Annotated in this window: 48 protein-coding genes (2 of these 48 only partly in view); 24 read left to right on the top strand and 24 right to left on the bottom strand. The window is 63.7% G+C overall.

Going from position 1 to position 57671, the window contains the following annotated elements; all coding sequences use genetic code 11:
* The 3 genes in view from OPIT5_29770 to OPIT5_29760 are tightly spaced (at most 23 nt apart) and all read left to right on the top strand, a layout consistent with a single transcriptional unit that may run on beyond the window.
* A protein-coding gene (locus tag OPIT5_29770; protein AHF93748.1) for a hypothetical protein crosses the window boundary here: on the top strand, positions 1 to 1852 show its 3' portion. Its footprint begins 1505 nt before the window's first position; the window shows 1852 of its 3357 coding nt (coding positions 1506–3357); its start codon lies off the left edge, out of view; the stop codon is at positions 1850 to 1852.
* Between the two features lie 22 nt (positions 1853 to 1874).
* Entirely contained in the window at positions 1875 to 5663 is a 3789-nt protein-coding gene (locus OPIT5_29765; GenBank protein AHF94909.1) for a hypothetical protein, read from the top strand.
* A 23-nt stretch (positions 5664 to 5686) separates the two neighbouring features.
* The gene (locus OPIT5_29760) at positions 5687 to 7429 is read left to right on the top strand and encodes a hypothetical protein (protein ID AHF93747.1); all 1743 of its coding nucleotides are present in this window, start codon (positions 5687 to 5689) and stop codon (positions 7427 to 7429) included.
* Positions 7430 to 7478: 49 nt separating this feature from the next.
* On the opposite strand, the gene OPIT5_29755 is transcribed toward OPIT5_29760, so the two are convergent.
* Both OPIT5_29755 and OPIT5_29750 read right to left on the bottom strand, forming a co-directional pair.
* The gene (locus OPIT5_29755) at positions 7479 to 7568 is read right to left on the bottom strand and encodes a hypothetical protein (protein ID AHF94908.1); all 90 of its coding nucleotides are present in this window, start codon (positions 7566 to 7568) and stop codon (positions 7479 to 7481) included.
* Positions 7565 to 9109 carry a regulatory protein GntR HTH gene (locus tag OPIT5_29750; protein AHF93746.1) on the bottom strand — a complete coding sequence of 515 codons (1545 nt, stop codon included), beginning with the start codon at positions 9107 to 9109 and terminating at the stop codon, positions 7565 to 7567. The genes OPIT5_29755 and OPIT5_29750 overlap by 4 nt, the downstream gene beginning before the upstream one ends.
* 185 nt (positions 9110 to 9294) lie before the next feature.
* Between OPIT5_29750 and OPIT5_29745 the strand changes: the two genes are divergently transcribed.
* The 6 genes from OPIT5_29745 to OPIT5_29720 all read left to right on the top strand — a co-directional run bounded on the left by OPIT5_29745 (position 9295) and on the right by OPIT5_29720 (position 19189).
* Complete coding sequence (locus tag OPIT5_29745; GenBank protein AHF94907.1) at positions 9295 to 10194, top strand: hypothetical protein; 900 nt, start codon at positions 9295 to 9297, stop codon at positions 10192 to 10194.
* 67 nt (positions 10195 to 10261) lie between these two features.
* Entirely contained in the window at positions 10262 to 10954 is a 693-nt protein-coding gene (locus OPIT5_29740) for a hypothetical protein (protein ID AHF93745.1), read from the top strand.
* 13 nt (positions 10955 to 10967) lie between these two features.
* Positions 10968 to 11558 carry a hypothetical protein gene (locus tag OPIT5_29735; protein AHF94906.1) on the top strand — a complete coding sequence of 197 codons (591 nt, stop codon included), beginning with the start codon at positions 10968 to 10970 and terminating at the stop codon, positions 11556 to 11558.
* Positions 11503 to 15132: a hypothetical protein gene (locus tag OPIT5_29730; GenBank protein ID AHF93744.1), complete on the top strand. Its 3630-nt coding sequence runs from the start codon at positions 11503 to 11505 to the stop codon at positions 15130 to 15132. Before OPIT5_29735 ends, OPIT5_29730 begins: the two co-directional genes overlap by 56 nt.
* A 450-nt stretch (positions 15133 to 15582) precedes the next feature.
* Positions 15583 to 17724, top strand: a complete 2142-nt coding sequence (locus OPIT5_29725; GenBank protein AHF94905.1) for a hypothetical protein — start codon at positions 15583 to 15585, stop codon at positions 17722 to 17724.
* A 79-nt stretch (positions 17725 to 17803) separates the two neighbouring features.
* Positions 17804 to 19189, top strand: coding sequence for an acyl-CoA thioesterase (locus OPIT5_29720; GenBank protein AHF93743.1), 1386 nt, complete (start codon positions 17804 to 17806; stop codon positions 19187 to 19189).
* Positions 19190 to 19333: 144 nt separating this feature from the next.
* On the opposite strand, the gene OPIT5_29715 is transcribed toward OPIT5_29720, so the two are convergent.
* Positions 19334 to 19642 (bottom strand): hypothetical protein, encoded by a 309-nt coding sequence (locus tag OPIT5_29715; protein AHF93742.1) that lies wholly within the window; start codon positions 19640 to 19642, stop codon positions 19334 to 19336.
* A 383-nt stretch (positions 19643 to 20025) separates the two neighbouring features.
* Here OPIT5_29715 and OPIT5_29710 point away from each other — a divergent pair, with 383 nt between their 5' ends.
* The gene (locus tag OPIT5_29710) at positions 20026 to 21489 is read left to right on the top strand and encodes a hypothetical protein (protein ID AHF93741.1); all 1464 of its coding nucleotides are present in this window, start codon (positions 20026 to 20028) and stop codon (positions 21487 to 21489) included.
* A 316-nt stretch (positions 21490 to 21805) separates the two neighbouring features.
* Here OPIT5_29710 and OPIT5_29705 read toward each other — a convergent pair whose 3' ends face one another.
* The 12 genes from OPIT5_29705 to OPIT5_29650 form a co-directional block, all read right to left on the bottom strand.
* Complete coding sequence (locus OPIT5_29705) at positions 21806 to 22330, bottom strand: hypothetical protein (protein ID AHF93740.1); 525 nt, start codon at positions 22328 to 22330, stop codon at positions 21806 to 21808.
* 6 nt (positions 22331 to 22336) lie between these two features.
* Entirely contained in the window at positions 22337 to 23497 is a 1161-nt protein-coding gene (locus OPIT5_29700; protein AHF93739.1) for a (R)-citramalate synthase, read from the bottom strand.
* 26 nt (positions 23498 to 23523) lie between these two features.
* Entirely contained in the window at positions 23524 to 23694 is a 171-nt protein-coding gene (locus OPIT5_29695) for a 4Fe-4S ferredoxin (GenBank protein ID AHF93738.1), read from the bottom strand.
* Positions 23695 to 23803: 109 nt separating this feature from the next.
* Positions 23804 to 24112: a ferredoxin gene (locus OPIT5_29690; protein ID AHF93737.1), complete on the bottom strand. Its 309-nt coding sequence runs from the start codon at positions 24110 to 24112 to the stop codon at positions 23804 to 23806.
* Between the two features lie 57 nt (positions 24113 to 24169).
* Positions 24170 to 24670, bottom strand: coding sequence for a ferritin (locus tag OPIT5_29685; GenBank protein ID AHF93736.1), 501 nt, complete (start codon positions 24668 to 24670; stop codon positions 24170 to 24172).
* Positions 24671 to 24809: 139 nt separating this feature from the next.
* Positions 24810 to 26087 (bottom strand): nitrogenase cofactor biosynthesis protein NifB, encoded by a 1278-nt coding sequence (locus OPIT5_29680; protein ID AHF93735.1) that lies wholly within the window; start codon positions 26085 to 26087, stop codon positions 24810 to 24812.
* A gap of 109 nt (positions 26088 to 26196) precedes the next feature.
* A complete protein-coding gene (locus OPIT5_29675) occupies positions 26197 to 27696 on the bottom strand; it encodes a nitrogenase (protein ID AHF93734.1) in 1500 nt (499 codons plus the stop codon).
* A complete protein-coding gene (locus OPIT5_29670) occupies positions 27693 to 29225 on the bottom strand; it encodes a nitrogenase iron-molybdenum cofactor biosynthesis protein NifE (protein AHF93733.1) in 1533 nt (510 codons plus the stop codon). Before OPIT5_29670 ends, OPIT5_29675 begins: the two co-directional genes overlap by 4 nt.
* Before the next feature lie 216 nt (positions 29226 to 29441).
* Positions 29442 to 31715: a beta-galactosidase gene (locus tag OPIT5_29665; protein AHF93732.1), complete on the bottom strand. Its 2274-nt coding sequence runs from the start codon at positions 31713 to 31715 to the stop codon at positions 29442 to 29444.
* A gap of 14 nt (positions 31716 to 31729) precedes the next feature.
* Positions 31730 to 33487: a hypothetical protein gene (locus OPIT5_29660; protein ID AHF93731.1), complete on the bottom strand. Its 1758-nt coding sequence runs from the start codon at positions 33485 to 33487 to the stop codon at positions 31730 to 31732.
* A 99-nt stretch (positions 33488 to 33586) separates the two neighbouring features.
* Entirely contained in the window at positions 33587 to 34327 is a 741-nt protein-coding gene (locus OPIT5_29655) for an N-terminal cleavage protein (protein AHF93730.1), read from the bottom strand.
* A gap of 26 nt (positions 34328 to 34353) precedes the next feature.
* A complete protein-coding gene (locus OPIT5_29650; protein AHF93729.1) occupies positions 34354 to 35169 on the bottom strand; it encodes an anchor protein in 816 nt (271 codons plus the stop codon).
* A gap of 149 nt (positions 35170 to 35318) precedes the next feature.
* Between OPIT5_29650 and OPIT5_29645 the strand changes: the two genes are divergently transcribed.
* From OPIT5_29645 to OPIT5_29635, 3 genes are all read left to right on the top strand, one after another.
* On the top strand, positions 35319 to 36566 hold the full coding sequence (locus OPIT5_29645) for an AraC family transcriptional regulator (GenBank protein AHF93728.1): 1248 nt from the start codon (positions 35319 to 35321) through the stop codon (positions 36564 to 36566).
* A 239-nt stretch (positions 36567 to 36805) separates the two neighbouring features.
* Positions 36806 to 39136, top strand: coding sequence for a glycosyl transferase family 1 (locus tag OPIT5_29640; protein ID AHF93727.1), 2331 nt, complete (start codon positions 36806 to 36808; stop codon positions 39134 to 39136).
* A gap of 26 nt (positions 39137 to 39162) precedes the next feature.
* The gene (locus OPIT5_29635) at positions 39163 to 40659 is read left to right on the top strand and encodes a glycosidase (GenBank protein AHF93726.1); all 1497 of its coding nucleotides are present in this window, start codon (positions 39163 to 39165) and stop codon (positions 40657 to 40659) included.
* A gap of 18 nt (positions 40660 to 40677) precedes the next feature.
* Here the strand turns inward: OPIT5_29635 and OPIT5_29630 are convergent, their stop codons facing one another.
* Both OPIT5_29630 and OPIT5_29625 read right to left on the bottom strand, forming a co-directional pair.
* Positions 40678 to 41535, bottom strand: coding sequence for a transglutaminase (locus tag OPIT5_29630; protein ID AHF93725.1), 858 nt, complete (start codon positions 41533 to 41535; stop codon positions 40678 to 40680).
* 216 nt (positions 41536 to 41751) lie between these two features.
* Positions 41752 to 43488, bottom strand: coding sequence for a sodium/hydrogen exchanger (locus OPIT5_29625; protein ID AHF93724.1), 1737 nt, complete (start codon positions 43486 to 43488; stop codon positions 41752 to 41754).
* Positions 43489 to 43774: 286 nt separating this feature from the next.
* Between OPIT5_29625 and OPIT5_29620 the strand changes: the two genes are divergently transcribed.
* The 9 genes from OPIT5_29620 to OPIT5_29580 all read left to right on the top strand — a co-directional run bounded on the left by OPIT5_29620 (position 43775) and on the right by OPIT5_29580 (position 47858).
* Complete coding sequence (locus OPIT5_29620) at positions 43775 to 44518, top strand: transporter (GenBank protein AHF93723.1); 744 nt, start codon at positions 43775 to 43777, stop codon at positions 44516 to 44518.
* Positions 44519 to 44619: 101 nt separating this feature from the next.
* Complete coding sequence (locus OPIT5_29615; GenBank protein AHF93722.1) at positions 44620 to 44826, top strand: membrane protein; 207 nt, start codon at positions 44620 to 44622, stop codon at positions 44824 to 44826.
* Between the two features lie 26 nt (positions 44827 to 44852).
* Positions 44853 to 45011 (top strand): membrane protein, encoded by a 159-nt coding sequence (locus OPIT5_29610; protein AHF93721.1) that lies wholly within the window; start codon positions 44853 to 44855, stop codon positions 45009 to 45011.
* A gap of 38 nt (positions 45012 to 45049) precedes the next feature.
* Positions 45050 to 45376 (top strand): hypothetical protein, encoded by a 327-nt coding sequence (locus OPIT5_29605; GenBank protein ID AHF93720.1) that lies wholly within the window; start codon positions 45050 to 45052, stop codon positions 45374 to 45376.
* Position 45377: 1 nt separating this feature from the next.
* The gene (locus tag OPIT5_29600) at positions 45378 to 45770 is read left to right on the top strand and encodes a membrane protein (protein ID AHF93719.1); all 393 of its coding nucleotides are present in this window, start codon (positions 45378 to 45380) and stop codon (positions 45768 to 45770) included.
* Positions 45749 to 46132 carry a hypothetical protein gene (locus OPIT5_29595; protein ID AHF93718.1) on the top strand — a complete coding sequence of 128 codons (384 nt, stop codon included), beginning with the start codon at positions 45749 to 45751 and terminating at the stop codon, positions 46130 to 46132. Before OPIT5_29600 ends, OPIT5_29595 begins: the two co-directional genes overlap by 22 nt.
* Positions 46133 to 46163: 31 nt before the next feature.
* Positions 46164 to 46577: a hypothetical protein gene (locus tag OPIT5_29590; protein AHF94904.1), complete on the top strand. Its 414-nt coding sequence runs from the start codon at positions 46164 to 46166 to the stop codon at positions 46575 to 46577.
* 126 nt (positions 46578 to 46703) lie between these two features.
* Positions 46704 to 46967, top strand: coding sequence for a hypothetical protein (locus OPIT5_29585; protein ID AHF94903.1), 264 nt, complete (start codon positions 46704 to 46706; stop codon positions 46965 to 46967).
* 159 nt (positions 46968 to 47126) lie between these two features.
* Positions 47127 to 47858, top strand: coding sequence for an RNA polymerase subunit sigma-24 (locus OPIT5_29580; GenBank protein ID AHF93717.1), 732 nt, complete (start codon positions 47127 to 47129; stop codon positions 47856 to 47858).
* Positions 47859 to 48055: 197 nt separating this feature from the next.
* Here the strand turns inward: OPIT5_29580 and OPIT5_29575 are convergent, their stop codons facing one another.
* From OPIT5_29575 to OPIT5_29545, 7 genes are all read right to left on the bottom strand, one after another.
* Positions 48056 to 48928: a hypothetical protein gene (locus OPIT5_29575; protein AHF93716.1), complete on the bottom strand. Its 873-nt coding sequence runs from the start codon at positions 48926 to 48928 to the stop codon at positions 48056 to 48058.
* Between the two features lie 94 nt (positions 48929 to 49022).
* Positions 49023 to 50147, bottom strand: a complete 1125-nt coding sequence (locus tag OPIT5_29570) for a membrane protein (protein ID AHF93715.1) — start codon at positions 50145 to 50147, stop codon at positions 49023 to 49025.
* 3 nt (positions 50148 to 50150) lie between these two features.
* Positions 50151 to 52928, bottom strand: coding sequence for an ABC transporter (locus tag OPIT5_29565; GenBank protein AHF93714.1), 2778 nt, complete (start codon positions 52926 to 52928; stop codon positions 50151 to 50153).
* Entirely contained in the window at positions 52925 to 54283 is a 1359-nt protein-coding gene (locus OPIT5_29560; protein ID AHF93713.1) for a secretion protein HlyD family protein, read from the bottom strand. Before OPIT5_29560 ends, OPIT5_29565 begins: the two co-directional genes overlap by 4 nt.
* A gap of 245 nt (positions 54284 to 54528) precedes the next feature.
* Complete coding sequence (locus tag OPIT5_29555) at positions 54529 to 54738, bottom strand: hypothetical protein (GenBank protein AHF93712.1); 210 nt, start codon at positions 54736 to 54738, stop codon at positions 54529 to 54531.
* On the bottom strand, positions 54735 to 54932 hold the full coding sequence (locus tag OPIT5_29550; protein ID AHF93711.1) for a general stress protein CsbD: 198 nt from the start codon (positions 54930 to 54932) through the stop codon (positions 54735 to 54737). Before OPIT5_29550 ends, OPIT5_29555 begins: the two co-directional genes overlap by 4 nt.
* A gap of 182 nt (positions 54933 to 55114) precedes the next feature.
* On the bottom strand, positions 55115 to 55996 hold the full coding sequence (locus OPIT5_29545) for a hypothetical protein (GenBank protein ID AHF93710.1): 882 nt from the start codon (positions 55994 to 55996) through the stop codon (positions 55115 to 55117).
* A 280-nt stretch (positions 55997 to 56276) separates the two neighbouring features.
* Between OPIT5_29545 and OPIT5_29540 the strand changes: the two genes are divergently transcribed.
* Positions 56277 to 57440 (top strand): histidine kinase, encoded by a 1164-nt coding sequence (locus OPIT5_29540; GenBank protein AHF93709.1) that lies wholly within the window; start codon positions 56277 to 56279, stop codon positions 57438 to 57440.
* Positions 57437 to 57671, top strand: the 5' end (the start) of a protein-coding gene (locus OPIT5_29535; protein ID AHF93708.1) for a LuxR family transcriptional regulator. It continues 443 nt past the right edge of the window; only the first 235 of its 678 coding nucleotides appear in the window; the start codon lies at positions 57437 to 57439; its stop codon lies off the right edge, out of view. Before OPIT5_29540 ends, OPIT5_29535 begins: the two co-directional genes overlap by 4 nt.

Here is a 57671-nt window from a genome sequence, read left to right as displayed (position 1 = left end):
TGCGCATCTTTATGTCCACACGCCGAACCCGGTAGAGATCGCTCTTCGTATATCACAAACCGGTTCCAGGATCAGTGGCTGGCTCAACGGTCGCTCGCTCGACTGGAAACGGGACTCTACCGTCGCATCCGGAAACGACGAAATCGAAGAAACCGGCCGCAACGATCAGGGAGGAACCGTCGTTATCCGGCGGATACGAGGAGATACTGCCCACGTCGCTGCGCTGAAACTCGATGCGGGCTGGAACCGGCTTCTCGTCAAACTCGTCATGCAACAGCGCAAAGGCGAAAACTTCGCCTTTACCGCCCGTTTTTCGGGTTCGCAGGCATCTCTTGCCGATATTCGAACCACCATCTCCGATCCTTCCCCCGCGCAAATTTCCCGTGACGTTGCCAGCCGGTTTATACCCCGCGTTTACACGAGTGCTCCCTTCAATCTTGTTTCTCCCGGCGCCCCTCTCGCCATCGATGTCGACCTCGCTTCCGGCGATCTCCTCGGCCAGACGATCGAGCCGTTTCCCCGACAACCCGCCGGCCGGCTGGAACTCATCCTCACCGACTATGACGGCAAGGAAATCCTGCGCCGTACCCGATCTTTCACGCTGCCCGGACGCACTACCTTCGATCTCGGATCCGCCCCGGTCTCCAGCGGTTACTACGCCACGCACCTTCGCATTTTCGACACGGACGGAAACCCTGTTCATTCGTATCCTCCCGACGGATTCAGTGTCATTCGGGGAACTGCCGCCCAACGCGAACGCAAGGATGCCAAAAAGATGTCAGTCACCTATTATTTCATGGCCGGTCAGGAGCGTTATCGAACCCTCTTTTTCCCCTACATGGAGCGCATCGGCATTCTCCGCAACATAGGTGGCCACAACGGACGCGCTCCCGATTTTTACCAACAGGCCCGCGACCGTGGTCTCGACGTGATCGCCGATACCTGGACTCATCGCGATCCCGACTACCTGCGCGCCTACGTCAAGGAAACCACCCCGCTTGTCACCACATGGAAAGCCTTCAACGAAGTGGACATTCATCCTGCCCAGCGTGGCACGCCTGCCGCCTGGGTCGCCAAGGCCAAACAGGATTACGAAATCATCAAAAAACAAAACCCCTCGGCGTTCATGATCGGCGCCAGCCTTGTGCGGCCGGCCTCCGATTCGTGGTTCGAAGCATGCCTCAAGCTCGGGTTGGCAGACTATCACGATGCATGGGATGTGCATTGTTATCCGCAAAAACCGCCCGTCCTTGAAGGCAGCATGTCCAATAGTCCCAACGAGACCGAACTCGGTGTGTTGAAGGTTTACAAGAAACTCGGCCTCAAAAACACCAGGCCCTTCTGGATCGGAGAGACCGGCGCACGCTCCGGTCATGGTCACGACGCCCGCCGCTGGCAGGCTGCCACGATCGCCAAAATTGCCGCCTGCGTGCTCAGCCGGGACGACTTCCAGAAGGTCGGGTTCCTTGTTCCCTGGCGGTACAGCCGCGGCGAAAACCGCTACTACATCTCCGACATCGAAAACGGCCACATGCCCGCCGAAGCGGCCCTCTATACCGCCAGCGCTCTCATCGACGGTTTTGACTACAAACGAGTCGTAACCGAAAAAACGATACAGGCTGCCCGCTTCGGACCCACGCTCATGGTCTGGAGCACCGACACAACCCGCCCGGCCACGCTCAAATATCGTCCCGGCGAAAAAGGCCCCTTCGTGCTCGTTGATGTTGTCGGCCGCGTGACCGACCTGTCCGCCGATGCCTTCGCTCCCGACGGCACGCTCACTCTGGCGCTGACGGACAGTCCCGTTTACCTGCTCACCCGGGACAATTACGAACGGCTTACGCGCTTCTGATCCGGCTCGTTGTTTTCTCCCCATGAACACAGGCACCCATCCCCGCCATATTCCATACGCGGCCCTTGCCGCAGCCTTCCTGATCACGCTTGTATCCGCATATACCCGAATCCAGGCTACGACTACCCTTATCGACGAGCAGTTTCTCGATGGCACGTTTGCCAACGGTACGAATCCGGCCGAGATCGATACCTCCTGGTATTTCTGGAACGCTTCCGCGGGTGGTTCCGCCTATACCCTGATTACCGATAACACGGCGCCATTGTCCGGATCTGTCATGCGCAACCCCAACGGCAGTGCAGCGAACACCGTGGCCTATGCGGCGTTCCCGGGCGGGGCCGTTACGCTCGCTCGTGTGGGAGACTTCATCCGTCTCGAACTGGATGGCCGCGCCGCCGGACTCACGGACAGTGCTCTCTTCCTCGGTCTTTTTAATGCCAACGGCACGCCAATCATCGGCAACGAATTCGGATCTGCTGACAGCCGGGTTCTGGATGACGGCGGCTACTCCGTGCGCAAATACACCGGCGCCTCCCGGGCGGTCGCTCTGCGTCAGGTGATAGCGGGCGGCGGCACAACCACGCTCGGTTCGCTTTCCGGTCCATTTGCCGCCGATACCGATGGCTCTCCGCACTGGCTTGCATTGCAGATCACCCGCACCGCGTTGAACAAACTGGAGATCGCTTTTTCACATGATGGCGTTGTCAACATCGTCGAAGATTTTTCACCGGTTACCTTCACTTTTGACGAGATCAGGCTGCAGGCCTCCCAGATCGATTATCGTTTCGATAATATCGTGGTCACCAGGGGTAACATCCTGAATTCCGTCCTGGACGAACAATTCCTCGATGGTTCTTTCGGCAATGGGACCGCGGTCGGAGAAAACGACACCGCCTGGTATTTCTGGAACTCTTCCGCTGCGGGCACAGCCTACACACTGACCACGGATAATACGGCTCCTCTGGCCGGTTTCGTCATGCGTAATCCTGTCGGATCGGCCTCCAACACGATCGCTTATGGTTCCCTGCCGGGAGGCGGAGTCGAACTCGCGCAACCCGGGGATTCCATTCGCATCGAGCTGGATGTCCGGCTGGCCGGCACTCTCAACCGCGCTTTCATCGTCGGTCTTTACGACGACAATGGCACCGCCATCAGCACCAACGAATTTGGCGTCTCATCCAGCAGCGTGGCCGATGACGGCGGCTACATGCTGGTCAAATACTCCGGTGCCTCCGGTGCTTCTCTCCAGCGTCAGTCTCCCGGTGGCGGTTCGCCTGCGACTCTCTCGGGTCTTGCCGGACCCTATGCCATGGAGACGGATAACATCCCTCATCATGTCGCTCTTGTTCTTACCCGACTGGCCGAAGACAGGCTCGCCGTCACCCTCGAACATGACGGAGTAGCGGCCACCGTGGAAGATTCCGCGCCGGTCACGTTTTGGTTCAACGAAATCAAGCTTCAGGGATCTCAGGCCGATTTTCGTTTCGATAACATCCGGGTTTCCTTCAACCGCGATTTGCCACTTCTTGCCTGGGCGGAATGCGGACCGTTCTGGGGCCGCGCGGGCCTGGGTGTCATCCGGTTTGATGCCGAAGGCGCCATGCATCCGCAACCCGGCGACATCGAGATCAACTCGGCCCACGGAGGCCGGGGAATGGTCGAGTGGCGGGCCGTTTCGGCCGAATCCGATGGCTGGCTCGATTTTCTAGACGACACCCGTTTCCCTCGTGTCGTCGAATCCAGCCTGGCTGGCGATCACGACTGGGCCGGCATGGTCAATTACCTGCACACCTATCTGAAGGCGAGTGATACAATCCCCGCCACGGCTATCCTGCGCGTGCAATCATCTCCTTATGCGCCTGCGTTGTGGCTGAACGGCGAGCCCGTCCGACCCGGAGCCACGATCACACTTCAGCCCGGGTGGAATCGTCTCATGGCCAGAGTCCGCAGTCCGGCCACTTCGGCAGGTGATTCGTTGAGTACCGGATGGCTGTTCCGCGCGTCGCTGGCCGGAGTCACGACCACGATAGAGTCAGGCCTGACTGATCCCGGGCGCAAGGTGCTCGTTACGGATGATGGTCAGGCCTTCCGCTATCTTTCCAGCCTTGCCCGTACAGATGGTGACACGCCGGTTTTCACACTCGGGACCGCTGCGAGCATGACCGTCAATCTCGACTATACGCTCAAGGTCGCCCTCGGCACTGCCGCCAATTACCAGGAGCCGGCCATCCGCCGCACCAAATCCTTTTCGGGCTATCCCTGGGTCTATTCGACCGATCCTGCCCTGGCAGGCTCCGGATCTCCCTCCTGGACGACCGTACCCTCCGGTTCCTGGCAAGCTTACGCTCCTGCCAGAGTCCGGTTGCGGGTAATTGACGATGCCGGCACAGAGATCGCGGCACAGACTTTCGCGGTTACCTTCGGCGGCCCGGAGGAAGGCGTCATCACGGCGCCGCTCTCACTGTCATTCGCAGGGTTTCCTCTTGGCCATTACGTAGTGTTTTCTGAAATACTTGATTCCTCCGACCGGGTCCTCGCCCGCGATTACGAGCACGCGTTTTCAGTCATTCCCGGCCCGGTGGATGTTGCTGCCGATCAGAAGCACCGCCTGCTCGGTGCCGAAGGCCACTGGCTGCTTTCCAACGCCACACGTGCACCCCAACGCTGGCGGTGGCTGGAACGTGTGGGCATCATTGCGCAGCAAAAACTCGTCGCGAGCTGGGGTGTCTGGAAGGCCAGCCACGACGGCGCAGGCCATGTCACTGTCGACGCATCGGCAACGCTCGACGCGACTCTTGTCGAGGCGGCCACAGCCGGCGTCGTTGTTTACGGCGATGCGCTCGAGGGTTTTTATGACAGTGTGGCGGATAATCTGAAGTTGCCCGGCATCGGCGGTTCATTGCCTGCATATGGAACGGCTGCCTGGAACGACACATTCTATAACTACGGTCACGGACTTGCCGACCGCTATCGCTCCCGGATTTCCGTTTGGGGTGGATCCAACGAGATAGATATCGCGGCCGACCTTGGCCCGCGCGGTGCCGAACTTTATGTCGCCGCCGCCCGGCAGATTATCGCTGGCCTCAAGGCGGCCGATCCTTCCGCGCTTTATATCAGTTCGTCTCTCGTGGCCCAAAGCCATGCCCGGGATCTGATCGACGCCGGCTATCTCGCGGTTCCTGACATTGTCGATGTGCATACGCATCCGAACAAGGCGCCCGAACCCGGAGACGCTTCACTGTATCCTTCCTTGGGTGAAGGCCGTTCCATGCTTCTCGCCGCAGGCTACACCGGTCCTCTCATTTATGGAGAAATTTCCTCGCCCCGCGCACTCAATAACGGCGGTGCCCTCGGTCACGCGGGTGATCTGGTCAAACAGCTGGCCTGGGGAGTGAACTGGCGCGATGCTCCCGTCGCTCCGGTGATCGGACTCAGTTACCTGGTCCCGTATGGAGGACCTGACTACAACAGCGCCGGACTCGGATTCGACAGCCTTCACGGCGATCCGCTTCCGATCGTCAACGCGGCCAATATCGCCAGTCATCTGCTCGATGGCCGCAACAAACTCCCGGCGCTCACCGGTCTCCCGTCGGGAGTGAGCCACATTCGTGTCACCAATGCCGATCCTGGTCGGCCCGAGACCGTCGTCATCTGGAGGTCCGCAGGCGAAATCGTTCTGACCCTTCCTGTCACCGGTAGCCTGATCACGCTGACCGATATCTACGGACGCGAGCAGAATCTTGTCCCCGTTGCGGGCAAGGTCACGCTCAAGGTCAGCCCGCTTCCCCAATACCTGCGTGGCAGCTTTTGAGTTGGCATCTTGTTCACATCTCCATGCAAACGACGGCTGAGCCTCCCGTTTTACGACGTCCGCAACGCATCGCGTTTCCCGAAGCGTTCAACCACGAGCTCGGCCTCTGGACGCTGCGACAGGCTGGCCATACCCGACCTGTTGTAGAGCATCTGCATGTGCATTCCGGCGTGATGGGGGCCTGTCGGCTGGTGATTGCTGCGCAACTCGGTGCTCTGCACGAGTTGCCTGTTTCAGGCATCCTCGCCGGTATCCGACGCCTGCAATGGCTGGATGGATCGCAGCGACATGGCTGTTTCAAGTGGTTCGCCGAGGAGCCGCATCCCGTTGATACCAACGCCGCCTTTTTCGTCGGCCTCAACCTCATCGTCCTCTCCGCCGCGTATCGCGACCAACTCGACTCCGGTGCTCTCGCCGAACTCGACCTCATGCTCGCCGACCTTTTTTTCTGGTTCGAGCGCGAGAGTGCGGTCGCCATCCCGTACTATCCGAACAAATACCTTGGCGATCTTGTCTGTGCGTGGCTTCTCCACGAACAAACGGCTGCTCCCGGTCATCCTCCTGCGACCCGGCTGATCGCAGCCCTGGAAGCCGCCGCCCGATACTGGACAGAGCACCATTGGGGCTGGGGCGAGCATCTGAGCGATGGCTACACGGGAATTCTTTTCAACGAACTTTCCGCCTTGCTCCTCCTTTCCCGTCGCTTGCCCGAATCCGTTCGCGAACACTATACGCGCCTCCTTCGCCAGCTCCTCGCCATCGAGGATGCCTACGGCAACGACGTACGCGTCCCGGCAATCCGCACCTACGCCTTCGCTTCCCGCCCCGTCCTCCATCCCTGGCGCGACACCATCCGCCCTTGGGTCAGCCAGACGGATTCGCAACGCATGCCGCGCAACACACACTTTTACTTTGGCCACCTCTTTAACGAACTCGGCTGGCATGCCCTTGCCGGCCCGCGTCAGCCGGGGCGCGAACGCATCGAGATTCCCTGCCACGGCGGCACGGTCGCCCGTGCGTGGATATCGCCCGTGAACCACAGTCGGCTCGGCACGATGTCGCGCTATCCGATGATGCCGCGAAGCGACCACGCAGCATGGGGACTTTCCTGGCAGTCGATGCCCGTCGCCTTCGCCACGCGGGGCGACGGATGGGGCTTCCTGCGCTGGCACACCCGCGAGGGTGGCGTCGACCGTTTCCATCCCGCACGCGACAGACAGACTGCGTACCTGAAAAACGCCCTTACCGATGTCATCGTTCCCCCTGTCGTCGGTCTGACCGATTCCCTGCAAGACGGCCCCGACGCCTGTATCCTGCGTCGCATGCCGGCCCTTTCACGTTCGTGGGACCTGCTCGCGGACCAGCTCGTGTTGACGGGGTCTGATTTCACCATCGTTCGGGAAGAGCTCGGCATGGACGCCTCGCGCCTTCTGTTCGAAGCCGGCGGCGAGCCGGTGACCGTATTTTTCCTGCCGCTCGGTTCGGGCGTGCGCCCGCGGCTCTGGCGCGAATCTGGTGAAGTCGTATGGGAAGCCATCTGGACGGAGAGCATGCTGAAACAGCAGGAGCGCGCTGCCTGTGTCTGGATGATCTGCTGGGGACGTGACGTGCCCACACTGCCCGCGCTGCGTCCTTCCGGTCAGCGAGGAGACGGAGGCATCCGTATGGCCAATGACGATGCCTGGCAAATGACATGGCCCGGTGCTGGCGGCTCCACGCTCGTGCATGTTGACCCGCTTGCGGAAAAACCGGTATGGAAAGTGTGATTCGCATCACCGCATCAAACCCTCGTCGGCCCCTTCACCCCGGGAGGAATTACCGTTCCAGCAGGTCGGAGACAGGGAGAGCCGTGGCGGGATGGGCAGGAAGGAGCGTGGCGGTTATGCTCACGGGATGAAAATTCACTGCGAGGGAAATGTTTGGGTGTGCTGGCGCAAGTAGGCTTGGCCGAATTGCGCCGCCTGCTCCACTGCCTCCTCGACCGAGACGTGGTCGAGCAACGCGTGCCAGAGTTCATTGTTGAGCACGTTGATCACCAGATAAAACAGTTCGGGGGTCGGCAGGTGAAATGGCTCCGAGTGCGCCAGTGCCTTCGCCAGCCATGCGCGATCACACGGCATGGCGGGTGAGTCGCCAACGTTGAGCGATGCCGGAAAATTGCCTGTCCGGGAGAACCGGGACTGCGCTTCCGGGCCGAGAAGATAGGTCAGAAAACGGATGCATTCCGCCGGATGTCTCGACCAGCGGTTGATCGCGCCTACCATTGGCCAGAGAAAGAGGGAATCATCCGTGCAGAGCGAGGGGACGTATTCGAATGGAAATGACAGTTTCGATTCGGTAAACAGCCACGCGTCCACACTGTAACTCAAAAAAAACGGAGCCTGCCCGTTCATGAAGCTTTCGCGCCCTTCTCGGCTCAGGGGACTTTTGACGCCGGGTCCGCGTCGGCTCTGGCGGCAGAGCTCCATGGCCGCCTGCGCGGCGGCCAGAAAGTTTTTATATGCGCCGGTGTGCCTGCCAGCTTTGGGCGTGGTTGCGCGCACGGATGAAAGATAAAGTTGCAGATGACGGTTCCCGATGAGCGTTACCGGTTGCTGCACCGATACGGGATGCGGATCAAATCCTTGCTTCTCCAGCAGCGGCGCGGCCGCCCGCAGGTAGGCAATCTGTCCCTCGAAAGTCCGGAACGCCGGCACTGGCACCCCGCATCGTTGCAGAAGCTCGCGGTTGAAAAACAGGTAGTTTGTCCGATAGTACAACGGCAGCAGCCCTTGGGGCGTGCAGCGCGCCGCCAGCTCCGCCGGAGCGTAACTGCGCAGATCGAGCAAATGATCCTCGTCCCCCGCCCATTGCATGTTCCACCCCAACCGCTCGTAAGCATCAAGTTCATGGGCGGAGTCTTCGGGGTCAGGCACGAAAACCATTTCGGTGCGGTTGTGCGGATACCGTTCGCCAAAACTCCCTGCCAGTTGTTCCCAGAGCGGACGCTGGAAGTCCGCATGGCTTTCGGTTCCGAACCGGAAGCAACTGTCGAAGGGCGATTGCGCCGCTCCCCGCCGGATGGTTTTCCGTCCCGCTGTCCGGTGCCTGCCTGTATTATTTGCGGCATCCGTATCCGCATCGGGTTGCCCGTTTTCAGGGGCGGCGTTGTTTTCCCCGGCATCCGCGACAAATACTCCGGCACGTGGCCGGCTGTAAAGCAGGCCGTCGGCAATCAGATCGGTGACTGTCCGCTGCGCCGTAACGAGCGATACTCCGAGGTATCCAGCCAGTTCGCGCATGGGAGGGAGGCGGGTATGTGCTGGTTGTTCGGATACAGAGTCCGCGAGCAGCTTCTTGATGAATGGCTGCTTGCCCGGCCCGCTGGACACGGCGCCCGACCGGGCGGCCCGGCGTGCGGTCAGCGAATGCGCGATGGTGCGGGTATGATCGGTTTGGTGCGTCATGGAGCGAATGAAACAGAAAACTGTTATACTTTGGGGGAATCTCAATTCCTAAATTAAGACAGAGGTAAAATTTCTCTTGACGATAGTAGGGAGGGATTGTTTCACTTATTGATATATAACAGATTTGCTTCGAAAAAATCCCCCCCGTTGTCACGTTTTTCTGTTCCATCCAACCCGGTCCTACCATGAAAAAACCCGCAAAACTTCCCCTCGTCACCGTCATCCTTGGCGTGTTTGTCCTTGGCGCCCCCATCGCCCGGGCCCAGGTCACCCTCATTAACGAAACCTTCGCCGATGGCCTCCGCAACGGCACCGGTCGCGCCACGCAATGGTATTCGACTGCAACTGCCGGTGCCGGCAACGAGATCACGGCCAACACGACATTCGGAGGTTCATACGCGATGCAATTCTGGTCCAGTTGGGGCAACAGCATCGCCGTCGCCGCCTTCAAGCCCGTCACCCTCGTCAAAGCAGGCGATTACATCCGGATTTCCTCACAAATCTACTACACCTCACTTACCAACACGACCAACACCGGCCCTCTGCTCGGCCTCTTCAATTCAGGCGCGACCCAAATAACAGCAGATGCGATCAGTTCCACGGCCTATGCGGACTATTTCGCCGACGATGCTGGCTACAAGGCGACCAAGCTCGCCTCGGCCTCCGCCAACGACGTGAAAATCCAAAGCCAGACGGCAGGCAGCACGAACGCCTTCTACCACTGGTCAGGGGCCCCGGTCAAAATCGAGGACAGCGGGTTTACCCTTCAGGCCAATACCATCTATGCGACCACACTCACCCTCACGCTGGCCGACAATCTGACCGACCTGAACATCACCTACGAAATCACCGGCGGCTCCGGGGAAAACGCCGTTTCCCACACCGCCTCCGTCACCACAACGGCAACAACCCTTACCTTTAACGAAGCCGTCATCGCCGCCTTCAGCGGCCAGAGCGCAACGCAAGCCTACATGAGCAACATCCTCGTCACCTCCAACATCCCCGAACCTTCCACCGTTGCCATGCTCATCGGAGCCGCCAGCCTCATTCCTCTCCTCCTGCGCTACCGCCGGTGCCATCGCTGATCCAGGCGCTTGCTCCAGCTCCCGCATTGCGTCGTCTTGTCTCCCCTTTCTGCCTCCGCCATTCCCCATGAAAAAACAACCCGCCTCCGCCTTTACCCTCATCGAACTCCTCACCGTTATTGCGATCATCGGCATCCTTGCGGCGATCACCATTCCTGCTGTCGGCAAAGTCCGCGAATCCGCACGCGCTGCCCAATGTGCCAGCAATCTCCGCCAACTCGCGCTGGCCTCCCTTGCCTATGCCGGGGACAACAAGGACACCATTGTCCCCTGGCGCGTCAACAATACCGCTCCCTACTGGACAACCAGTTTGCTGCCCTACATCAGCGCGAAAAAACCCAACAGCGGCGAAGTGGACCAGACGATCTTCCTGTGCCCCGTGGAAAAACCCAACAAAGCCTCTCCGCCCGCTACCTGGTACGTCGAAGACCGCGTCCGCATCCGCTACAGCATCAACCTTCACCTCACCGACGGCGGAGGCAATTGGGACAGGGTGGGCGCGAAGTATTCACAGATAGAATACCCGTCGAAAACATATTTGTTCGTGGACCTCTTCGGCAGCGGTGGCGGGGGACGCTGGATGAACACCGCCCTTGTTTATCCGCACAAGGAAAAGGTCAATGTCGCATTCATTGACGGCCACGTCGCTCCCAGGAACCAGAACCAGATGGACTACTACAGCTCCATTTCGCATCACGTTTTCTGGCGCGGGTTCCAGTGGAGCGACACCCCGCTTACCCTTGACGAACCTTCTCCCTGACTCCTTTTCCACCATGCGTATTATCATCAGTCTTGCCGCCCTTTTTTCGCTCATTTTCGCGTCTGTCGCCATCGCCCAGACCCCGAATAATCTCCTCCAGAACGGCGACTTCGCATCCGGCAAGGATCGCAGCGTCACCCGCTGGGTTTTCCCTCAAAGTCCGCTCAAGGCGCATGGTGCCGACGCCGATAAAATCACCTGGGGCAGCGATGCCGACGCCGATGGCAACCGCTTCGCCATGGTGGCGGTCTCCGGGCCTGTCAAAGCCCACGTCTGGTGGCAGCAGGAAGTTCTCGCCGAAGGCGGCTCCACTTACGAACTTACCGTCCGCATCGCGGGAGATATTCCTGCCGGCCTCGCCGCCGGCGAAAAAAAAGGCTACGCAGGCACCGACATCGGTATCTATTTTCTGGATGCGAATAACAAGTGGATCGGCTACCAGCCCTTGCCCACGCAACAATTCACCACCGATTGGCAAACCGTCACCCTCAAGGCCACCGCTCCCGACAACGCCGCCAGGATCGGCGTCCGCCTCGGCATCAGCTCCAATGTCGAAATCAAGGCCCGCTTCGACGACGCGATTCTCATCCTGGCCGACGAATAATCCCCTTCGGGGGCGGCGTCCTGACGCCGCCCTGGGGAGGTCGACCCGACGTCCCATCCCACCTTTTTTTAGCCCCTCCCGCTTTCCCTATATCCGTACACCTGCAAACACGTCGTCGCTCGCCTCGCTCCGCCTGTCCTACATGAAACCCCTCCTCTGCTCCTCCGCTGTATTCTTCGCCCTTGCGTTCCTCTTCGAATCCCTCCTTCCGGCTGCTCCCATTCATCTCTACCCCGATTCCGCCACTGTCGCCAATCCCCTCCACCCCGCCGTCCCTCCCGTCCCCGGAGGCAGCGCAGGACACTGCATGCCCATCGAAGCTGTTTTTGCCTACGACCTCGCGCCTCACCTCACATTTCCTGCCAATACCTTCGGTCTCACCGTCGACCTCCGCGACAACTCCCGCCGCGCTGCCAAGGACGTGCTCACCCTCATCGATGGCGACCGCAAACTCGTCCTGCGCTTTGCCCGTGCCGCTGACGGACGCTCCCCGCAACTCGTTCTTGAAAACTTCACTCCCGATCCGGAATCGGGAACCATTTCCCTCGGCCAACCGTGGGGCGACGTCTGGACACACCTTGTTCTCCGCTGGAACCAGGGCCAGCTCATCTGCCAGATTGCCGGTCAACCTCCTGTAACGCTCGCCCTCTCCGGCGGGTTTGCACCCAAACGTCTCGAACTTGCCACCTGGCACATCGACCAGCTTTCCCTCTCCGCCGCTGCCATCGGCACCCTTTCTCTCGATTGGGAAAATGGATACGCCGCAACTCTCGAACTCGCCCATTCTCCCCCTTCTGCCATGCCTGCTATCCGGCTTCATGGATTCGATACCTATGCCATCACTACCGCGCCGGGAAAACGCGATACGCCGACCCTTCAATTCATCAACCCCGCCGACACGCCCCGCACCATCTCGATCGATTTCAACCTCCGCGGCGAAGTCGGCCCTGCCGCAACTGCTCCCGTCCGCTGGACGCAAACGCTCACCGCCCCCCCGCGCTCCGAAACCCTCGCTCCTGTCACTCTTCCCGAAGCGCTTGCGAGTGATGTTTACCATCTGAAAATCCGCACCACCGGCCTTGCCGATCCTTCCCCTTCCGGCGCGCTGGCTGTTGTCGAGCTCGATACCGAAAAACACTTCTTCCACGCCGCCCGCCGTTCCGGAGAACCCGCCGGCACGCCCAAATTCGGACTCCACGACGCCAACGACAACCACTTCGGTTCCTGGCCCGATGCTCTCGGCATCGATTTCGCCCATGTGTATTCTTACTGGGGATACATAGTCGGACCCGCCTGGGTCCGCGACAACAATGGCGACTACGGTATTGATCCCGCCACCCCGCCCGCCGAGTGGAACTGGAACCGCCGCGTGGACTGGCTCCTCGGCCAGAACCTCACCACCTACATCAGCCTCCAGTCCGAACCCTTGCTCCCCTGGATGCGCGAACGTACCTACCCCAAGCAGAAGCTCAAGAAATACGAGTGGGGCGATCGCGGCGGGTACCCGAACCTTGCCCGTTACCGCCAGTTCGTCCGCGCCCTCGCCACTCGTTACCAAGGACGCGTCCTCCACTACGAAGTTGAAAACGAACCCAACGCCGGCGGCGACAACGGTATCCCGCCTGCCGACTATGTACCCATCGCGCAGGCCGTGTTCGAGGAAGTCCACGCTGTCGATCCCTCCGCCCGCGTTTACGGCATTTGCGGCACCGGCAACTTCGTCCCCTGGATGCGAGAGGTCTTCAAGGACGGTGGAGCCCGATACATGGACGCCGTCTCGATCCACACCTACGTTACCCCGCAACTTCCCGAAGCCGCCAATCTCCCGCAAAAACTCGGCGAGGTGCGCGACATCATTGCAAAAAGCGGCCACCCCAACCTCCCCATTCTCAACTCCGAAACCGGTACCTACGTTGCTCTTCGCGAGGAGGTCGACCGCCCCATCCCCGACGCCCGTCTTGCCGAACTCATCCGCCAGGGACATCCCGGCCTTGCCGTTGCCCGCGGCTGGCCCAATTACGCTCTCTCTGAACGCGAAGGCGCGCTCTCCATCGTCCGCAACGCCACCTGGAACTTCCTCGCGGGAGCCGAACGCTTCACCTTCTTCGGCTGGAACCTCCACTGGCCCGCCGCGAACTGGGCCGAGCAGGCAGCGTCCGGTTCCGGTGACGGCGGCTTCGCCCTCATCTCCGCCACCAAGGACGGCATCCGTACACCCAGCCGGCACACGCTCGCCATCGGCGTCCTCGCCGCGCAACTCGAAGGGGCGCTCCACCAGCAAGGCCGCGCCATCGACAACGCCGGCGTTCTTGGAGCAGTCTTCCCCAAAGCCAATGGGGGTGAAGTTGCCGTCCTCTGGTCGGGCATGGGCAAACGCAGCGTGCTCATCGAAACCGCCGCGACTGTCACCACGCCCCGCGCCGAACTTGTTACCCTTTTTGGACAAACCCGCTATCTCGACGGAAACCTCCATGCCATCGAACTCGGCGACGAACCCGTTTACCTGCACACCGCACGCCCCGGCATCCGCGTGATGTCCTCTCCCGTCATCAACCTGCGTCTGGAAACCGGCGAGCCCGGACGCACCGCCGTCAGCTTTACGCTTGTCAATCGTGACCGTGCCCAATCCTGGGCCGACCGGGTGGAACTCCCCCCGCAACAAGGATGGCGCTTCGAACCCGCCTCGCTTGCGTTCAATCTCGCTCCCGGCAAGCGCACCCAGCTCGCCTTCACCGCCATTGCCCCCGCCGCTCCCGGCGCAATCCCGGACGCCAGCCAGCGCAGCTTTGTCATCGACGCCGTTACGCGTCTCGCCGATGGCACGCGTTTCACGTTTCCCGTTGTGCTCGAAGCCCGGCCAACCGCACGCCTCTCGCCGCTGCCAGCCAATTTTTCCCAAACCTCAGGCGAAGTTTCCCTCGCCGCCCTTGCCGCATGGCAACCGGCAAATGGCGATCTCCGCATCGACATGCCCGACCAGGTGGCCATCGGTCGTCCGCCCAGGCTCACCTCGATCCAGGAAGAACAATTCTGGGCTGGTCCCGCCGAACTCTCCGCCCGCGCAAGACTCGGCGGCGACCGCGATGGATTGCTCGTTTATATAGACGTCACCGATGCCCATGCCCGCCATCCCCGCCGCTGGCCCGACGTGCGCGGTTCGGTGGTTGAACTGTTTTTCGATTTCCGTCCGCCCGCGCAGTCCACGACCACGCCCGCCTACGGCAAAGGCGTTTATCAGGTCGTGCTCCGCCCCGCGCTCCAGCCCGGCGATACGGTCGAAATCTGGAACGCCTCAAAACAACATGGTATCCTTGAAAAAACTACGGCCTTCGGTGCTCCGCGTGCCGGTGGCTACCGCGTTGCCTTCCGCATTCCGTGGACCTCCACCGGTCTCCCGCTCGACCCGGCTACCGGAGGGCCGACACGTGCCTTCGGCTTCGATGTGGCGGTGGACGCACCCTTTCCCGCAGACGCCCATCCTTCGCGTGCCGACCAGCGCAAGAGCCAGATCATTCTTTTCGGCTCGGCCACCAACAATGTCGACACCTCCGGTTATGGCCTGGTGGTCCCCTGATTTTTTCAGCACAGCGTTCCTTGCCTTGATCTGTTTTTCGATTCCCTGAATGCATCATCCTGCCTTGCGATTTCTTGCGAGGGCGGGGGACTGATGCAGCCGGCAGAACCGTGCCCCGCGATTCCGTCCGAACCCCGCTTTTGTATGAAAACCCGTCAAAATTCCGAATACATGCCGCGCGACCTTGCATTCAAGGCCAGCCCGTCCAGCCGGATTGCCCCTGTCCCTGTTATCGATGCCTGCCTTCGGAGGCCTCTGCATTGTCTGTTATTGCTCTGCCTCGGCATCACGGGCCGGGTTTGGGCGGATACATCGCTGGCAACTTATGGCTTCGAAACCCCGGCGTCCATATCCGGGTGGATTGTATCGGGGGCGAACGCCGGGATTACGCAGGTGGGCAACGATGATATTCTCCCGGTGCAGGAAGGAAGAAATTGTCTCCAGTTTGTGATGACAGGAACCGATACGGGCGCCCGCTATATTCGCAATCAGAGCCTGATTCCGGTGGCGGTGGCGACAACGCCACCGGTACCGCGCCGCATCCATGTGAGCCTGGGCATCCGCTCGGAAGCTCTTGCCGCAGGCGATCTGGTCATCCGTGTCCTGGAGCAGACGGATGATGGCGTGTCCCACTGGGTGATGGACAGGGAAAATTTTCTCGAAGTGCCTGCGTCACGACAATGGGTACAATTCGAGAAAATTGCCTGGTTGCGGGACGACACGACGCGTTTGTTCGTTTACGTATACGTGATGGACGGCACCAACGCCAACGGCGTGGTCTGGCTGGATAACGTGTCTGTGACTGCCCTCGATGCGAATGACGATTATCTGGTAGAGGCGAGTTCAGGACAAACCGGGAATGTTTTCGAGGCCGATAACGGCATGATGACCGTCGAGCTTTATGATCCGCGAACCGCATCGATCAATGTGAGCGTTCTCGATCATGCGGGCAGCGCCGCTTCATCGACACAGGCCACCGTGACCGCTCTGACGAGCAAGAAACTGCAGGTCGGGTTTCTCGAGAAGGGACATTATACGGTTCAGGCCACCATTACCCCTGCCGGCGGAAGTCCGGTTGTAAAAACATGGACTGCGGCCATCATCGGGTCTCCCGTCGCCACAGTCTCTCCCTTTGGCGTTTTCAGCGTCAATTCCGATAACCCGCTGGCGGAGGCAGCCGGCTCCCGATGGAATCGTTACTTCATTCATTTCAGGAACGTGATCAGCTCGGGCACGACATTCAGATACACCGGTTCATCCAACAACGCCAGGAGTGAATGGTTGTCCGGCAGTTCCTCCTTCACCAATTCGATGCTCTATCTCCCGGAGTCCGTCGATCAGGAGTGGATCGCCTGCCTCGATGGCATCCCCGATGAATTGCTGCCGACGGGAAAGGATTCAACCAATCGAAAACAGTGGGAGTATTTCAACGACCGCGCGCAATTCAAGGCGATGCTCAAGTGGGTGCTGACGGATTTGCCTTCGTTCGTTCACTACGTCGAGACTGGCAACGAGCTCGAGTGGGGAAACTGGGGCGGTACCTGGGCCCAGCTTGGAGACTACATCAAGGCGATAAGGGAGGTGGTGGACGACGTGAATGCCGAGGATGTCGGACGGGATCTCAAGTTGATCGGGCCGGTTTTTGCCCATCTCTCGACTCCGGCGTATCCGGATCCTGATACGAGTCCGGATTCGAGCTATGGTTTCGCCAACAAATATCTCATGCTGGACGACCTGCTCCGTGTGCAAAACGTCGTCGCCAGTCTCGATGGTATTTCGATGCACGCTTACGGAAACGGTTCGGCGCCCGAAGACCAGTTTTTGACGAGACTCGATGGATTCAGGGATTATCTGGTGAGCATCGGAGCCGGTTCGCTGCCGGTGTATTTCACCGAGTTCGGCTGGCAGTCGGGGAATCCGGGCGACTGGCAGCCTGCGGTTTCGGAGACGGATCATGCCAACTATACAGCGCGTGCCTGGCTGCTGTTGTTGTCGCGGGCGGACGACTATCAGATCGAAGCAGCCCAGAGCTTTTGTCTTCGGCATCTCAGCGGTGGCGGACTGGACCATTATTCGTTCCTGAATCCGGACTTCACGCCTCGCCTGCCTTTCGCCAGCTATGCGCGCGCCGCGCGGGAGGTGGCCGCCTGCACCGGACAGAGGCGCTATCTGTACCTCGGCGCGGATCTGCGGGTATTCACGGCCACCGGATCGGGCAGGACCTTGTTGGCGCTCTGGACGAAGACCGGCGCGACCCGGGTGACAAATCTGCCGGATGCGGCGACTGCCGCCCGGGATTTGTATGGGCATCCGGTGGACATCGGGACATCAGGCAAGCAGGTTTCCGCCACGGGCGCTCCGGTGTTTGTCACCGTCACAGGAGAAGCTCTGGGCGCTTACGTGAACGGACCGTCGTACACCGTCACACGCGGCAGTACGGAGCCGGTGGAGTTTGCCGAGATGATCGCTCCTCCAGGTTTTTCTCTGTCAGGATCCGGGTTGTCGGTGCCCATCATGTTCGATACCGGCTCCTGCCGGATACTCGGGCGAGTGGGTGCTATCTGGAAACTGTATGCGATTACCGTGGATTAGGCGTTTGTCCATGTTGACCTGCTTGTGGAATACCGGATAAAAAATGCACGATTCCAACTGCACCGAATAACACCTCTCCATGCGCCTGTTATCATTCCCCTGTTCTGCTGTTCTTTCGCTCGTCAGCGCGTTGTTGCTGTCGGCCCCGGTTTGTCACGCAGCCGCTGATCCGGCTGCCTTCGCGCCGCGCGACCTGAAGGAGGTTTCGCCGCGCGACGGGCTGCCGCGCTTCTTCCGGAAACTCGAAGACGGCAAGGCCGTCCGGATCGGCTATCTCGGCGGCAGCATCACGGCGCAGAAAGGCTGGCGCGTGCAGAGTCGCGCGTGGCTGCAAAAGCAGTTTCCGAAAGCGCAGATCGAGGAAATCAACGCCGCCATCGGCGGCACCGGGTCGGACCTCGGCGTCTTTCGCGTGCAGAGCGATGTTCTCGACCGGAAACCCGACCTGCTCTTCGTGGAGTTTGCCGTCAACGACGCCGGCGCCTCGCCCGACCGCATCCGCAAGGCGATGGAGGGCATCGTGCGCAAGACGTGGCGGGCAGTGCCCGATTGCGACATCGCCTTTGTCTATACGATCACCAAAAACGACATGGCCGTGCTCAGGACCGGCAAGATGAAACGCTCCGAAAGCGTCATGGAAGACGTGGCCGATCACTACGGCATCCCGTCCATCCATCTCGGCGTGGAAGTCGTCCGGCTGGAAGCGGAGGGCAAGCTCGTCATGGCCTCGCCTGATGCCCGCGTGGAACGCCCCTCCGGTGACGAACTCGATGTGTCTTCCGGCATCCCGACCGATGCGGAAGGCCGCATCCTGTTTTCCAAAGATGGCGTGCATCCGTACCTCGACACCGGCCACGCGCTTTACACCCAGGCGATCATCCGTTCGATCCCGGCGATCCGCGCCGCAGGCGGGAAATCGTCGCAGTCGTCTGCGCGCACGTTGCCCGCTCCGCTGGTTGCCGACAACTGGGAGAACGCCCGCATGATTCCTTTCGGTGCCACGCCTGCCGCCATCGGCATCCGTATCGACGGACCGGCTACGTTGCTCGATCCTGCGACCGATGCACGCGCGCGCAGCTTTGCCTCGCGCCTGCCGGGCCTCTGGAAACTGGAGCCCGGAGCCACGCTGCGTTTCCGTTTTCGTGGCACCCGCGCGGCGGTCTACGACCTGCTCGGTCCCGATTGCGGTGCGCTGCGAGTCACGATTGACGGAAAAACGACCGGGCAACGCCGGTTCGACGGCTACTGCACCTATCATCGTCTCGGGACAACCGTCCTCGGCGACGGTTTGCCCGACGCGGAGCACACCGTCGAGGTGACGGTGCTGGCCGATGCCGTGGACAAGAAAAACGTGCTTTTCGAGCGCAACAGGGACGATTTCGACAAGTCGCCGGAAAAGTATGTCGGTTCCAACTGGTATGCCGGCGCCCTGTTCCTGCTCGGCGAGCCGGTCGGGTTGGAGTGAAGGTGGTTTTGATTTTACACTAAGATCGCGAAGGGCGCAAAGGACCGGGAGTTTCCCCTCCGCGCCCTTCGCGATCTTTGTGTAAAAATCCGGCGTCGGGAGGCACGCAACGGAAGTACGCGAAAGGAGAACGAGAGTGCGGTGTTATGCCAGCGACCACTCCACGATCTGGTTGCTGGTGAACTCGACTCCGCGCACGCGCAGCCGGAGCGGTTCGCGGTGCGGGTTGAGCGGGAGATCGGGCGCGGCGACGAGTTCCAGCCGGCCGCAAACTTCGTCAATCTCGTGACTGCGCAGGGTGATGCGGGTGGTTTCCATGAGCGGCAACCGCCAGCAGCGGGCGATCTCGGTCACCAGATCGGTCAGCGCATCGGGCGGAGCCAGTTCAGGGACCGGCCCGTCGCTGAAAAGAAACTCGCTTTGATGTGTGTTGGCGGATGTGGACCGGGGCATGTGAATATTTGAGGGAGGATCCGGAATTTTTTTGAACAGAAGTTAAGAAGATCACGAAGGTCCGGAGGAGGCTGGAAGGTCGTTGAGCGGATGTGACGGGTTCTTCTTTTGAAAAAGATGTGTCAGATGCGGGAGGTGCTTACGGGAACGGGAGTGCCTTCGTGATCTTCTTAACTTCTGTTCAGTTTCTGGCTACTCCCCTGAGATTTGAAGTTCGAAGTTTGAAATTTGTTTCCGGCGATGTGGCAACAAACCTTGTTACAGTCTGTTGCCGGCGCTTCCGCCCTGCCGGAGAAGCTGGCCGGCAAACGGGGTGAAACCGTTGACCGGGGGCGGGCGTCATGTAGATTTGTTGCAAATAAAACCCTCGGCCCCCTCCGCCTATGAAAACCATATTTTTTCTCTTTTCGGGTCTGGCTCTCGCCGGTGTTCTTCGGGCGCAGCAGGAAACGCTGGCGCTTCCGCCCGCCGAAGCGGCCGGCGCACCGGCCGCGACTGCGGCGATGCTCGATGACGAGGAACTGGACAAGCTGCTCGGCCCCGTCGCGCTTTATCCGGATCCGTTGTTGGCGCTGATATTGCCGGCGGCCACGGAGTCGTCGGATGTGGTGCTGGCGGCGCGCTGGCTCGCAGCCGGCGGCGATGTCGAAAAGATCGACGAGCAGCCTTGGGACGAAAGCGTGCGCGCCTTGGCCCGTTATCCGGAAGTGCTGAAATGGATGGATGAAAACCTGGCGTGGACGCAGCAACTCGGCGCGGCCTTTCTCGCCCAGCCTGCCGACGTGATGAAGGCCGTGCAGCGGCTGCGCGCCCGCGCGAAGGAAGCGGGCAACCTCACGGATACACCGGAGCAGAACGTTGTCGTGGAAAAAGAATACATCCGCATCGTGCCTGCGGAGCCGGAGGTCATCTACGTGCCGCGCTACGATCCGCTGGTCGTTTATTATCCGTCGACGGTGACTTATTATTACGGTCCGCCGGTGATCTTTGGCCCGCCCTACCGGAGCGGCGCCTGGTTGCGTTACGACTGCAACTGGCTGGGTTTTAACATCTGGATCGGTTCGTGGGGACCGGTGTATTACCGGCGGCCGGCATGGGGACACCGGCCGCCCCCGCCGCCTCCGCATTACGGCAGCGGCCATCGGCCGCCTCCCGCCCATGTCTGGCATCCGCGCCCGGGCCGCCGTCCGCCGCCTTCACGCTTTGATCGGGGAGGGGTGACGCGGCCTGAACCGATGCCCGGTGTCACCCCGGGCAGGCCGGACCGGCCGTCGACGCCGGGCGTGCGCCCGCGTCCCTCGAATCCGTCGCGGGATCGTCAGGACAGCTTGCAGCAGCAACCGCGGCCGCCGCAGCCGGGGCGCGGCGACGGTGTGAGTCCGCGGCCTCCGCGCCAGGATTCGGGAGAGCGACCGGGAAGGAATCGGGCGCCGGATCTGACCACGCCGCCGCAGCAGCAGCCGGGTTCGGCCTTGCAGCCGGGTTCCCCGCCGCCACGGGTGTCGCCGCGTCCCGGACGTTCAGGACCGCCGCCGGCGATGGGCGACATGCCGTCGGCACGCACGCGGATCCCGCCGCCGAGGGGGCCGGAGTATTCCGTCGATCCCGGGCGGCGCGGCGGCACGCGGCCGCCGGAGGCCGGCAATCGTGAAGAACGCCGGGTGCGTCCTCCGCCGGAGCGCATGCAGCCGCCGTCTTCCGGACAAAATTTCCGCTCCCCGCCGCCGCGCGTAGCGCCTCGCCCGGCGCCTCCTCCGCCGCCGGCGGTGCAGCCGGCTCAGCCAAGGCAGGCGAACGAAGGGCGTCCGCCACCGCCGCAGCGGCAACAGCAGCAGCGGCAGCGGTAGCGGTAGATCCGGTCGGGATGTTTCGAATGAGCCGTAGGGGCGTCGCTTGCGACGCCCGCGCCAGCAGGACGAAGCCTCCTGTCCCGTTCGAGGGCTTGCAGACCGTTCCGGTCTGGTCTTGCGCTTCGCTCCAGACCGCACCTTACAGGTGCGCCATTTGCTCCCTCGGCTGCCCAAAGGGCACCCGCCTCGGTCGGCCCTGCGGGCCATCGCCTGCGGCGATGCCTTCTCCGCACTGGCGTGCTCCGTCGCAAGCGAAGCCCCTGCATCGGCAAGCCGTTCCGTTTGTGAAAACGGAACGCATGAAGTATGCGGGCTAACCGACGCAGGACATCATGCCCGGGCGATCGTCCAGCGGGGAGCGCCGGCGTTGCAGGACCACGCCGCCGAGGGCGAGATGAGGTTTGGCCCAGCGCCAGGGGCCTTCCGGCTGGAGGACGCCTCCGTCGAGATCGAGCTCCTCGTTGTAGGTGCATCCGGTATCCGGAATACGGATGCGCAGGGGGGCATTTTCATGTTCGACGATCAGCGGCATGAGGCTGAACAGCATCTCGGTGCGTTGCGCGGAGACGCCGTGGATGCCTTGCAACTGCTGGAGCTGGCGGCGTCCGCCGTCCACTTCTTCGAAAAAAATCGCCCGGTCGCGCACGAGGACGCCAGGCATGGCGAGCGCGTGCAGTTCACCGGGACAGAGTTTCCACGGTTCGCTGGCGCGTTGCGGCTCGGTGGCGACAAAGCGGGCGATGAGGCCGTGGCGACCGGAAAAGACGAGTGGCTGCGGATCGTCGAGCACGATGGAGCCGTCGGGTTGCGGATGGAGAGCGCAGGATTTGAAACTCATGGGAAGTCAGGTTGAAATGGCGTTGATGGCGAGTGGCGTGGTGAAGGCGGAGGCGAGAGCCTGGGTTTCTGCTGCGGTGAGGGGGAAGCCGCGTTCGCGGGCAGTTGCGCGCACCCGGGCGGCAAGAGCGCGGGCGGCGGTAGCGGAGAGCGTTTCGCCTTTTTCGGCGAGGGTAGCCGCCACGGCGGCGGCGCCGGTGTGGGCGCCGAGCACGAAGGGAGGCCGGGAGCGGCCCACCCGTTGCGGAGAGAAAGCCTCGTAGCTGCGCGAGTCGCGCAGGAGGCCGGCGCAATGGATGCCTGACTCGTGGAGAAAGGCGGCGGCGCCGGTGACAGGTTTTTGCGGTGGAACCGGGCGACCGGAGGCGCGGGCGACGAGCGCGGAAAGCCCGGCGAGGTTTTTTGTTTCGATGCCGCAATCGACGCCTTCGGCGACGAGGAGCGCCATGACGACTTCCTCGAACGCAGCGTTGCCGGTGCGTTCGCCGAGTCCGTTGACCGTGACGCTGGCCGCAACGGCTCCGGCGGCGAGAGCGGCCAGGGTGTTGGCGGTGGCGAGGCCGAGGTCGTTGTGGGCGTGGATTTCGAGCGCGAGACCGGGAACGAGGCGATGAAGCCGGCCGACGAGCGCGGTGGTGCGGGCGGGGGAGAGCAGCCCGACGGTGTCGGCAAGGCGCAGGCGGGCGGCGGGCGTTTCGGCGACAGCGGCGGTGAATTCATCGAGAAACACCGGGTCGGCGCGCGAGGCATCCTGGGCCCCGACTGTCACCTGGTCAAAGTGCTCGCGGGCGGCGGCAGTGAGTTCGCGGAGCGCGGAAAACACCCAGTCCGGCGACTTTTTCCAGATGCGCAGGTGCAGTTCGGAAACGGGAAAGGAGAGGTGGACTCCGGTGACCCGGCAACGGGTGGCGAGGGCAAGATCGGCGGCGGAAGCGCGGCACCAGGTGATGAGACGCGGGCGGGGAGCGGAGCAGAAGGCGTCGGCGACGGCATTGATGTCGTCGATGACATCGGGGCCGGTCGCGGGAATGCCGACTTCAAGCTCGGGGACGCGGGCCTCGGCGAGGGCGCGGGCAATGGCGATCTTGTCGGCCCGGCCGAAGACAACGCCCGCCGCCTGCTCGCCGTCGCGGAGCGTGGTGTCGATGAGATGATGGCGGGCTGACATTTCGGAGCGGGGCGGAAAAGTTCGCTTCAGCCCGGACTGATGGCCAGTTCGGGGCACGCGGTTTCGCAGGTGCCGCAGTCGAGGCATTCATCCGCCTCGATACGATAAGGGGTGCCGGCCTTGATCGCGGAAGCCGGACACTCGGCGGCGCAACTGCCGCAGGCGATGCATTTGTCGGGTGATATTTTGTAGGCCATGGTCGTGGCGGGTGGCGGTGCAGTGGTGGTTGGTCAGGTCAGGAAAAGGTCGGTCGGGGGAAGGCGCGCGTCTGGCGGCGGTTTGGCGGAAAAGCCGCCGCTTCGCCGGTCAGTCCGCGATGAGGTAGTCCTCGGCGATCGTGTCTTCCTCGATGGCATCGAGAATGGCGTCGACGGCGTCATTGTTCGGGACGCGATAAAAATTGCCTTTCGGGTAATCGACCATGACGGGTCCCTTGACGCAGAAGTTCATGCAGCCGGTCACGGCGATTTCGACGCCGTCGAGCATGCGATCCTGCACCTCGCTTTGCAGATAGGACAGAAGACTCATGGAGTCTTTTTTGTGGCAAACGCCCTGGCGTTCGCCGTTGGCGCGGAAACTGCCGCACACGAACAGGTGATGGGTGGGTTTGGACATTGTAGTGGAGGAAAATGACGGGTTGCGATTTACGGCCGGATTGACGGGCGGAACGGATCAGGCTGCCTTGTCGCCGAGGAGGTCCTTGACGAGGTGATGATCGAGGTTGAAGAGGCCGCCGGCGCAGGTGGCGCGGCGGGTGCGTTCGAGGAGGCGGTCGGTCCAGGCTTCCTCCTCGACCTGTTCGGTGATGAATGCGTGAAGGAAGACCTGGGTGGCGTAGTCCCTCTCGGCGAGGGCGACTTCGTAGACGGCGTGGATGCAGCGGGTGTTCTCGCGTTCGTGATCGTAGAGAGCCTGCGCGACGGTGAGAAGATCGGGATAACTGGCGGGCGGGGCGGCGACGGGACCGATGGCGGGGATGACGCCGCGGTCGGTGAGGTGCTGATAGAATTTTTTCGCGTGCGATTCCTCCTCTTCGGCCTGGATGGCGAAAAACCGGGCGAAGCCGGCGTGCTGTTCGGCTTCGGCCCAGTACTTGAGGGCGAGAAAAAGGAGCGAGGTGTAGTGCTCGCGGTTGGCTTGTCGGGCGAGGGCGTCGATGAGGGCGGGTGACATAACGGGAAGGTGAAGTTGGAAATTTGAAGTTGGTAGTTTGAAGTTGGTGGCTGGCGGGCGGTGGCTGGAAGAAGGGGCGATGCGGATTGTCACTAAATTCCAATTACAAAATTCCAGCTACTCCCGGCACAGCCGGGTTTCATCCGCAGCCGGTGCCGGCTCCCTTGCAGCCGGAACTGCCGCAGCCGGTGAAGCGGCGGGTGAGCGAGGCAGGGAGCGGCTGGTCCTTGAAGACCGCGGCGAGGCCTTCCTCGATCATGCCTTCCATCTCGACGATGCGGACGCCACGTTCCTCCAGCGCGCGCCGGGGCTGCGGGCCGGCGGCGGAGACGAGGAGTGCGCGGCAATCATGGAGCAGGTCGGCAAACTCGCTCCAGCGGGCAGGGCCGGAGCCGGGCTCGGGCGTGCGGCGGACTTCGACGAACTTGCAGCCGGAGGGCATCGAATCGTCCTGCCGGAAAACAAGGACGCGGGCGGCCTCGCCGAGGTGCTGGTTGACGAGCATGCCTTCCTGCGAAGCGACTGCGATGTAGGGGCGGCGGGCAAGGTCCTTGACGGAGGGGCGGGCGAAGGCGGCGAGGGAAGTGAGGTTTTCCTGCGTCATCGGTTCGTTGATGAGGCCGACGGCGTCGGCGCGGCAGCGGGCGCAGTGGGTCATCTGCGGCACGTGACGGCCGGCGCGCAGGCGGGTGCCGGCGACGAGCGCGCCATCGGGCGGCGGGATGTTTTCGAACTCGGCTCCGGCGACGGGGAGGAAGGCCATGCAGTTCATGATGTCCACCTTCAGCGCGGCCATCTGGCGGGCGACATCCTCGATGTGCTGGTCGTTGATGCCGGGCATGATGATGGTGTTGATCTTGACGACGATGCCGGCCTCCTTGAGCCGCTGGATGGCGGAGAGCTGGCGGTCGAGCAGAAGCTGCGCGGCGGCGAGCCCGCGCATGGGGCGGTGGCCGTCGCGAATCCAGGCGTAGATTTTCGCGCCGATGACGGGATCGACGGCGTTGACGGTGAGGGTGACGTGGCTGACCTGGAGGGCGGCGAGGTTGTCGATGTGGGGGGCGAGGCCGAGGCCGTTGGTAGCCAGGCAGAGGATCATGTCGGGATGGCGGCGGCGGACGGCGGCGAGCGTGGCCATGGTCTCGACGGCGTTGGCGAACGGATCGCCGGGGCCGGCGATGCCGGTGACGGCGAGGTTGGGCACGCGCCTGAGCGTGGCGTCGAGGTAGTCGGCGGCCTGCGCGGGAGTGAGGACGGCGCTGGTGACGCCGGGCCGGCTCTCGTTCATGCAGTCGAACTTCCGGTTGCAGAAGTTGCACTGGAGGTTGCAGCGCGGGGCGACGGGCAGGTGGATGCGGCCGTGGGTGTGGTGCGAGGCCTTGTTGAAGCAGGGATGTTTGCTGAAATCGAGCGCCACGTCGGCGGGGGTGACGGTTTCGACGCAGGCGGTCCCGGTGGCATCGGCGGTGGCGGCGGTTTCGGTGATGTCGTGAATCATTGGATACAGTCGGGTTTGACGGTTGCGGTCACAGGTAGCTGTATCCGACCGGGGAGTCGGACTGTTTGCGGTCGAGGAGGGCGTTGACGATGCGGTCGTAGAGGGACTGTGCGCCGGCATAGCCGACGTGAAGGATGCGCTGGCCGCCGATGCGGTCGTGGACGGGGAAGCCGCAGCGGACGAGCGGGACATCGAGCCGGCGGGCCAGGCTGTAGCCCTTGCTGGAGCCGATGAGGAAATCGGGCCGGAGCGCGGCGGCCTCGTCGGCAATGTCGGCGAAGTCGGCTCCTTCGCGGATCACGGTGCGTTCGTCGAGCTCGGGCGCGGCGGCGCGCAGGGCGGCGGCGAGGTGCCCGCTGCGTCCGCCGGAGGCGCAGAGCACGGGGACGACGCCGATCTCGGCGAGGAGTGCGGCGAGGCCGACCACGAGATCTTCTTCTCCGTAAACGACGGCGCGTTTCTCGAAAACGTATTTGTGGCCATCCACCCAGCTGTCGATGAGACGGCCGCGTTCGCGGGTGAGTTCGGACGGAGGCAGGCAGCCGGCGAGAGCGGCGAGGTGGTCGACGAGGCGATCGGTCTCGCGCAGACCGATCGGGAGGCCGAGCCGGTAGGGAAGCACGCCATGGCGGCGGGCGAGGACAGTGGCGGCGGTGTCGGTGGCGCAGGCGAGGACGCGACCGGATTCGATCGAGGCGCGGGCGCGGGCGAGGGCGCGGATGGCGGCGACGGGCGTGCCGCCGGAGGGGAGTTTTTCGTAGTCGGACCAGGAAGGGCCGTCGAGAGTGTCGCTGTAATCGGGGAGGAGCGTGACGGGGAGGTTGAAGGCGGCGGCGAGGCGCTTGAGTTCGCGCAGGTCGGCGGGAGAGACCATGCCGGGGAAGAGGGCGATATGATCCGACGGAGCGGCGGCTTTTTCTGCCAAACCGCCGCCGGCCGGGCCGGCAGTCCCGCTGGATCGGAAGGCGCGCTGCCGCGCGTCCGGCGGCGGGGACGCCGCCGCTCCGGGGCAGAGGGTCTCGACGAGAGCGCGGATGGTGGAATGGAAACCGTCGGCGTGGGTGCCGCGGTAGCTGGCGCAGGAGACGGGAACGATGGGCGGCACCGGAGCGCCGTCCACGCCATCGGCATGCGTGTCGTGAAAATCGCGGAGGTGGCCGGGAAGGTCTTCGCCGATGGTTTCGCTGAGGCAGGTGGTAGCGAGGCCGACAAGCGCGGGCCGGTACTGGCGGAGGACGTTCTCGAGGCCGATGCGGATGTTGAGGCCGCCGCCGAAGACGGCGCTGGTTTCGGAAAAATTGGACGCGGCGATGTCCATCGGCTCGCGGAAGTGGCTGATGACGTAGCGGCGGATGTAGGTGGCGCAGCCCTGCGAACCGTGAAGGAAGGGAATCGCGCCCTCGACGCCGCGGAAGGCGAGGCAGGCGCCGAGCGGCGTGCAGAGCTTGCAGGCGTTGGTGGTGGCATTGGGCCACGGTTCGGCCCCGGTGTCGCTGACGCGGGCAAAGGATTCGACGGGAGCGATCATGCGGGCGCGCCTCCGGCGCGGGGAGTTGGCAATTGGAAATTGGCAGTTGGCAGGGAGCAGGCGGCGCGGCGGGGAGTGTATTGCCAGACCGGTGACATGACGCTGGCATACACCTCGCGGGCAAAGTTGAGCATGCCGACGTAGCCGGCGAGGGCCTCCTTGCGCTCGTGGTTGTGATCGCAGAAACCGATGCCGAGTTTGTAGGCGATGGGGCGCTCCTTCACGCCGCCGATGAAGAGATCGACGTCTTTCTCGAGGCAGAATTTGGCGAGTTCGAGCGGGTTGGAGTCGTCGACAATGACGGTGCCGGGGTCGCACATCTGGCGGAGCAATTCGTAATCGTCCTTGTCGCCGGTCTGGGTGCCGACAAGGGCGGTGGTCATGCCGAGGGTGCGCAGGGCGCGCACGAGCGAAAAGGCCTTGAAGGCCCCGCCGACATAGATGGCGGCTTTCCTGCCGACGAGTTTTTCGCGGTAGCGGCGAAGCTCGGGCATGAGTTTTTCCAGCTCCTCGCGGACAACCTGGCGGGCGCGTTCGAGGAGCGCGGGGTCTTCGGCGGAGAAGTGCCGGGCAACGTCGTAGAGGGCGGCGGACATGTCCTCGATGCCGAAGAAGGAGACGCGTTTGAAGGGGATGCCGTGGTCTTTCTCGAGCATCTTCGCGAGCGAGGTCATGGAGCCGGAGCACTGCACGAGGTTGAGCTTCGCGCCGTGACAGCGGCGGATGGTGTCCACGCGGCCGTCGCCGGTGAGGGTGGCGACGATATGGACGCCCATGCGCTCGAAGTAGTCGCGGATCACCCAGGTCTCGCCGGCGATGTTGAAATCGCCGAGGAGGTTGATGCTGGCAGGCGGGATGCCGGCGGTGTCGCCGGTGCCGACGAGGCGGTAAACGGCGTCGCAGGCGGCGCGGTAGCCGGTTTTTTTGGTGCCCTTGAAGCCTTCGGACGCAACGGGGATGACGGGGATGGCGGTGTCGCGGGCGACCTCGCGGCAGACGGCTTCCACGTCGTCGCCGATGACGCCGACGATGCAGGTGGAGTACACAAAGGCGGCTTTGGGCTGGTGGCGGGCGATGAGTTCGCGGAGGGCGGCGCCGAGCTTTTTTTCGCCGCCGTAAATGACATCCATCTCCTGCAGATCGGTGGAGAAGCTGTTGCGGAAGAGCTGCGATCCGCTGCTCTGCGCGCCGCGGATATCCCAGGTGTAGGCGGCGCAGCCGATGGGGCCGTGGACGAGATGGAGGGCGTCGGCGATGGGGTAGAGGACGACGCGGGAGCCGCAGAAAGCGCAGGCGCGCTGGGTGACGGAGCCGGCGAGGCTGGAACGATCGCAGGCGAGGGAAGCGGTGGCGCGGGCGGAGGGATCGGCGGAAGGCGCGCCGGCGACGGTGATCGAGGCCGCGCGGCCGGGAAGGATGCGGATGGACTGTGCGGCGGCGGATGCGGGCGGCATCGCGCGGGCGTCGTCGCGGGCGGCGGCGGGTGGTGTCGGTTCGACGGGCGGCGGATTGTCGGCGATCTGGACCATTGGCTGCCGTTGCCCATAGCGGGAGCGGTGCCATGCGGTTCCGGGCCAGTGTCTGGTGCTGTGTTAATCGTTGGTTTCCGGTTTGATAAAAATGGAGGAATTTTGAGGGGACCTCCGGCGTGACGGAGATGGCCGGGAAGAAAACTACCGCCGGGTCGGCTGGCGATGGGGGTTCCTACGGAAATGTAGGACCGTGGCAGCCGTGCCGGGAGGATGCTACGCGCAGAGAATCGCAATGCCCCAGTCGCCCAGCGGCAGGTCGAGTGTCTTCCATCCAGGTTCGTCGGGAGGGGTGTTATCAAATGCGAGAGTGCGATCCGAAATCAGCTCTTTGGGCCTGGGCGCGCTGAAAAAATCCTCCCGGATGGTCAGACGGGCGGAGGTCATGCCGGGCGGGGAAAATATGCAGGCGATCCGATGCGTTCCGGAGCGTCCGGTTTTCACGAACCAGCGGGCGTCGCTGTCGGTTGGTGCGGCGGTGGTGGCGGAGGCGCAGGCAGCGGACGTAGCGGCGGAGGGAGAGGGGAGGCGGATGGGTTGATCGAATGCGCCGATGCAACGCATTACAAAATGCTCAAACGCGGGTGAGCGGGTTTCCATGTAGGCGTCGCCCAAAAATGTGCCGGCGTGAATGACACGGCCCGGATGCAGGTGACGATGGCGAGGGTTGTTGTCGTGGGCCGAGATCGGGATGTGTGCCTCGCCAACAAGGACGCCCTCCGGATGCGTTGCCCAGGGTTTGAGGCCGTCGGTGAAGGGAAAATTTTGCCAGGGAGTAAGCCATTGGCGGGCGAGGAGCGTTGCGCCGTCGAAAAGGATGGATTGCCGTTCCGGATCCAGTGTCCGGCGTCCGGCTTCGTGGCTGTTGGCGGGGAACAGGCCGAGGTTTTGAAAAAAGCGGTTGGCGGGTTCGCGGTAAATGCCTTCCGGGGTAAAGGCGCAGCATTCGGATTCGCAAACGAGAGTGCCGCCGCGACGCACAAAAGTGGCGAGTGCGTTTTCGAGTTCCTTGCCGGCGACAATCACGCGCGGAAGGAATAGCGTGCGCAGCGGACTGGTGGACGCGGGGGGAGCGGTGAGCGCATCGAGGTGATTTTCCTCGATCACGGTGTAGGGGATGGAGAGGTTGACGAGGGCGTGGCAGTAGCCTTCGAGGGCTTTGCGTGGAGTGGCGGCGTTGCCTTCGAGCGACCAGTGCAGATAGTAGCTCGACGGGCTGAAGAGAACACCGACAGAGGGCGTGTCGGGTTCGTAGCCGGAGAGGAGTTCGCGATGCTGCGCAAGGATGCCGGCCGTGTGTTTCATGGCGGCGAGGCGCGCGGGGGCGTGGCCGTCATTGCCCGTGAGGCCAAAGCCGGCGGACTCGCGTCCAAACACTTCGTCGCGCCAGCACCAGAACAGCACTTTGTCGGCCCCGCTGGCGAAGCCGCGCCAGATCCAGCGTTGTTGCGAGGCGGCATCCACGGCCGCGGTGGGCTGGAAGCCGAGCGAACCGCGCCCGCCCTGGACTTCGCTGAGCCAGAGTTTTTTGCGTCGTGATTGTGATACAGCGGGCGGGACGCCCGCGCCACTTGTCGCAGCCGAGCGGACGAATTCCACACGGGTGGTGAACGTGGTGTCATCCATGCCGAAGAGTTTCGGAAAGCTGGAGCAGCCGACGCCGTCGAGTTCGTCGGCGAAAACCCAGTCGTTGCCGCGGTCGAGGGCGTAGGCTTCGGCCCAGCCGGAGGAGACGGGAGACGGGTCGCCGGCGTGGACGGTCACAGGGTGGTTGGGATCGAGCGATTTTATGAGGTCGTAGCGGCGTTTGCCATGGCGGTTGGCCTTCCAGGTGATGAAGCGCTGCCAGGCCATCATCTCGGTGAAGGGGCGCCAGTGGGTTTTGCCGGGCACGACTTCGTTCCAGTTTCCATAGCGTCGCTGCCAGGCGCGGTTGAGGCCGTGGAGGCCGCCGTATCGGGAATCCAGCCACGCCCGGAATTCGCGCAGGCAGTGCGGACAGAAACAGACAAGGCCGTCGGATTGCTCGTGCCAGCGCAGTTCGTTCCATGCATCCCAGCCGGCGAGATGGGGGGCGGAGCGGTAGCGCAGGACGGTTTCACGGAGGAACGCGGACATGCGTTCCCATACGGCGGTGTTTTCGGTGCAGCCGCCGGGGGTGAGGCCGAAGTTGGATTCTTCGCGCAGGGAGGAGATGACGCGGTGGCCGCGGTGGTCGATCATCTCGCTGCCGGGGACGATATCGTGAATCCAGTGGGGCTGAAGCTCGGCGATGGTGCTGAGGATAACGTCAAGGCCGGCGTCCGCCGCGAGCTCCACGAGCCGGTCGTAGTCATCAAAATTGAATACGTCCGGCCTGCTCTCCGCCCAGGCCCAGGTGACCCACAGTTGCAGCGTGTCGAGGCCGGAATCACGGATGCGCCGTAGATCGTCGGCCCAGTGTTTTTGTATCGGGAAGGGCGGGCGGTAGTATTGGACACCGAGGTTCATATGGCTGTCAGGGATCAGGGCAGGATGCGGAGAGTCGTGTTTCCGCCTTCGTCAATGACCTGCTTTTCCAGTGTCGCCGTGGAGGGAAAGGTGTTTTGTTCTACAAGCACATCCGTGTTGTGGGCGATGCGAATGGCGGGGCCGCTGTTCGCAGCGGGGAGGAAATGGTTGCCGTGTATGCGAGCGATGCCGGTGTTGCGGAGGGAGAGGGCGGCGTAGTGCCATTGGGCGAAGGTGTTGCCGGTGATCTCCAGCGTGCCGTGCAGGCCGGGCGTGGTGACGGGCGAACCCAGGCGGTTGGCCTTGATGAGGAGGAGCGGGGTTTTCTGGCTGATGACGTTGTGCTCGAAGGCGGAGTGTTCGAACCGGTTGTTTTGGATACGGAGGTTTTCGGCATACAGGCCTTCGGGCCAGCCGGGTTCGTTCATCACGGCGAGGGCAGCGTTGCTGGTTCCCGAATAGGTGCAGCCTTCGATGAGGCCGCTGGTCTTGGCGATGGTGCCGTGACGGCGGAGGTTGAGGAATTTTGAGTTTCTGATGACAAACTCCTGGCCGGGGCTTTTGCGGTAGATTTGGGTGGCGTCTTTCCCGGCGCCGGTGCGGACAGGAGGGGGCGGAGAGTCGAGGGTTAATTGTTTTTTGGATACGTTGACGGCGGTGATGACGGCGTGATGGGTGATCAGGCCAGTGAGGGGATCGAAGAACTCGACCGTGTCGCCGGGAAGAAAGACGCCGCGCGGCAGGACCTGGAGGGTGAGTTCGCCGGAGGGAGAGACGGCGGTGGCCTTGAAGGGCTTGCGGTAGATATTGGCTCCGTCATCGCCGAGTCCTTCGAAATGACAGTCTTCAATGAGGGGGCCGCTGCGCGGATTCTGGACGTGGATGCCGTCGGCATTGCCGCCTTTCCAGCGTCCGGGTTTGATGAGGGCTTTGCAGGCGAGGATTTTGAGGCCGGAGGTGTTGGCGCTGACGTAGTGGCCGGCGGTGGCGGCGTAACTGGTGATGCCCTGGAAGGTGACGTTTTGGCTGCTTGAGACCATGAAGAGGTCTCCGCCGCCTTGCCGGCTGAGTTGAGCCCATTTGTCGCCGACGTGGAGGTTTTTCAGTTCGCCGGGCCCGGTGGGGGGGCGCATGTGGATTCTGAACAGACCATTGGGGAGGGGTTCGACGCGTTTCGCGAAACAGGCGTTGTGGCAGCCATCGCGCAGGCGTCCGGGGACGTCGGGGTCGAGCGGATATCCGTAGGTTTGCTGTTCGGTGAAATGAGGCGCGTCGGGCAATGGATGGGGCGCGGCAATCTCGATGTCGATGGCCCGCAGGTCCAGGTGAATGGCCCGGATGTGACCGGCGGTGAAGGGAAGGGGATCGTAGTCGATCACGAGGTCACGGATGTGGATGTTCTCGCATTCGGACAGGGACAATAATCCGTGGCGCGGGTCGGTGATGATGAATTCGGCACCGTTGCCATTGATGGTGAGGTTGCTGGCGTGGGTGAGGCGGAATATGCGCCATCCCTGTGCGCCGGCCCTGGGGGCGAGCAGGTGGCGGCCAGGGTCAAAGCGGAGTTCGCAAGGTTGTCCGGTGGTGCGGATGTGCTCCTGCACGGCGTCCAGTGCGCCTTGGATCGATTCCGTGGAGGATGTCGCTTGTCCGGGGACAACTCCATAATCACGGGCAAAGAATACGTGCGGCGCGGCGATCCCGCCGGCCGACAGGCTGACGGCGAAGAGCAGGGAAAGGAGCGTGAGAGACGTATGAGTGGATGCAGGCATTATCTGGATACAAAATACCGAAGGGAAAAAAGAGGTTGGCCGGCCAGAGCGGAGCGCGCGGAGGGACGGAAGCGGCGGCGTGAACGGGCCGGAAGGGAATCAGAATGGCTTGGGGAAGAGTGGCTCGTAGGGGAGATCAAACACGCCAGATTTGTTGGCGAGCAGGTCGGTTTCTTTCCAGTGCGACACATGGCAGTCAACAAAGGCGACATAACCACCTTCACTGTGGCGGTTGACGCGCCTGCCGCTCCAGGCGTTGGTGGTTTTCCCGATGTCGGGCTGCGCACTGGTGTTGCCCGGATTGGCAGGCGCATCGGCGAGCAGGGAAACCCTGGCGGGGTTTTCAATGCGGTTGATGTTGGCCGAGGATCCGTTTGCCGAGGTGCCGTAATTTGCCACCGCCTTGGAGAGCGCAATGCCTCCATACCATCCCACCGGATCGACAATGGACGGGCAGCGGAACACGCCGGAAACGGCCGCGCCCCAGGCTCGGTCACGCCATTGGCACTCGGGGACGTAACCGCCATCCACCAGCAGATTGGTCCACCACTTGTTGTTGTTTGTATTGCCTTCGGACAGCCATGGAATCTGGCCCTTGTTGTCGTTGGCATAGAGGCGAATTGCCAGAGCGAGCTGGCGCTGGTTGCTCATGCATTGGGCGCCGCGCGCCTTTTGACGCACGGCGCCGACAACCGGGATGATGATCGCCGCGAGTATGCCGATGATGGCAATGACGGTCAGCAATTCGACGAGCGTGAAGCCTCGCCGCGATTGGCGCTGGCGGGCGAGAACGCGCACGGAAACAGAGAAGCCGGAGTAGGGGAACGAGGCTGTTTTCATGGGGATTGGTGCAGGGGGGAAATTCGTCAGTGACGGAGGAGTGTGATGCGGCGGCGCAGCATCACAAGGCCGATGGAACCGAGCCCGAAGAGCAAGGCAAAGGCGCCGGGTTCCGGGATGGCGCTGATGGTCGAGAGCGTGAGCTGATCCAGATAAAAAGTCTGGCCGCCGGAAACGTAGAGATTGGTGAAGGACGAAAAGCTGGTGTCGGAGACGGTGACGGTCGCGGCAACGCTGTCGCCGAGGTAGAGGGATAATGCCCCGCTGGAGTTCCAGGTCAGCCGGATGGCGCCGAAGACGGCGGAGGAGTCCGGTGCGGCTGACAATACAGCTATTCCTGAAGCGATATTGCTGCCGGAGATCAGGCTCCCTCCGCTTGAGCTGGCGGTCATGCTGGAGAGTTCGACTCCGTCGAGTTTGAGAAATCTGAGATTGCTGACCGCCGTTGTGCCCGGGTTGACCTGCCAGCGAAAACCATAACCGGAGATCTTGTTGTCCGTATCGGGGGCGCTGGTAACCACCGCATAAAAGAAACGTTCGCCAGCGGCCTGCGCGGCGATTTTGAGACTGAGTTCGAAGTCCTGGGCAAGGGGCGTGGGGGAAAATTGGGTCCAGATGCCGCGGTTGCCCAGCGCCAGCGCACTGCCGGCTCCTGCATCCAGGGATGTGATGGATGGGTTGGTGGTGGCGCCGTGCATGTTCGACCATGTGCTGGTGTCGAAGGAGGTGAACGACTCATTGATGAGGTCGCGGGCGGCGAGGCCCGCGGGAAGCATGGCTGAAAACCCCAGGGCGCAGGCGAGGAGGAACAGCGGGAGTGATGGCCGGGATGTCGGTTTCATGGGTTTTGTCAGTTTTTTTGAATACGGGGAACGGGTGGGAAAAAGAGAGCGCGTCCGGCGGGGCGGGCGTGTCTCCGATGCGGGAAAGTATGCCGGAGGCGAACGTTTTCGTCTTGGCTGAAAAGGATAAAAGATTTTGTTTTTCAGACATGATGCTTTCATCCTCCCGGTCAGAAACAGCCAAGGGACCGCCGTTCAAGGTGCAGATTCTCCATGATAGCTCCCTGGAGTATTTTCGGAATGTGACGCTGGGGGCGAGACACTATGCTTTTGATACCAAGAGGTTTGTGCTGGCCAACCGGTGGCTCGACCACGAAACCGCGTCCTGGCTGGAACTGGTTGTCCGGGATGCCATTGAGGGGGTTATCGTTGCGGCGCACAGGGAGGAGATGGTGCAGCAGTTCGCGGGGTTGAACGTGCCGGTCGTCAATGTGTCCAATGTCGTGCCACAGCCGGACCTGCCGCTGGTGACGCAGGATGATGTGGGCGTGGGGCGGCTGGCAGCGGAGCATTTGCTGGCGTGCGGGTGCCGGTGTTTCGGTTTCTGGAGTGAACAGGGTTCGCGATTTTCCGAGCAACGGCTGGAGGGCTTCCGCGAGGTGCTGGCGAAGCATGGCATGCAACGGGCGTTGCATGTGAACGGGCAGTTCGCAATGGAACCGGCGTCGGAGAGTTTTGCCCGCATGGTGGAGTGGCTGCCGTCGTTGCCGCGTCCCATCGGGGTGTTTTGCGTGCTGGACACGGCGGCGTTGTATTTGCAGCGGGCGGTGGCGTCGCTGGGCTGGCGGGTGCCGGATGATGTGGCGGTGCTGGGCGCGGGGGATGACGAGTTCTGGGTGAAGTTTGAAGACGTGCCGCTTTCCAGTGTGAAACTTCCGTCGTTTAAAATTGGATACGAAGCAGCGGAGCTGCTGGATGAGTTGATTGTAAACGGTCAGAAACAGCAGCGGCGGGCGAAGACGAATGGCGCGGGCAGGCAGGGGCGAGGAAGAGTGACGTCGCCACCGGTGCGGGTGCTGCCGGTGAGCGAGATCGCGGCGAGGCAGTCAACGGATACGTTGTTCGTGGCGGACGAGGCCGTGGCGCGGGCGGTGCGGCACATCCGCGCCAACGCGGCGCGCGAGCTCTATGTTGACGAGATCGTGCGGACGGCGGGCGTGGCGCGGACGGCCTTGCAACGGCGTTTCAAGGAGGTGCTGGGGCATTCGTTGATGGACGAATTGACACGAGCGCGGATCGTGCTGGCGCAGGGTTTTTTAGCCGGAAGCGATTTGCCGATGGAGGCGGTGGCGGAACGATGCGGGTTGCCGGGTTCGCACCGGTTGAGCGTGGTGTTCCGCGCAGAAACAGGAATGACGCCGACCGAATACCGGAGGAGGTTTCGCGTGGTGATGTGAGCGTATGCCGGAGGCGGGGAGAGAGGGGACGGCGGGAGCAGTTGCGGTGCATGGTAGGGTTATACCCCATATGCCGGGTGTGGGACCGGTCATACTATTGAACCCGGCGAATTTCGCGACTCACGGGGCTGGCAGTCGTGCATACACGGAAAACCTCCGGATGCACGCACAGATGCACCAAAGAAATCATGAACCAACCTGTCACCTCCTCTCCACGTTCTCCGGCGTCTTCTCTTGCTGTGACCGACCAGCCGTCCGGGTTCGACGGTCCCCGTCATGTCCTCACGCCGGCGATGAAAATCGCATTTCTGGGAACCTATCTTCCGCGAAAATGCGGGATCGCGACCTTCACGCACGACCTGCGCAACGCCGTGGCTGCGCAATGCGGCGAGCAGGCGTGCCCCGTGGTGGCAGTGAACGACGCTGTGGAAATCTGCGAGTATCCGCCCGAGGTGGTCTGCGAAATCGCCGAGCAGGATATTGCCAGCTACGAACGCGCCGCGGAATTTCTGAACCGCAGTGGCGTGGACGTTGTCTGCGTGCAGCACGAGTTCGGCATTTTTGGCGGGAATGCGGGCAGCCATCTGCTGGTCTTGCTGCGCGCGCTGAAAATGCCGGTCGTCACCACGCTGCACACGATCCTGCGCGATCCCGACCCCGCGCAGCGCCGGGTGATGGAGGCGCTGATCAAGGCGTCCGATCGTCTCGTGGTCATGACCGAACGCGGCCGCATGTTCTTGCGCGAAATCTACGGAGCGCCGGCCGACAAGATCGACCTCATCCCCCACGGCATCCACGACGTGCCCTTCGAGGAGCCCGACCGCTACAAGCGGCTTTTCGCCGTGGACGGCCGGCTGGTGCTGCTCACCTTCGGCCTCCTGTCGCCGAACAAGGGCATCGAAAACGTGCTCAACGCGCTGCCGGCGATCATCGCGGAGTTTCCGCAGGTCGTGTACCTCGTCCTCGGCGCCACGCATCCGAATCTGCTCCGCGAACAGGGCGAAGCCTACCGCATCGGCCTGGAGCGGCTGGCCCGGAAAAACGGCGTCGACCAGCACGTCATATTTTTCAACCGGTTCGCCGATCTGCCCGAGCTCAAGGACTTCATCGGCGCGGCGGATGTGTACCTGACGCCCTACCTGAACGAGCAGCAGATCGTCTCCGGCACGCTGGCCTACGCGTTTGGCGCGGGCAAGGCGGTGGTCTCCACCCCGTACTGGCACGCGGCCGAGCTCCTCGCCGAGGAACGCGGCGTGCTCGTGCCGTTCGCCGACAGCGAGGCCATCGCCCGCGAAGTGCGCGCCCTGTTGCGCGACGAACCCCGCCGGCTGGCCATGCGCCAGCGCGCCTTCCGGCTCGGCCGCGAGATGGTCTGGAGCCGCACGGCCGGTCACTATCGGGAAAGCTTTTCCCGCGCCCGCGCGCAGCAGGTGGAACAGCGTCGCAAGTCGCTTCTTGTCCGCCCGCCAGCCCGGGAACTCATGCGCCTGCCGGGATTCAAGCCCGATCACGTGCTGCGCATGAGCGACTCGACCGGCATGCTGCAACACGCGCTGTATTCGGTTCCCAACTTCGCCCACGGCTACTGTACCGACGACAACGCCCGCGCCCTCCTCCTCACGCTTCTCCGGGAAAGTCCCGGCGAAACCTTCCCGGAGCTGGACACGCTCGCCACCAGCTACATGGCGTTTCTCGCGCATGCGTTCCATCCCGGGACCGGACGGTTTCGCAACTTCATGGGCTACGACCGCCGTTGGCTCGAGGAAGAGGGATCGGAGGATTCGCACGGCCGCGCGGTCTGGGCGCTCGGCGTGTGCGTCGGGCAATCCCGCGACCGCGGACGGTGGCACCTGGCGAGCCAGCTTTTCACCGCGGCGCTGCCCGCCGTCACCGGCCTGGTCCATCCGCGCACATGGGCCTTTGCGCTGCTCGGCATCGACGCCTACCTGCGTCGCTGGCCGCGCGACGGACGCGCCAGCGACATCCGGGCCGTGCTCACGGAGCGGTTGATGAAGCGGTTCGCCGAACACACCCGCGACGACTGGCACTGGCTGGCGGACGACGCCACGTACGACAACGCCCGGCTGCCTCACGCGCTGATGGTCAGCGGCCGCGCCATGCATCAGCCGGCCCTGGTGGAAAGAGGTCTGTGCGCGCTGCGCTGGCTCGTGCGGATGCAGACCTCGGCCAGCGGCTGTTTCCAGCCGATCGGGTCCGACGGATTTTTCCACCGCGACGGCAAGCGGGCCTTTTTTGACCAGCAGCCGATCGAGGTCCAGGCGACCGTGTCGGCCTGCCTCGAAGCGTATCGCCTGACATGGGAGAGCCACTGGCTCGAGCGCGCGCACATCGTGTTCGAGTGGTTTCTCGGTCGCAACGACCTCGGCCTGATGCTCTACGACGCGAAGACCGGCGGTTGCTGCGATGCGCTTCACGTCGACCGCGTGAACGAAAACCAGGGCGCGGAATCGACGCTCGCCTTCCATCTCGCGCTCGCCGAGCTGCAACTCCTGCACAACGAACTGGCCGACGTCCGTCAGCAGCCGCCGGCGGCCGCCGCCCTGCGATGAAAGCTCACGTACCTCCATCTGTTCCCTTGCCCACACCCACATCTGCATCCGCATTCACGCCCGATCCCGCTCCGGTTGCCGTCACCCGCACCGACATTTTTATCAATCCCGATCGCGCGCGCGTGCTGATCCGGCCGTTCACGCCGGCGAGCGAGCACCGTATCGTAAAAATCATTGCGCGCCTGCTCGCCTTGCCGGAGAGCGCCATCGAGGCGCTGCTCGCGCAGGTGATGGCGGAGTTTTCCGGGCGCCACCAGAAAACGAAGGATCTCTTTCTCGAACGTTTCGAATTCGTGCGCCCCTGTCTCGTGACCGACCTCGAGCTCTCCGAGGCCCGCAAGCTGGTGATCGGCTCCTACTTCACGCACGAGTATTCGCTGGAGGCGGCGGCGCTCTTCAACCCGTCCATCGTGCCGCATCCGGACCAGACCGACCTGCCTCCGGGCGCGACGCGCTTTGTGCTCAGCCTGCGCGCCACCGGCGAGGGCCACGTTTCGTCGATCACGTTTCGCACCGGCGTGGTCGATGCGGACAACCGGATCAGCATCAGCACGCCGACGCGCTTCGTCACCGAACCGCAGCCGGTGCGCGACATGGCCTACGCCCGGCCGCGGTTTGCGCAGCAACTCGCGGAAGCCGGCTACGCGGGCGAATTCACCCGCCGCACCCTCGCCGCGCTCGGCGACGCCTTTTCCCTCGACGAATTGCGGACCGCGATCGCCCTCGTGCAAAACCAGCTCGGTGCAGGCGACCCCGCCGGGACCCTCGCCACTGCGGGCGCGATCCTCACGCTCGCGCTCTCGAACTGCCAGGTGCGTTTTCCGGCCGACCAGCGGATGTCGGAGCGCGTGATCTTTCCCCGCTCGCCCAGCCAGAGCAACGGCATCGAGGACGCGCGCTTCGTCCGCTTCCGGAACGATGACGGCACGCCAACCTGGTTCGCCACCTACACGGCTTACGACGGTCGCGCCACCCATCCGCAACTGCTGGAGACGAACGATTTTCTGGACTTCAGGTTCATCACGCTCGGCGGCTCCGCCGTGCAGAACAAGGGCATGGCGCTCTTCCCGCAAAAAATCGGCGGTCGCTACGCGATGCTCTCGCGGCAGGACAACGAGAACATTTTCATCATGTTCTCCGACGACCTGTACTTCTGGCGCTCGGCGACGCTTCTGCTCAAGCCGACCTTTGCCTGGGAGTTCGTGCAGCTCGGCAACTGCGGTTCGCCGATCGAGACCGAACGGGGCTGGCTCGTGCTGAGCCATGGCGTCGGGGCGATGCGCAAGTACTCCATCGGCGCCTTTCTGCTCGATCGCGACGACCCGACCAAAGTGCTCGGCCGCCTGCGCGAGCCGCTGATCACGCCGACCGAGGACGAGCGCGAGGGGTATGTGCCCAACGTCGTCTATTCGTGCGGCGCGATGCTGCACGGCCGCGAGCTGATCATCCCGTATGCGGTTTCCGACTACGCGACTCGCTTCGCCACGGTTTCCGTCGATGCGGTGCTGGCGGCGATGGCCTGAACCGCCGCCGGCGCTACGCTACAAAGGCCGCCGCACGCGCACCTCTGTCGTCAACCGCGCCACGGCCGGCATCGCGCTGAAGAAGGAGCCCTGGATCGGATTCACGCTCTCGGCCACGACGGCGTGGGCCACGGGCACGTAGGCGTTGTCGCAAAAAAGGCCGTGCGTCGGGTCGAGCCCTTTCCAGCCGGCGCCGGGCAGGAACACTTCCGCCCAGGCGTGCATGGCGGCGCTGCCCGAACCGTTGTCCGCGGGATCGAACAGGTAGCCGCTGACGAACCGCGCCGCGAGGCCGAGCGCGCGGGCGCATTCGATGAACAGGACGGCGAAATCCCGGCACGAGCCCGAGCCGAGGGTGATCGTGGCGAGCGCGGTCTGGATGCCGGCCTCGTCGCGCCGCCGGTAGGAAAGGCTCCGGTTGATCACCTGATTGAAGGCGAGAAGCCACGCCACGGTTTCCCGCGGCCGGGCGACGAATCGCGCATCGAGCCAGCGCAGCAGGGTTTCGCGAGTGGCGCTTGCCGGCGGCGTGAGATAGATCGAGAGATTGAAGCGGTGCAGGGGTTCGTAGACGAAGGGGAAGGTCGTCGCGTAGTCGCGGACGAGAAAGTCGAACGGCGGCGTGTCGGTGGTGGTGACGGCGCATCCGGAGCGGATTTCGAGGGTCGCTGCGTTCCGGAAAAATTGCACGCTGGCCGGCAGGTTGTCGAAATCGTCGCGCATCCAGTCCACCCGCGCCTCGGGCCGGAAGGTGAAGGCGAAGCGGTTCACCTGAAGCAGCGGATTCTCGCGCGGCCGCAGGTAGAGCAGATGCGGATAAAACTGCACTTCGCGATCGTATTCGTAACGGGTGACGTGAGAGATTTCGAGGTGCATGCGTCAGGCGGTGCGGGAGGCGCAAGGCCGGTGACGGCAACACGGACAGCATGAGCAAGAGTCTGGCGGGACACCTGTAGCCTGTGCGGCGCAGGACGGCGGAGGCGCGGAGATCTGACCGGTCTTCATGTGCCAGCTTAACCCGGCAAGCGACGATCCGCCATGGGGTGAACGCCCACCCGGCCGCCCGGGCCCGGGCTGGCGGTTCGCAGGATTTTATCCGGTCTTCTTGTCGAACAGCGCTCTCCGTATCCGGTCGCGTTCGCGGTCGATCTGCTCGCGGGTGGCATTGAACTGGCCGAGGATAAACTCCGTCATCGCCAGCGCGACTTCGCCTTCGCCCGTGAAGACGCGATCCGCGCCTGCGACGCGCAGGGCGGCCACCTCGTGCAGGTAGGCGGTCCGCGCGAGCACGCGGATGCGCGGATTGAGTTCGCGCGCCACGCGGATCACTTCGCGACCGGCCTCGATGCTCGACGCGCTGAGAATGAGAACATCGGCATGCTTGAGGCCCGCCTGCCGGAGCGTCTCCCGATGGCCGGCATCGCCGTACACCGCCGTGGCGCCTTCGGTCCGCAACTGCTGCACGGTCTCGAGATTGAGTTCGACGACGATCGGTTCGATGTCGTTGTCCTTCATCAGCCGGACCACCGTCTGCCCCACCGGACCGAATCCCACGATCACGGCGCGGTGGCGCGCATCCGGCTCCGGCTTTCCGTTGGCCACGCGCGCGCCGTGATCATGCACGTTGAGCCAGCGCCAGAGCCACGGCCTGCGTGAGACCCACGCCTCGACCGGCTTCACGGTGCGATAGAGAAGAGGGTTGAGTGTGATCGAGACGACCGCGGCTGCGACCAGGATGTTGGACGCCTGCTCGGGGAGGATTTTCAACTGGCGGCCCATGGCCGCGAGGATGAAGGAAAACTCGCCGATCTGGGCCATCGCCATCGCCACCGACAACGCCACCCGAAACGGATACCGCATTGCCACGACGAGACCGAGCGCGGCCGCCGGTTTCCCGATCAGGATGACGCCGAGCGTGGCGAGCGCGATCCAGGGTGATTCCAGCAGACTGCTGAAATCGAAAAGCATGCCGATCGAAACAAAAAAAAGCACCGCGAACGCATCGCGCATCGGCAGCGCATCCGTGGCCGCCCGCAAGCTGAAGTCCGACCGCCCCACGACCATGCCCGCCAGAAACGCCCCTAACGCCATCGACACGCCGAACAGCGCCGCCGATCCCACGGCGATGCCGAGGGCGATCGCCAGCACGCCGAGCGTGAACAGTTCCTGCGAGCCCGTGGCGGCGATGAACGTGAGCAGGCGGGGGATCAGCCAGTTGCCGACCGCAAAGGTGAACCCGACCAGCGCGCCGATCTTCAGGGTTGCCACGCCGAGGGCCAGCGGGATGCCGCTGCCGCCCGCGTCGCCGCCCGGCCCGAAGATGGCCGGAAGCAGGACGAGCACGAATACCGTCAGCAGATCCTCCACCACCAGCCAGCCGATCGCGATGTGTCCGGTCGGCGTGTGCAGGTGATTGTTGTCCACCAGCACGCGGGTCAGCACGACGGTGCTCGCGACGGAAAGGGCGAGGCCGAAAACGATGCCCGCCGGCCAGCTCCACCCGAAACCGTACACCACTACGGCGCCCAGGAGCGTCGCGGTGGCACTCTGCACCAGCGCGCCCGGGATCGCGACGCGCCTGACCGCCAGCAATTCCTTGAAATGAAACTGGAGGCCGACACCGAACATCAGCAGGATGACGCCGATCTCCGAGAGCTGCTCCGCCATTTCCTTGTTGGCGACGAAGCCGGGCGTGTGCGGGCTGACGACGATGCCGGCCAGCAGGTAGCCGACGATGGGGGAAAGCCCCAGACGCTGCGTGCCCAGACCCAGCACGAGCGCCGTGATGAAGCCGCCGGTCAGGGTCAGAATAAGGTCGAGTTGATGCATGGTTCCGGACAGAGGCCGGACGGCGATCTCCGCTCGGGCGGTTCGCGCGGGATCGATCTTCGCCGGCCGGCCCCGCTACAAATATAAGCACGAACGCCACCCGCCGACATGGGGTGTTCACCCACCCCGACGGCGATCCCGCAGCAGTGGCACGGGCATCCCTGCCCGTGGACGGTGCGAAGCGCCGCCTTCCGGAACACGGGCCGGAAGCCCGTGCCACGATCGAAGGTAGGACAAGACCCCATAGCGGCGGAAGCGCGGAGGGCGTAGAGTCCAGGTTCAGTTTATGAAAATCAAAAACATGTCAGTCCTGTTACTGCTCATCGTCAGCCCGATCGCCCTGCTCGCCTCGCCCGCAACCGATCGCAAGATCGAGGATGCCGCGAAGGCGTCCTGGAATTACCGCACCGTCCTCGAGGACAACGTGACGGTGAAAGCCCGCGACGGCGTGGTCACTCTTACCGGCACCGTGCGGGATTCGGATGAAAAGGCTCTCGCCGAGGACACCGTGGAAAATCTCCCGGGTGTCACGAGCGTGAACAACAAACTCACCGTCAAGTCCGCCTATCCCGAACACTCGGACGCGTGGATGGCCTTCAAAATCCGCAGCCGGTTGCTGACGAAAGCCAACGTCAGCATCGCCACCACCAAGGTCGACGTGCAGGACGGTGCTGTCACCCTCACCGGCACGGCCGACAACATTGCCCAGAAAGAGCTCACCGGGATTTATGCCGGAGAGATCGACTGGGTGAAATCGGTCACGAACAACATCGTCGTGGAAGCCAAACCCGCCACGGGTGAGACGGTCACCGAGACGATCGACGACGCCTCCATCACCAGCCAGGTGAAATACGCGCTCTTCAGCCACAAGTCGACCAGCGCGCTCAAGACCAAAGTCACCACGGTCGACGGCGTAACCACCCTTACCGGTGAAGCCGCCTCCAATGCCGAGAAATCTCTCGCCACCAAACTCGCCGGAGACGTCCGCGGCGTGAGGTCGGTCAACAACAACATGACGGTGAAGAGCTGAGCCGGAAGATTCTTTATCTCCTGCCTCGCTGGCCCGACGGGAATACCGCCGGGTCTCTCCGGGGCGCCTCGCCACCCTGACCGTCACAAACTACAAAAATCATGAACAGACCTGTATCCATCGCGCTGCTCGCAGGCGGCATCGTTCTCATCATCTACGGCATCAGCGCCTCCGACTCGATCGGCTCGGGCTTCTCCCGCTTTTTCACCGGCGCTCCGACCGACAAAACCATGTGGTTGCTCATCGGCGGCCTCGTCGCAGCCATCGCGGGTGCGGTCGGTCTGTTCCGCGGATCGAAAGCCCTGTAACCCGTAACCTGTAACCGACTTTTCCCATGCTAAGCTACGCTATCATCTTTCTCGTCATCTCGCTCGTCGCGGCCGTCCTCGGCTTTGGCGTCATCTCCGGCACTGCCGCCACGATCGCCAAGGTTCTCTTCGTCATCTTCCTCGTGCTCTTTATCATCTCGCTGGTGCGCTCCAGGAGAGTCTGACCGTTCCGGTCACCATCCATCCATCCGTTTATATTTCCATGAAAAACAACAGTGAAACCACCGCCCGGACATCCAAGGAACTTCTCGACGATCTTCACACCCTCGTCGCGGAAGTCGAAAAGCTGACCGGCGACTCCGCCTCCGAACCTGCCGCCGACACCCTCGAGGCACTGCGTGCGCGCTTCACTGCCGCACAGGAGCGCCTGACCGATCTCTGTGCGTGCACAAAGAAAAAAATCGTCGCCGGGGCACACTGCGCCGACGAAGCCATCCGCGCCAAGCCGTATCAGGCTCTGGCCATCGCGGCCGGCGTCGGTCTGTTCATCGGCTTCCTCGCGGGCCGCCGCAGCAAGTCCGCTGACTGAAATGAAGAATCCGCCGCCTTCCGGTCCGGCCGGTTTTGTGGATTCGCTGCGGGCGCTCGGCGATGGCCTCATCGCCCTCCTGCAGCACCGCCTCGAACTGTTCTCCGTCGAGTTGCAGGAGGAAAAATATCGCCTGATCCGGATTTTTATCTGGATCAGCGCGGTCGTTTTCACGGCCATGCTGGCGGTCACCTTCGCCAGCCTCGCGCTGGTTTGTTTTTTCCGGGAAAGCGCCCGCCTCGCCGTGCTGGGCGGACTGACGATTTTTTATGCCGGGGCGCTGGTGACGCTCGTGATTGCGTTTCGCCGCTCCCTTGCCCGCCAGCCAAAACCGCTCGCCGCCACGCTGGGCGAGATCGGGAAAGACCGCTCATGTATCCGTCCCGGGAACTGATCGGCCTTGCGACCCGCAAGGAAACGCTGCTGGGGGAGATTGCGCTCCGCCGCGCCCGATGCGCCGAGGCCGCGGCCCGGGTGGCTCAACCCCTGGAATGGCTGGACCGAGGAATGGCATTCTGGCGGCGATTTTCGCCGCTCGTGCGATTCGCGGCCATACCGCTGGGCCTCCTTCTCCGGCGCATGATTTTTCCCCGTCCGGGAAAGAAAATCCGGAGCCCGCTTGTCGGCTGGGGATCGCTCGCCTTCGTTGTCGTGCGCGGCATCATTGCCGCGACCGCGACGGCCCGGGGTTCGCCCAAAAAGGAACCGCCCGCCCGCGTTCGGGCTGGTTGTTCGATTTCGGGTAATACCCCATAGCCTCCGACGCTCTTCCCCGGTATACTCCCACATGGATACAAATTCTCCCGATAAAAACCATCCGGCCGAAAACGAAAACCCCGCCGGCGTGCCGGCGGCTCGCGAGAGGGTGCATCGGCGCACGCGCGAACTGGCCGTGATCGCCGGCCATGCGCCGCCGCACGTATCGCAGGCCAACTACGAGCAGGCGAAGCGTGAAGTGACGGGCGAATCCGATGCGGACCGGCAGGAGGCGATGCTCGACTCGATCAACGAAGTAAAACCTTGGGACCCCGCGCCGGGCTCGGCCGGGAGCCAGACCGCCGAGCCCCCCGACGAGGACGAGGATGCGGAGGGCCGGAGCGAAAGCGAACAACTGGCCGAAAAAGGCGTCGAGGAAGCCGGCGAGGACCGGATGCGCCAGGCCGCCCGGGCCGCCGGGCGAGAAGACCGGCGCGAACCGTGAGTTTCCCGAGGGAGCGGGGAGGGGGCCGGTCTCCGCCCGCTCGCTGACCGTGGCAGATTCCCCGACCATCATTATTTTCCGGATACACCGCCGCGCTGAAGCAGGGCTGGCCGCCCGGCCTCCGACATGCACTCGAATGCGATACCCATCACTCACGGATCCGGAACCCTCCTCGCGGCGGAATACGGGTTGCTGACCATCGTCCGCGGACTGCTCGACGAGGAGAATGGCAGCCACGCCGAAGGCCTCGCCCGCATCCTCGAACATCATGGCGAGCAACCCGGCGCCACCCTCACTTTGCCGGAACAACGTGACAGATTGCTGCCGCATTGTGATTTTGACGAGGTGGACCGATTGGTTTCGCAACGGATCGCGGCCGGGCGCCGGTAGGGCATCACCCCATTTTTGGGCCGGATGTTTTCGGATAGTCTCGCGTCGATGGACAAGTCACGGCGCTTTTACGATCCCTCATCGTCCAGCGACCGCCTCACAGCGTTGCCCGGACGACGATTTGCTGCCGATGCGAAAGCGAAGCCCCGTCGTCCATCCATGCCGGGGATGCCACCGGATCGCGGCCGCCCCGATGCGACCGCCGTCCGGGAAACGGAGCATGACGCCGCGCTGGTGAGGCGTTTCAACGCCGGGGATGCCGCCGCCTTTGCCGAGATTGTCATGCTTCATCGCGGGAAAATGTTCGCCATCGCGTACGCCCTGCTGCGCAACCGTGCCGATGCCGAGGAAATCGTCCAGGACACGTTCATCCGCGCGCATCGCGGCCTGGCGCTCTTCCGGGGCGAATGCCCGCTCGCCGCCTGGTTGCACCGGATCACCGCCAATCTCTCGCGTAACCGCTACTGGTATTTTTTCTGCCGCCGTCGTCATGCGACTCTCTCTTTTGACTGCGTGCTCAATGCCGACAGCACGACGACCTTCGCGGACCTCGTTGCCAGTGATGATCCCGACCCCGTGCGCGAAGCGATGAACCGCGAATTTCTCGCGCACGTCACGGCGTGCATGGAGGAACTCGGCGTCCTCCAGCGTGAAATCCTCACGTTGCGCAATCGTCAGGGCTGCTCCTATGACGAAATCGCCGACACCCTCGGCCTCAGCCCGGGCACGGTGAAAAGCCGCATCGGCCGGGCCCGGGAAGATCTTCGCAAACGTCTTGTCCGGATCTATCCCGAGGCCGCATCGGGAAGCTCGCCCTTGTCCCGGTGGTTTGAGCCCGACCGTCCGCCCTGTCACCTGGGTGGCCTTGTTATCGGGAGTCCGGCCCGGTGAGACTCCGCCCGCCTGGCAGGGAAGGTGTGCCGGGTGCGCATCTGCGTCACTTTATCGAACGGTCGGGGGAACTGAACCGTCCGGTGACCGGAGCTCTTTCCGTTGCACACAACAAGCCCCGGGATATTTTTACCCCGGGGCCTGTTATTCCTTTGACCTTGATCGGTCACGCTTGCCTTGCAGGGATGTTCCCGTTTTTACGCGACTGTTTTGCCGTGACCCTGACGCCTCCGCCAGATGACGAAGCCAAGAGCGCCGAGGGGAGTCAGCCAGAGAGCGGCGGCCGGCTCCGGAACGGGCACCACGTTGATGCCATCGGCAGCATACGTCAGGCCGCCGCTCCAGTCGCCGCCATCGAGGCCGCCCTGGGCATCGATCTGGTTGGTGTCGAGCGAGACGCCGGCCAGCGCCAGCAGCCGGGCTCCGCCAGCGGTTTCGGCGCCGGCAGTGATGCTGGTGCCCGAAATGTAATTCCCCGCGATCACGTTGTTGGCGCCGAAGGTGATTTCGGCACCGGCGTTCCAGAAGATGCCGAGATCGCTACCGCCGCCGGAACCGGTGTTGATGACCGTGACTGACGAATCGACGGAGGTGATGAGCGAGGTGCCGATCTGGAAAACCCAGAATGCGCCATCCTGTCCGTTGGCGTCGAGTGTGAGCGCTCCGGTCAGCGTCGCCCCGGCGTCAAACTTGTAAACACCCGGGAGCAGGGTCAGCCCGCCCAGATCCACGTTGCTCAGGGTCGTGTCGAACGCCATGAGAGCCAGACCCGTGGCGGCCGTGATGAGATCGAGCCGTGCCTGGCCGGTCACATCGCCGGCTCCGATGATGCTCCCGTTCTCGATCTCCGCCGGAGGAAAGCCGGTGATCGCGGTGCCCGGACCGACACCGACGTTGCCGTTGCTGATCACCGTGCCGTCGCTACCGGTGCTGGTAATGGCCGTGCCACCGAGCAGCGCGAAGTCACCCGCCGAGAGCAGGATGGACTGGGCGGAAACGGTGGCCGGGACGCAAAACGCTGCGGCGAGCGCTGCCACAGGGAAAAGTATCGAACGTATGATTTTGAGCATGAGGGACAGTATGCACCCTTTCAGCCTCTGCCGTTATGGGGTGTTACCCTACCTCCGCGCACCTGCGCCCGCTGCACGCAGGCTGCCCCGGGATTCAGGCCATCTGGGTGATAGTCTTGCGGAACCGGTTCAGCGCGATGCCGAAAAACACCGCGCCGATCGCGGCCAGGGTCAGGAACTGCGGCCAGACGACGTCGAGGCCGGCATCGCGGAAGAGGATGGCCTGGCCGACCGCCACGAAGTGCGTGGTGGGCGCGACCAGCATCAGGTTCTGCACGAGCTCCGGCATGCTTTCGCGCGGGGTCGAGCCGCCCGAGAGCATTTGCAGCGGCAGCAGGATCAGCACCGCGAGCAACCCGAATTGCGGCATCGAGCGCGCCAGTGTGGCCATGAAGATGCCCATCGAGGTGGCGGCGAACAGGTGCAGCGCGGCACCGGCCATGAACAGCACCACCGAGCCTTCGATCGGCACGCTTAGCGCCCCTTTCACGACGAACACCAGGGCAATGGTCGAGGCGACCAGCACCACCAGGCCCATCGACCAGACCTTGGCCAGCATGATCTCGGCCGGCGTGACCGGCATCGCCAGCAGGTGCTCGATGGTGCCGTGCTCGCGCTCACGGATCAGCGCGGCGCCGGTCAGGATGATCGACATCAGGGTGACGCTGTTGATCAGCTCCATCAGAGAGCCGAACCACGCCTGCTCCAGGTTGGGGTTGAAGCGCATGCGCAGCGCGAGTTCCACCGCCGGGGCGGCGTTGCCGCGGTAACGCTGGACGAACGCGGTGACTTCGTCCGTCACCATCTGCTGGATGTAGCCGCTGCCGGTGAAGGCCTGGCTCATGCGGGTGGCGTCGACGTTGAGCTGGATCGCCGGCGACTTGCCGGCCAGCACGTCGCGCTGGAAATCGGGCGGGATGTCGATCACGAAGGTATAGGAGCCGGCATCCAGGACGGAATCGATGCCGGCCAGCGAGATCATCGCCGGGGGCTTGAAGCGGGGCGGGAAAAACGCCGAGGCGATGGCCGCCGACAGCGGCGAGCCGTCTTCGTCCACGATGGCGACAGGCGTGTTGTGCAGGGTCTCCGGCACCGCCGTGGCCGCGACGTAGATCGACAGCGTGAAGATGTAGGCGATCAGCGCGAGCATCATCGGTTCGCGCGCCAGGCTCCACAGTTCCTTGACGCCGAGCCGGTAGATATTGGCGGCATGCGACATGGTTCAGGTCTCCTGTTTTTTCAGCAGCACGATGGAGAGGCCCAGGATCACCACCACCGCCAGCAGCAGCGGCCCGAACCCGGCGTAGAGGTCGGGGAACCCGAGCGCCTTGTTGAACACGCCCCGGCTGATGGTGAGGAAATGCGAGGCCGGGTAAACACGGCCGATGACCGCGCCCGCACCCTCCAGCGAGGAGACCGGGTTGATCATGCCGGCGAACTGGACGGCCGGGATCATGGTGCCGATCATGGCCACGAAGATCGCCGCGATCTGGCTGCGGGTGAAGGTGGAGGCGAACAGGCCGAAGCCGGTCGAGAAGGTCACGAAGAGGAGCGTCGCCGCCGCGAGCGTGAGGAAGCTGCCCTTGATCGGCACACCGAAGAGCGTGACGGCGAGCAGGGTCATCAGTGCGAAGTTGAGCATCGCCAGCGCGATGTAGGGCAGTTGCTTGCCGAGCAGGAATTCGCTGCGGGTGACGGGCGTGACGTAGAGGTTGAGGATCGAGCCGAGCTCCTTCTCGCGCACGACCGACAGCGCGGCCAGCATGGCCGGGATCATGAGGAGGAGCATGGGGATAACCGCGGGAATCATCGCCGGCAGGCTCTTGACGTCGGGATTGTAGCGATAGCGCGTCTCGATCGTGGCCGGGGCGGCCGCGGAGCCTGCGTCGGGCCGGAGCCGCGCCTGGTCCGTCAGCCAGCCCTGGTGCATGCCCTGCACGTAGCCTTTCACCGTCTCGGCGCGCTGGGGCATGGAGCCGTCCACCCAGGCGCCGATCTGCACGGCGCGACCGCGCGCGGCGTCCCGCGCGAAGCCGGGCGGGATCTCGATGGCCAGCGCGAGTTCGCCGGAGCGCATGCGCCGGTCGAGGTCGTCGTAGCCGGCGATCGGCGGGCGTTCGACGAAGTAACGCGAGCCGGAGAGGTTGAGCGCGTAGTTCTGGCTGAGCGTGGTCTGGTCGCGGTCGAGCACGGCGTAGGTGAGGTCCTCCACGTCCAGGCTGATGCCGTAGCCGATCACGAACATGAGGATGGCCGCGCCGAGCAGCGCCATGGTGGCGCGCACCGGGTCGCGCCGGAGCTCCAGGGTCTCGCGCAGGCTGAAGCTCCAGGCGCGGGCGGGGTTGAAGGAAAACCAGTGGCGCGAGGACGCGGTGGCCGGCGCGCGGGCGGGAGGCGGCGGTGCCTTCGTCTCCGGTGTTTTCGCCGCACCGCGCGCGCCGGCCTCCTCCAGGTAGCCGATGAAGGCCCGCTCCAGCGTATCCACTCCCCGGTTACGCACCAGGTCGGCCGGCACGTCCGTCACGAGCACGCGGCCGGCGTGCATGAGCGAGATGCGGTCGCAGCGCCCGGCCTCGTTCATGAAGTGGGTGGAGATGAAGATCGTGACCAGGTCGTTGCGCGCCAGATCGATCATCAGTTGCCAGAGGCTGTCGCGTGCGACGGGGTCCACGCCCGAGGTCGGCTCGTCGAGGATCAGCAACTCGGGCTTGTGCACCATCGCCACGGCCAGCGAGAGACGCTGGCGGATGCCGAGCGGGAGGTTGTCGGGCATGGCGTCGAGCGAGCGAACGAGGCCGAAGCGCCGCGCCATCTCGTCCACCCGCGCGGGGATGTCCGCCTCCGGCAGGCGGAAGAGGCGGGCGTGCAGCACGAGGTTCTGGCGCACCGAGAGCTCCGAATAGAGCGAGAACGCCTGCGACATATAGCCGACGCGGCGGCGCGTGGCGATGTCCTTCGGGTCGACTTCGCGCCCGAAGAGCGAGGCGCGGCCTTCGCTGGCCGAGAGCAGGCCGGTCAGCATTTTCATGGTGGTGGACTTGCCGCAGCCGTTGGAGCCGAGGAAGCCGAAGATCTCGCCGCGGCGAATGCGGAAGCTGACGTGATCGACGGCGACGAATTGGCTGAAGCGCATGGTGAGGTCCGTAGCCTCGATGGCGATCTCGGCATTCTCCCCGCCGGCGAGGGGCGGGATGGTCACTTCGCGGTGTTCGCGGCGTTTCTCTTCGGGCAGCAGGGCGATGAAGGCGGTGTCGAGCGTGTCGCTGCCGGCGCGTTCGAGCAGTTCGGCGGGCGTGCCGGTGGCCAGCACCCGGCCGTCGTCCATCGCGACCAGCCAGTCGAAGCGCTCGGCCTCGTCCATGTAGGCGGTGGCGACGATCACGCTCATGCCGGGGCGCTGGTCGCGGATGTGCCGGATGAGGTCCCAGAACTGGGCGCGGGCCAGCGGATCGACGCCGGTGGTGGGTTCGTCGAGGATGAGCAGGTCGGGGTCGTGGATGAGCGCGCAGCACAGGCCGAGTTTCTGTTTCATGCCGCCGGAGAGCTTGCCGGCGGGGCGCGAGAGGAACGGAGACAGGCCGGTGCTTAAGGTCAGCTCGTCGATGCGGCGGCGGCGCTCGGCGGCGTCGTGGCCGAAGAGGCGGCCGAAGAACTGGAGGTTTTCCTCCACCGAGAGCGTGGCGTAGAGGTTCTTGCCGAGGCCCTGGGGCATGTAGGCGATGTGGGGGCAGACGCGCTCGCGGTGGCGCGTTTCGGCCATGTCGCCATCGAGGACGCGCACGCTGCCTTCCTGCACGGCCCGCGCGCCGGAGATCAGCGAGAGCAGGCTGGACTTGCCCACGCCGTCAGGGCCGATCAGGCCGACCATGCGGCCGGCGGGGAGGTCGAGCGTGATGCCGTCCAGCGCCACGGTTTTCCCGTAGTGGAGGATGACGCCATCCAGGCGGGCGACGGGCGCGGGGGCAGACGCGGGCGTGGACGTGGACGTCTCCGGGGTCATTCCGGCACCCTGATTTCCAGATCGGCCGGCCACGCGGCCTGCGCATCGAGCTTGAGCCAGGCCACGCCGGGCAGGCCGGTCTTGACCAGCCTGACGTGTTTTTTCAGCAGCGCGGGGTCGATCTGGGCTTTGACGCGAAACATCAGTTTCTGCCGTTCGCTGGCGGTCTCCACGGTCTTGGGGGTGAACTGCGCAACCGCGGAGACGTAGGACACGCTGGCGGGGATCACGTATTGCGGCGCGGCGTCGAGCACGATGTGGACGGGGCTGCCCAGCGCCAACCGGCCGACGACCGTCTCGGGCAGGAAGAAGGTCATGTAGACGTCGCCCAGATCGACGAGGTTGAGGACTTTGCCGCCGGCGGCGAGGACTTCGCCGGGCTGTGCGACGCGGTATTGCACGCGGCCGTCGCGGGGCGAGGCGAGCAGGCTGTCCCGGATGTCGGCTTCGACGCGGGCGACGGTCGCCTCGGCCGCGGCCACGCCGTCGACGGCGCCGACGACCTGGGCCTCGGCGGCCCGGACGGCGGCCGCGGCGGCGACCACCTGGGCCTGTGCCGCGGTCAGGGCAGCCACCGCGCCATCCACGCGGGCGCGGTCGTCGTCAAACTCCTGGATGGTCATGGCGCCGGCGCGGGAGAGCGTTTCGCTGCGCGCGAGCCGCCGCTGCGCGGCGTCCAGTTCGCTCTCGCGCTGCACCACGACGGCGCGGGCGGCGGCGGTGTCGCTCTGGCGCGCGGCCACCTGGGCTTCGGCGCTGGCGACCTCGCTCGTGGCCTGGCGGGACTGGGCGCGCGCCTCGTTGCGCTGCGCCTCGAGCACGTCGACCTGCATCTGCGCGAGGGGCTGGCCGGCCTGCACGAAGTCGCCTTCGTTGACCATCATTTCGTGGATACGTCCGGCGAGCTTGGCGGCGATGTCGATCCCGGTGGCCTCGATCCGGCCGTTGCCGCTGACAAAGCCTTCGCCCGGGCCGGAGGGTTTGAGGGCGCTCCAGACCAGCACCGCGATCACGATGACGACGGCGGCGATGGCGGCCGAAACCAGCACCTTTTTTTTGACCGAGGCGCCCTTTTTCCCGGGCGGTGTCTCGTCCTTTTTGGCCTTCCCGTCTTTTTCGGCGGGCGTGTCCTTCCCTGATTTTTCAGGCTCCCCGGCCTTCTCGTCGGGCTTGGCCCCGGCGTCCGGCGCGGCGGGTGGCGGAGCGGTGGCATGGTCGTCGGGTTTGGCTGGTGGAGCCGGCGATGCAGCGGGCGGGGGAGCAGCGGGTGCGGCGGGCTGGTTGTTGTCCGGTACGGTGGCCTGGGCAACCATCGCGGCCGCCTGAGCCGCCATCGCAGCAGCCTGGGCGGCCATGGCCGCTGCCTGAATGGCCGGTGTGGCGGGCGAAGTCATATAATGGATTATTCTCCCTCGTCGAATCGGGAGTGACGGGACCGGAGACGGCGACGAGTATTGACAAACAATACCCGTACGAATCCGACGGCATTCGGGCCGGATCGGGCGGGTTGAGCCTGCCCAGCGTCACCCACCGCCCGGGCATCGAGCCGGGGAGCGATGGAAGATTCCTCTCCGGCCTTCTGCCGTTATCGGGGACACGCTCAGTTCTCCACGGAGAAGCCGACCTTGATGGTCACCTGCCAGTGTTGCACCTTCCCCTTGTCGATATTGCCGCGTGTTTCCACCACCTGAAACCAGCAGAGGTTTTTTACGGTTTTGTGGGCGCGCCGGATGGCCTTGTCCACCGCGTCCTCGATGGACGTGGTCGAGGTGCCGGTGAGTTCGATGAGCTTGTAGACGTGATCTTTCATGTCCGCTTTCCGTATTCCCGGATCGCTTTTTCGACCGCTTCACGGGTTTCGCCGGTGCGCTTCTGTATCCGGCCGATCAATTCATCCTGCTTGCCTTCGGCGTACTGGAGATCGTCATCGGTGAGCCTGGCCCACTTTTGCTTCAGTTTGCCCTTGGTGATGTTCCAGTCGCCTTTGATTTCGAGTGTGTTCATGGTGAGTCTTTCGGTTGGTTCCTTGTTTCCGTTTGTCGCCAACATGACGGCAAGCGCGTTCCGCTATCCGGATGCCGGCTGATACTACGGTCGGGGCCGGCCGGTTGCCATGGGGTGTAACCCTACGGCGGGAGGCAGGATGCCGCCGCCTGAGGGGAGCCGGGATGCGCGATCCTGCGAAATCAGGAAGACGGGCTCACCCGTATCATGTTCTCGGGATGCGGAAGCTGGTAACTGGAACCCCAGGTCTGGCCGATGTCCGGCATGCGGAGGAGCACGAGTTTCAGCGATGCACGGTCATAGGTGCCGGTGATCATGCTCAGCGTCCCGTTCCGGATACGGTCATTCAGCTCGGGGCTCAGATCGAGGAAACGTTTTTTTGCGTTTGTCGCGATCCGGTCGAGTGCGGCGTCTATCCGGGACTTCGAGCCGCCGTACCGGGCTTCAAGCTCGGGTGTCGGATGCACGAGCACCACAAAAAGGGTCGTATTGGTGGCGAGGAATTTTTCGACAATGCGCCGGACGTCGGCCTCGGTGATGTTCTCGAGGTCCACCGTCTCCGTGACAATCGCTCCCGGCTCGGCATCGACGATTTTGGGAACCAGGGGCGCCAGTTCCACACTGGTCACCACGAAGGCATCCACCGATCTGACCCTGCCGGATCGGGCCTGCTGACCGGGTGACAGTCCCTGCCATCCTGCCTGCCTGGGGCTGCCTGCCTGCATGCGGCGGTTGCCTGCGTTGAGCTTGCGAACGACATCGGAGGCCTGAACCGAAGAGGTGGTTTCCTCCCGGCCGCCCTGGGTCAGATTCGTGGTGGCGCCGGCAGAGGATTCGTCAGCGCCCCGCGCGAACGAACCGGCCAGCATGGCAGCCGACAAGACCGATGCGAGCCGGAGGAATTTCATGCCGCCCGTTTGCCCGGATCTTTCGGGACGAGGCAGGAACCGGAAGAAGTTCTTTATAGCGTTACGCACATGCCGGACGAGTGGGTTGACCGCTGGTTCGGCGGACATGGTCGTGGTGCCGACAGGGTCGATAAATTTGCAGACGTGATTTTTCATGTTTGTGTTTCTCCTGCATCCCGAGCCTGAAGCTCCGTTTGTTTGTGGGGACCTGGGCGGAGGAGGATGCCAGCGTGAAACTAAACTATACGACTGAAGGTGACCGTTCACCATGGGGCGTAACCCTACGGCGGCCGGGCAGGTCATCACCCCATAAACAATCGCTCGCCAAAGCCGGCATTCCGCATTAGTTAATAGACAAACGCAGGCACCGATTGCCTTCCCCGACCATGAGAGGAAGTACCATCCGGCAAACCACCCCGCGCGGAAGGATGCAGCCATGACAATCGACACAAAAATCCAGTTCGAGAAACAGTACCACACTGCGCTGCAACACCATCTGCGTCGTCAACGGACACGCAGACGGTTGCCCGTGCGTTCGGCCGGCGTGCTCGGGCGCGCGGCCGTATCCCTGGGGCTGGACACGCTGGATCTGGCCCGCATGCACGACCGGGCGGTGGCCGGGCTCGCCTCGCCGCACTCGTTGCCCGATGGCCGCAAGCAGACAAAACCGCTCGCGCAGGCCGGCGCGTTCTTCTTTCTCGAAGTGCTGACACCGGTCGAGCAAACGCACCCGGCCGCGCAGGCGGCCGCCCTCCACGCGCAACAGATCGATGCCAGGCTGCGCGAGCGCACCGCCGCGCTGGCGGTTGCCCGGCAGCAGGTGCGGCGCGAAGTCGCGCAACGGAAGAAGGGCGAGAGGCAACTCGTGCGGGGAGCCCGGCACTACAGCCGGCTCCTGGCCCAGTCGCAACGCATGCAGCAGCAATCGCGGCGTCTGGCACATCAGGTCCTGTCGGCGCAGGAGGAGGAGCGAAAGGAAATCAGCCGTGAATTGCACGACGAGGTCGCCCAGATTCTGGCCGGCATCAATGTGCAGCTCGCGGCCTTGCAGGAAGCCGCCGCGATCAACAGCCGGAACCTCCGCCAGCGAATCGCCCAGACCCAGCGGCTGGTCGGGCAGTCCGTCCTGATCGTCCATCGCTACGCCCGCGAACTTCGCCCCGCGATGCTCGACGACCTCGGGCTGATCCCGGCGCTGCGCTCCTACATCAAGGATCTGCCCGGCCGCAAGAGGCTGCACATCCGTTTCACGGCATTTCCCGGAGTCGAGACCCTGAGCAACATCCGGCGCACCGTGCTTTACCGGGTCGCGCAGGAGGCGCTCACCAACGTCGCCCGCCATGCGCATGCGCGGCGCGTAAAGGTGAGCATCTGCAAGATCACCGACGCCGTCCGGCTCGAAGTCCGCGACGACGGCAAATCCTTCCAGGTGGATCGCATCCTCGCCTCCAGAAACAACAAGCGCCTCGGTCTGCTCGGCATGCGCGAACGCGTCGAGATGGTGGGCGGGGACTTCGCCATCGAGTCGGTGCCGGGCAAGGGCACCACCGTGCGCGCCGAGATTCCGTTCCTCGTCAAGCAGGGAGGACCGGGCTCATGAAACGGATCACCGTCTTGCTCGCCGAAGATCATGCCATCGTCCGTGAAGGATTGAGGTCGCTGCTGGTGCTGGATCCCGACTTCGATGTCGTCGGCGAGGCGTCGAATGGCCGCCAGGCGGTGGACCTGGCCCGGAAGCTCCACCCGACCGTTGTCGTGATGGACATCGCCATGCCCGTGCTCAACGGCTTCGAGGCGACGCGACAGATCCTGCTCGCCGCACCCGCCACCC

It is taken from the genome of Opitutaceae bacterium TAV5, from assembly GCA_000242935.3.
Lineage (GTDB): Bacteria > Verrucomicrobiota > Verrucomicrobiia > Opitutales > Opitutaceae > Geminisphaera.
The sequence above is the reverse complement of the archived record's forward strand: the minus strand, read 5'-3'. Positions and strand labels throughout refer to the sequence as shown.

Excerpts from the sequence above, each read along its gene's own strand:
- OPIT5_29765 (AHF94909.1), top strand. The coding sequence starts at position 1,875 with ATGAACACAGGCACCCATCCCCGCCATATTCCATACGCGGCCCTTGCC.
- OPIT5_29760 (AHF93747.1), top strand. The coding sequence starts at position 5,687 with ATGCAAACGACGGCTGAGCCTCCCGTTTTACGACGTCCGCAACGCATC.
- OPIT5_29750 (AHF93746.1), bottom strand. The coding sequence starts at position 9,109 with ATGACGCACCAAACCGATCATACCCGCACCATCGCGCATTCGCTGACC.
- OPIT5_29745 (AHF94907.1), top strand. The coding sequence starts at position 9,295 with ATGAAAAAACCCGCAAAACTTCCCCTCGTCACCGTCATCCTTGGCGTG.
- OPIT5_29740 (AHF93745.1), top strand. The coding sequence starts at position 10,262 with ATGAAAAAACAACCCGCCTCCGCCTTTACCCTCATCGAACTCCTCACC.
- OPIT5_29735 (AHF94906.1), top strand. The coding sequence starts at position 10,968 with ATGCGTATTATCATCAGTCTTGCCGCCCTTTTTTCGCTCATTTTCGCG.
- OPIT5_29730 (AHF93744.1), top strand. The coding sequence starts at position 11,503 with ATGTCGAAATCAAGGCCCGCTTCGACGACGCGATTCTCATCCTGGCCG.
- OPIT5_29725 (AHF94905.1), top strand. The coding sequence starts at position 15,583 with ATGACAGGAACCGATACGGGCGCCCGCTATATTCGCAATCAGAGCCTG.
- OPIT5_29720 (AHF93743.1), top strand. The coding sequence starts at position 17,804 with ATGCGCCTGTTATCATTCCCCTGTTCTGCTGTTCTTTCGCTCGTCAGC.
- OPIT5_29715 (AHF93742.1), bottom strand. The coding sequence starts at position 19,642 with ATGCCCCGGTCCACATCCGCCAACACACATCAAAGCGAGTTTCTTTTC.
- OPIT5_29710 (AHF93741.1), top strand. The coding sequence starts at position 20,026 with ATGAAAACCATATTTTTTCTCTTTTCGGGTCTGGCTCTCGCCGGTGTT.
- OPIT5_29705 (AHF93740.1), bottom strand. The coding sequence starts at position 22,330 with ATGAGTTTCAAATCCTGCGCTCTCCATCCGCAACCCGACGGCTCCATC.
- OPIT5_29700 (AHF93739.1), bottom strand. The coding sequence starts at position 23,497 with ATGTCAGCCCGCCATCATCTCATCGACACCACGCTCCGCGACGGCGAG.
- OPIT5_29695 (AHF93738.1), bottom strand. The coding sequence starts at position 23,694 with ATGGCCTACAAAATATCACCCGACAAATGCATCGCCTGCGGCAGTTGC.
- OPIT5_29690 (AHF93737.1), bottom strand. The coding sequence starts at position 24,112 with ATGTCCAAACCCACCCATCACCTGTTCGTGTGCGGCAGTTTCCGCGCC.
- OPIT5_29685 (AHF93736.1), bottom strand. The coding sequence starts at position 24,670 with ATGTCACCCGCCCTCATCGACGCCCTCGCCCGACAAGCCAACCGCGAG.
- OPIT5_29675 (AHF93734.1), bottom strand. The coding sequence starts at position 27,696 with ATGATCGCTCCCGTCGAATCCTTTGCCCGCGTCAGCGACACCGGGGCC.
- OPIT5_29670 (AHF93733.1), bottom strand. The coding sequence starts at position 29,225 with ATGGTCCAGATCGCCGACAATCCGCCGCCCGTCGAACCGACACCACCC.
- OPIT5_29665 (AHF93732.1), bottom strand. The coding sequence starts at position 31,715 with ATGAACCTCGGTGTCCAATACTACCGCCCGCCCTTCCCGATACAAAAA.
- OPIT5_29660 (AHF93731.1), bottom strand. The coding sequence starts at position 33,487 with ATGCCTGCATCCACTCATACGTCTCTCACGCTCCTTTCCCTGCTCTTC.
- OPIT5_29655 (AHF93730.1), bottom strand. The coding sequence starts at position 34,327 with ATGAAAACAGCCTCGTTCCCCTACTCCGGCTTCTCTGTTTCCGTGCGC.
- OPIT5_29650 (AHF93729.1), bottom strand. The coding sequence starts at position 35,169 with ATGAAACCGACATCCCGGCCATCACTCCCGCTGTTCCTCCTCGCCTGC.
- OPIT5_29645 (AHF93728.1), top strand. The coding sequence starts at position 35,319 with ATGATGCTTTCATCCTCCCGGTCAGAAACAGCCAAGGGACCGCCGTTC.
- OPIT5_29630 (AHF93725.1), bottom strand. The coding sequence starts at position 41,535 with ATGCACCTCGAAATCTCTCACGTCACCCGTTACGAATACGATCGCGAA.
- OPIT5_29625 (AHF93724.1), bottom strand. The coding sequence starts at position 43,488 with ATGCATCAACTCGACCTTATTCTGACCCTGACCGGCGGCTTCATCACG.
- OPIT5_29620 (AHF93723.1), top strand. The coding sequence starts at position 43,775 with ATGAAAATCAAAAACATGTCAGTCCTGTTACTGCTCATCGTCAGCCCG.
- OPIT5_29615 (AHF93722.1), top strand. The coding sequence starts at position 44,620 with ATGAACAGACCTGTATCCATCGCGCTGCTCGCAGGCGGCATCGTTCTC.
- OPIT5_29610 (AHF93721.1), top strand. The coding sequence starts at position 44,853 with ATGCTAAGCTACGCTATCATCTTTCTCGTCATCTCGCTCGTCGCGGCC.
- OPIT5_29605 (AHF93720.1), top strand. The coding sequence starts at position 45,050 with ATGAAAAACAACAGTGAAACCACCGCCCGGACATCCAAGGAACTTCTC.
- OPIT5_29600 (AHF93719.1), top strand. The coding sequence starts at position 45,378 with ATGAAGAATCCGCCGCCTTCCGGTCCGGCCGGTTTTGTGGATTCGCTG.
- OPIT5_29595 (AHF93718.1), top strand. The coding sequence starts at position 45,749 with ATGTATCCGTCCCGGGAACTGATCGGCCTTGCGACCCGCAAGGAAACG.
- OPIT5_29590 (AHF94904.1), top strand. The coding sequence starts at position 46,164 with ATGGATACAAATTCTCCCGATAAAAACCATCCGGCCGAAAACGAAAAC.
- OPIT5_29585 (AHF94903.1), top strand. The coding sequence starts at position 46,704 with ATGCACTCGAATGCGATACCCATCACTCACGGATCCGGAACCCTCCTC.
- OPIT5_29580 (AHF93717.1), top strand. The coding sequence starts at position 47,127 with ATGCCGGGGATGCCACCGGATCGCGGCCGCCCCGATGCGACCGCCGTC.
- OPIT5_29575 (AHF93716.1), bottom strand. The coding sequence starts at position 48,928 with ATGCTCAAAATCATACGTTCGATACTTTTCCCTGTGGCAGCGCTCGCC.
- OPIT5_29570 (AHF93715.1), bottom strand. The coding sequence starts at position 50,147 with ATGTCGCATGCCGCCAATATCTACCGGCTCGGCGTCAAGGAACTGTGG.
- OPIT5_29565 (AHF93714.1), bottom strand. The coding sequence starts at position 52,928 with ATGACCCCGGAGACGTCCACGTCCACGCCCGCGTCTGCCCCCGCGCCC.
- OPIT5_29560 (AHF93713.1), bottom strand. The coding sequence starts at position 54,283 with ATGGCCGCCCAGGCTGCTGCGATGGCGGCTCAGGCGGCCGCGATGGTT.
- OPIT5_29555 (AHF93712.1), bottom strand. The coding sequence starts at position 54,738 with ATGAAAGATCACGTCTACAAGCTCATCGAACTCACCGGCACCTCGACC.
- OPIT5_29550 (AHF93711.1), bottom strand. The coding sequence starts at position 54,932 with ATGAACACACTCGAAATCAAAGGCGACTGGAACATCACCAAGGGCAAA.
- OPIT5_29545 (AHF93710.1), bottom strand. The coding sequence starts at position 55,996 with ATGAAAAATCACGTCTGCAAATTTATCGACCCTGTCGGCACCACGACC.
- OPIT5_29540 (AHF93709.1), top strand. The coding sequence starts at position 56,277 with ATGACAATCGACACAAAAATCCAGTTCGAGAAACAGTACCACACTGCG.